We start from the raw sequence: 50,476 nt of genomic DNA, 5'->3' as shown, positions 1-50,476 counted from the left end.
CAGTTCGCCTGTTAGTTCGTGATCAATTTCATATTCAAGTAAGTCTTCGAGAGACGCTTGGGTGCCCTCAATTTGCGAGCTAAGTACCGCTTCTTGTCTCATGAAGGCATATACGAGCATGTGCGGGTCTGGAATTGTGGCCACCGCGCCGTCCAATCGCGCTAATGCCCGATCTGCACGCGAAAGCGCATTCGTAAGCCTCTCGTCAATTCGCAATTTTGGATTTGGCGGCAAAGGCTTGGGGCTAAAGGTGCTTGCAGCACCAAATTTTATGTACTCGCCTGCTCTGGTGGACATTGTGCGTTCCTAATAACGGCTACTAAAATTTATTCCCCGGTAATTAAATTTATCGCTCTTTTTTTAATTAGTGCAATCTATGTTTCCATAGCCGTTATTATTAACCATTCAGAAATAATTTCGAACCGTGTAAAATTTAAGATAAAGCCGAAATGGCGGACCCCGCAGGCATCCGGGACCCAGCGTCTCAAAACGCTCTCTCGTCCCGGACATTTGCTGAGGCAAATTCCGGGATGACGAAGATGGATTGTGTCTGAAACGGGTCGGTCACGGGTGCGTGACTTGAAGACCTGAAACCCATGCACCCCCAAAACACCGCCCAAACACCCTCCAGACACCGCCCACGCACCGCCCCGCACCCCAAAACATCCTACACCCCGGCGCCCCGGCTATGGTCGCCCTCATGGTCAGCCGCGACTTCATCTGTGACACGCTTGCCACCCTCCCGGTCTGGCTCTGGCCGGTCTTCCTGTGGGAGGTGTTCTGGCTTGAGCGGTATCTGAAGGCGCGGCGCGCAGAGGGCGGGGCGGGCCTTGTCGGCTATGCCTCTGCCCGCAATGGCCGCATCTATATCACGCTGGATGTGCGCGGGGACCGCAAGGACACTTGCGACTGGACCGCCTTTGCCGCGCGCACGCCCTGGGAGAGGCTGGGCCCTGAGCAAAGGGCCGCCGCCCTGCTGGCACGCGCCGGCGAGGGATTTGCGCTCATCGCGCTGGCGAGCGGCCTCTGCGCCGCGCTCGCCGGACAGGCGCCGGGCTTGGCGGGCCTGCCCTTTGTGATGGTGCCACCCTAAGCCGCTTGCTTCACCTCAATAAGCCGCATGCCGCCGCAGCCCCCCGGGTCTGTGGCCGCTGGTGCTGGCTTTCCCCTCTCCCTCGGGAGAGGGGTCAGGGGTGAGGGGGAGCGCCATCTCATCCAAGGGGCTGGCTGGCAGTGATGCTCCAATCGCATCACTGAAACTGCATGGCTTCGTTGAAGGGTCAGTTCCCCTCATCCCCGGCCCTTCTCCCGAGGGAGAAGGGAGAAGGAAGAAAGAGAAAAGCCTAACCCAACCCACTCAAGAAATTCGCCGCCGTCTTCAGATGGCCGTCCCGCTTCTCCTCATCCATCTTCTCGGCCATGGACACCATCATCGCCCAGCGCGGATTGCCCGACAGCTGTTCGCGGTTGCGCCAGATCCAGCGCCAGTAGAGCCCGTCCCAGACATCGCACCACTCGCCTTTCTCATGGTTGCCCATCTTGCGGACATAGGCAGAGCCGGAGAAATAGGGCTTGGTCGTGATGCGCCCGCCATCGGCATTCTGGCTCATCGCATAGGCGTTCGGCACCATGACCCAGTCATAGCTGTCGGCGAACATCTCCATGAACCATTTATAGATATCGTCGGGGTCGATCTCGCAGATGAACATGAAGCCGCCGAGCACCATCAGCCGCTCGATATGGTGGCAGTAGCCGGTCGCCAGCACGCGCTTGATGGTGTCGTCGATGGGGGCGATCCCCGTCTCCCCGGTCCAGAAGCTTTCCGGCAGCTTGCGCGTATGGCCCCAATGATTGGTCGTGCGCATCGGCACGCCGATATCCTCATAGGTCGCGCGCATGAATTCGCGCCAGCCAATGACCTGCCGGATGAACCCTTCGGCCGAATTCATCGGGATATCTCTGTGTTCGATGAAGGCTTTCGCGGCATCCAGAACCAGCTGCGGCGTGAGAAGCCCGATATTCAGCATCGGCGTGATCGCCGAATGCCAGAGCAGGGTCTCGCCCTCCAAAATGGCGTCCTCATAGGGCCCGAACTGCTCGAACCGCTCATTCAGGAACGCGCCCAGCCAGCTCTCGGCATCCTCATGGTTGGTCGGCCACCAGAGCGTGTCGAGCGATCCGTAATTGTCCGGGAAGTCTTCCTCGACAGATTTGCGCGCTTCTTCCTCCAGCTCGTCCGGCTCGCGTGGCGCCAGCTGAGGTACACTGTCTCTCAGTTTCTTCGGGACCTTCTTGCGGTTCTCATCGTCAAAGCTCCACTGGCCGCCCTTCGGCTTGTCGCCGTCCATCAGCACATCGAAATGGCGGCGCTGGCGTTTGTAGAACTCGGCCTGGAACCAGGATTTGTTATCCTCCCGCCAGGCGCGGTTCTGGCCCGGTGTGTTCAGGAAGAGTGGGGTCCTGATCAGGGTGAGGTCCAGATCGTGATCCTCGCAATAGGATCGAAGGCGCTTTTCCAGAATGAAATCCACCGGGTCGCAGGCCATCACCTCTTTCGTCCCCGCTTTGGAGAGCCGTGCTATAAGAGGCTTCAGCAGCGCTTTGCCCGCCTCATAGCGGATATATTCAAAGTCCGGTTTCAGCCCTTCCAGCCGCTTGGCATAGCGCGCCATGCTGGCCCGGTGCAGCCAGAGTTTCTGCTTGTGAAAGCGCATTGGATATTGCCGGTCGCCGAAGAACAGCGTGTCCTCGATCAGACAGATCCGGTCCGGGCGCTTGTCGAGGCCGGGATGGTGGTTGAACAGCTGGTGGGGGAATATCAGAAGCGCTTTGGTCATTGCGGGGCTTGAGCTAGGCCGAACGCTTCACAGGCAAAGACGGTAAAACCGCTGGCGCGCCATTGCGGGGAACAGGGATTCCCTGCCATTAGTAAGTCAGCGATGACTGACGAAACCGATCTTCCCGGCGATGATGAGCGCGACGACGCGACTTTCTCCATGTTTGCGGAGGAAGAAGCGCCCGCGCCCGGCACCGGCCAGCCTTCCTATCAGGTGCTGGCGCGCAAATACCGCCCCAAACTCTTCTCCGACCTGATCGGTCAGGAGGCGATGGTGCGCACGCTGCGCAATGCGTTCGAGATGAACCGCATCGCCCACGCCTTCATGCTGACCGGGGTGCGCGGCGTCGGCAAGACGACGACGGCCCGGCTCCTGGCGCGCGCCTTCAATTATGAGGGCGAGGATCATCCCGGCCCCAGCCTCAAGCTCGACCCGCCGGGCGAGCACTGCAAGGCAATCATGGAAAGCCGCCACCCGGACGTGCTGGAGCTGGACGCCGCCTCCCGCACCGGCGTCGCGGATATGCGCGACCTCCTGGATGGCGTGCGCTACTCGCCGGTGTCTGCGCGCTACAAGGTCTACATCATCGACGAAGTTCACATGCTGTCGACCGCGTCCTTCAACGCGCTCCTCAAGACGCTGGAAGAGCCGCCGCCGCATGTGAAGTTCATCTTCGCCACCACCGAAATCCGCAAGGTGCCGGTGACGGTTCTCTCGCGCTGTCAGCGCTTTGATCTCAAACGCCTCGATACAGGCGAGCTTGCCGCGCACCTTGGAAAGATCGCGTCGCGCGAAGGCGCCAGGATTTCAGAAGAGGGCATCACCCTCATTGCCCGCGCCGCCGAAGGCTCTGTCCGCGACGGCCTCTCCATCCTCGATCAGGCGATTGTGCAGGGTCTCGACGGCGGAGAGATCACCGGCGAAGCGGTCCGCGACATGCTCGGCCTCGGCGACCGGCTCCGGCTGCTCGACGCATTCGAATATGCCGTGACTGGCAAGGCGTCCGAGGCGGTCAACGAGATCAACGACCAGATGCAGATCGGCGCCGACGCGCTGATCCTGATGAAGGACCTTCTGGAGATCGCCGCAGATGTCGCCACCATCCAGGCGATGGGCGACAATTACAATCTGCCCGGCCCCTCGGACTGGACCAAACGCACCCGCCAGATCGCCGACAGCGTCACCCCGGCGCAGGCCCAGCGCAACTGGCAGATCCTGCTGTCGGGCTATCGCGACACCCAGAGCGCGCCCGAAGCCGATGTCGCCCTGCGCATGGTCATTCTGCGCCTTGTGACGGCGGCGGGTCTGCCCTCGCCGGAAGACGCGGCCCGGATGATTGCCGAAGGCGGCGGTAGCAGCGGCTCCAGCGCACGGGGGCAGGGCGGCAAGTCGGACCCGAACGTTGTCCCTGTTGGCGGCGATCCCGGCGCGCGCCTCTCCAAGTTTGAAGACGTGCTCGACCTTCTGGAAAAGGAGCGCGAGCCGGTCCTCTGGGGCGAGGCGAAAGCCTATATCCGCCCGTCGGTTTTCGCAGACGGCACGATCAGCTGCGACCTCAAGGATGGCGCGCCTGTTGATCTCCTGCGCCGGCTGACAGACTTCCTCGAAATCGCCACCGGCCATGAATGGGATGTCAGCACCAAGAAGGGCGAGACGCCGGGCGAAACCATCAGCGAACGCGAGGACCGCCTGAAGCGTGAACGCATCGAGGCGGTGAAGTCGGATACCGATGTCGCTGCTGCGATCAGCGCCATTCCGGGCCTTACAATTCTCGACGTGCGCGGCAGCGACACACTTGAAGAGCCCGCTGCAGAGGACAATGTCGTCCCCTTGCGCGTCGCCAGTCAAAGGAAAGGGTAGCCCCCGTGGGAATGAAAGACCTCTCGAAGATCATGCAGCAGGCCCAGGAAATGCAGGCCAAGATGCAGGAAGCCCAGCAGAAGGTCGAGCAGATCGAAGCTGAAGGCATTGCGGGCGCGGGCCTTGTGAAAGTCCGCCTGAAAGGCAAGGGCGAGATGATCGGGCTCAATATCGATCCCTCCCTGCTGGAAGACGATGCCGAGATCATCGAAGACCTTGTGAAGGCCGCCCATAGCGATGCGCGCAAACGCCTTGATGAGGAAATGGAAAAGGCGATGAAGGAAGCCACATCCGGCTTCGGCGGCATGATGCCCGGCTTCAAGATGCCGTTCTAGGAAGCCCAGCTCGCGATGAGCCAGAAGAGCGCCGGACCGGAAATCCTGAAAATGATCGAGCTGATCGGGAAGCTTCCCGGTCTGGGGCCGCGCTCGGCCCGGCGGGCGGCGCTGCATCTGCTTAAGCGCAAGGACCAGCTCCTGCTGCCGCTGGCGGACGCCCTGGCTGAGGCGGGTAACCGTATCGAGCAATGCAAGACCTGCGGAAACTACGACACGCTGCAGCCCTGCGCCGTCTGCCAGTCCACCGGCCGCGATGACAGTGTCATCTGCGTGGTCGAGGATGTGCCGGACCTCTGGGCGCTGGAGCGCGCGAGCGCCTTTCGCGGGCGCTATCACGTCCTTGGCGGCGTGTTGTCACCGCTGGACGGGATTGAGCCCGAAGACCTCACCATCGGGATGCTGGTCGACCGGGTCAAAACCGGCGACGTGCGTGAAGTGATCTTTGCCCTTAGTGCGACCCTCGATGGGCAGATTACGGTCGATTATGTCCGCGACCAGCTGGAAGGCCTTGATGTCACCACCACACGGCTCGCCCAGGGCGTGCCGCATGGTGGGGAGCTGGATCATCTCGATGAAGGCACGCTGGCAGCGGCCATGCGGTCCCGGCGCTAACGTGCCTATTCGACAGCGCGCTCCTTCGCGCGCTTCCAGGCTGGGCGGTCCATGTTGCGCTGATAATAGGCCTGCAAATTCTTGTAGGGGCCAAGCTCTCCCAGCCGCTCGGCCATATTGCAGATATAGGTGACGCCGATATCGGGCGCCTGGAATTTGTCGCCGAGGATGTAGTCACGATCCGCCAGCTGCTGGTCGAGCAGGCCAAGATGCAGCGGCACCTCACCATCGGCAAACGCCTTGTAGACCGGAGAGGGATTGTCGCCCTCGCGGGCCTGCAGCATCCGCAGGAAAAGCGGCAGGAAGGCTGAGCCTTCCGGATAGTGCAGCCAGCGCTGGAATTCAGCCCAGGCCTGCTTGTCGGACCGCGGCGGGGCGAGTTTGCCCTCCGGGTCATAATGATCGATCAGATAGGCGGCGATCGCGCCGGACTCTGTCAGCATGACCCCGTCGATCTCAAGCGTTGGAGATTTGCCGAGCGGCGTGGCCTCCTTGAGGTCTTCCTGTGATCGGAAGGTCTCCGGATGGCGGTGATAGACTTTCAGCTCATAGTCGAGGCCAAGCTCTTCCAGGAGCCAGACAGTGAAGATCGAGCGCCCGATGCGCAGATGATGAAGAAGGATCATATAGAGGTTTCCCGTGGCCTATTCGTTGCGGTCGATGCGGTAAATGACGCCGTCCATATTGGCGGTCGCCGCGTAGAGATTGCCGTCGGGGCCGATAACGACATCGCGGAAGGGGATTTCGAGGTCTGCCATGAGATCGGTCTGACCTGTGACATTGCCCTCCTCATCCAGCATGACATGGACGAGTTTCTGCCCGCGCGGGCCGTTCATGGCACCGATGATGAGATCGCCCTGCCATTCGGGCCAGACATCGCCGCTGACCAGCGCCATGCCTGACGGGGCGATGGAGGGCACCCATTTGATGACGGGCTGTTCCATACCGGGCGCTTCGGTTTCCTCACTTATGATCGTGCCATCATAATTGACGCCGTAGGTGATGGCCGGCCAGCCATAATTCTTTCCAGACTCAATCCGGTTGAGCTCATCGCCACCCTTCGGCCCGTGCTCATGAGCCCAGAGGATTTCGCGGGCGTCGTCCCAGACAAGGCCCTGAACGTTGCGGTGGCCGTAGCTCCATACGCCGGGTGTGCCGTCTTCGCCGTCGATGAAGGGATTGTCGTCCGGAAAGGAGCCATCCGTGTTCAGACGCACGATCGTGCCGTGATAATTCTGCGGGTTCTGCGCTTCCTCCATATAGCGGAAGCCTTCGCCGAGCGTGATGATCAGCGTATCGTCGGGAAGGAAAGCCAGACGGCCGCCATAATGGTGGGAGGTTTCGCGCGGGGCGCCCGTGAAGATTTCCTGCACATCGGTCAGCTCGCTGGCATCCTCTGACAGAACGCCCGAGACAACGGCCGTGGTGTTCTCTTCGTCGACACCCTTTGCGAAGGCGAGGTAGAGCTTGCGGTTGCTGGAAAATTCCGGATCGAGCGCCATTGCGAAATAGCCGCCCTGGGCATTCACATGCGCCTCTGGCGTTCCGGCGACGGGATCCGGCAGGAGCTCTCCATCGCGCAGGATACGGATCGCGCCATCGCGTTCGGTAATCAGCATGGTGCCGTCGGGCAGGAACAGCATGTCCCACGGAAAGGTGAGCCCTGTGGCGACGGGGATCAGGCGAAAACCGTCCTTGCTGATGAGGGCCTCAGCCTCCGTCTCCTGCGTTTGTGTACCGGAGCCCGCCTCGTCTTCGGATGCCGAAGTTTGTGCTGGGGCGCCGGTTGAGGTGCCGGTCGTGTCGCTGGCCTGTTGAGAACAGGCGGCAGCCAGGAAAAGGGCGCTGGCCGTCAGGGAGATAATTCTCATGGGGTCTCCGGTAACTGTCTGAGGGGTAATCTAGGGGCTTGGCCTGCCAACTCAATTGATGGGGTCAAAAGAAAGGGGCGGCCCGTTACCCGGGCCGCCCCTCAATTTCAGTCAGGCTGTGTATCTACCAGCTCTTGCGGACCCGCACACCATAGAGGCGCGGCTCCGACAGGAAGATGTTGGAGTAGAGACCCGAGCTGTCATCGGTGAGGTAGCGGCCGGTGATGACCTCCTCATCGGTGACGTTCTTGCCGAAGATCTCAAATTCCAGGCCATTGACGTCATTGTAGAACACGACAGCCAGGTTGAGGTTGGTCCAGCTGTCCAGCTCATCGCCGCCCGTATTCCACACGCGGCTATAGCTATCGCCCTGATAGTAATAGTCCGCGCGAAGCCGGGTGTTCCAGTCGCCGTTGAACATGCCTTCGAAGGTATATTCCGCACCGAGGGAGAGCGTCGTTTCCGGCGCGCCCGGAATGGCGTTCCCGTCCAGTTGTTTGGCTTCGCCATCGAACGGCGTGAGACCACCCACCGTCCGGGTGTTGCCCTCAGAGTCGGTATAGGTCACGTCCGGTACACCGAAGGTCGCTTCCTGGCCGGCGAATGCGCCAACGCAGAGGCCCGCTGTCGCCCCTTCGTCCAGAACGCCTGCCTGGATGGCACCGAGGACCGTGGCATAGCCCTGGGCGGAGACCACACAGTTTGAGTAGCTCGACGCATTCTTCAGCGTGATGAGATCGGCACGGCCATTCGTCCGGTCGAGCACATCGATTGCATAGGTGTCCTGGATCTCTGAGTCGAGAAGGCCAAGGTTTGCGTTGATCACGAAGGTCGAGGCCGGGTTCCAGATCGTCTCGAATTCAAGGCCCTTGAGTTTCGCATCAATGTTGAAGTTCGCCGAGGAACGATTGACGATCTGTGTGATCTGATAGCCTTCATAATCGTAATAGAAGGCCGTGGCGTTCAGCTGCACAGCGCCGTTGGCCAGCGTGTTCTTCGTCCCGACCTCATAGGAGTTGATGAACTCCGGATCGAAGGTCTGTGGGAAGTTGTCGGCGCCTGCCGGTTGTGGCGGGTTGATGCCGCCCCCCTTATAGCCGCGTGAATAGAAGCCATAGATCAGCGTATCGTCCGTGAAACTGGTCTGAGGCTGCCAGTCGAGACCGATACGTCCGGTGGTTTCCTCGAACGCGACATTGTAGCTGCCATCGCCAGCATTGTCGGCATCATTGCCCGGAATTGGCTGCGGCGACAGATTGGCCGTTGGCGACATTGTCGGCACGAACAGGGCAGTCGGGATATTGTCCTGCTCTTTCTTGTCGTCCGTATAACGAAGGCCAACAGTCAGCTGCAGATCGTCGGTCAGGTCGTAATAACCTTCACCGAAGACTGCGAAGGATTCCAGGCGGTAGGGTGACAGAGACCGGAAGTAGTTGCCGCCGAAACCGCTGAAATTGGTGATGGGCCCGACATCGGGGCCCGAGGTGTCAATCGGGACAGGCCCGCCGAATACCGACGCATCCGCGGCGAGGGCCTCGGCCTGCGCTTGCGGCACCCCTGCGCCCAGCGCTCCATGGAGCGTTGCGTTGTAGATGGCGTTGTTGAACTGGGTCAGACCCGTCAGCGTATTCGACAGCACGACATAGCCGGCGGTCGGATCATTGGGGTCAATGGCTTCGAAATCGACGCTGATGGCGCCGAGATTGAAGTTGAAACGTCCGTCGAAATCCGACTGCAGGCGAAGTTCGTGCGTCGTCTGTTCACTGCCGCCGCCTGAAATATCGAAGGTGCGGAAGACGTTGGAGGCCCCCAGCTGGGGATCGTCCACAACCCCACCCGGGAAGACGGCGTTATAGAGATCGGCCGTCGGGCTCAAGCCGGGGGGGACTGCTGAGAGATCGTTGAACGTCACGTTCGGCGCGATCTTGTTATAGTCCTCGACCGATACGGCTGTGGTTTCGCTATAGCTGCCGAGATAGGTGAGCAGCAGGGAGTCAGTGAGGTCGTATTCCGCTTTCCAGGTGAAGAGTTCCTGGTCGGCCTCGTAGGCCGGGTCGAAGGCGGATTCGATGGTGCGAAGATCCTTGATGAGCGGATCGGTGAACGCGTCGCCATTCAGAAGACCTGCGGCGATACCGAGGCCCCCGCCGAGTGTCCCCGCAGAGTTGACGCGGTCCAGGGACTGGCTGAGCGGCGCTTCCTGACAGCCCAGCGTCGTGTAGATCTGGTCAGCGCCGGAGATCGGGACACTGGAGAAGCTCGTCAGGAAGGGATCCTTGTCGCAGAGCTGCTTGCCGGAGCGAAGACGGGAATCGTCCTCTTCGAAATAGTCATAGGAGACCCAGCCACGCAGCCGGTCTGTCGGTTCAACGGCAAGCGTCGCGCGGATACCGTAGAGGTCCCGGTCATCGATATCATTGCCGGTAATGGTATTGTCGACATAGCCATCGCGCTGGAGCAGGGAGCCTGCGAGGCGCAAGGCTGCCTTATCGCCCAGTGGCACGTTCAGCATGCCTTTGGCCTTGAACGTATTGTAGTTACCATAGGTCAGGTTGAGATCGGCCTGGAACTCTTCGAATACGGGCTTCGCCGTAATGACGTTGATCACACCCCCGGTGGCGTTCCGGCCATAGAGCGTGCCCTGCGGACCGCGCAGCGTTTCGACGCGCTCCACATCGTAGAACTCGGCCTCGAAGAGGCGGTTGGCGGTCAGCGGCACGTCGTTCTGGTGGACGCCGACGCCGGCATCCCCTGACTGGGCGACGAGGTCTGCGCCGATGCCGCGAATCTTGAAGTTGTACGAGCCGCCGAAATTGGCTTTGGTGAAGGAGACGTTCGGAATGGAGCGGACGAGGTCCGGGCCGCCTGATAGCTGGAGCTTTTCGAGCGCTTCCTCATCGAAGGCCGAAACGGCGATTGGAACATCCTGAATCGATTCTTCGGTCTTCTGGGTCGTCACCAAGACGGTACCCAGCGTACGTCGGACTTCTACTTCACCGCCGTCTTCCTGCGCGATGGCCATCGGCGCCAGCAGGCCGAGCGCAATCGCCGAAGCGCCCGCCAGCATCAGATACTTTTCGGGTGTTTTCTTAATCATCTAACTCCTCCCGGATGGGCGGTCTTTTTTGACGGACCGTCCCACCTCATTTTGCGTTTCCTCATGGGCCAGCTTTTATTTTTGGCTGTGCCCCGCCGGTCAGTTGATCGACACGTGTGACAATTTGTCAACAGATTACTCGGCTCGCGGGAACTTGCCGTCGCGGCGTGTTTTTTTGGTAACTAGTTGCTGACGCAGAGGAAGGATTGGCTTGGAGCTGCCCCCCGGCTCTGCTAATGGCGCGGGTTATGAGCACTTCCTCTTCAGCGCTGGTTCTCTTTTCAGGCGGACAGGATTCCACAACCTGTCTGGCCTCGGCGCTCAAGCGCTATCGCCATGTCGAGACGATTGGTTTCGATTATGGCCAGCGTCACAGGGTGGAGCTTGACGCCCGCGAAGATGTCCTAGCCGCGATCCGTCAGAATTTTCCGCAATGGGCCGAGCGTCTTGGTGAAGACCATCTGATCGATCTCGGCGTGCTTGGGCAGATCAGCGAAACCTCCCTGACGCGTGAGACCGAGATCACCGAAGACGAGGATGGCTTGCCCTCCACCTTTGTGCCGGGCCGCAACCTCGTTTTCCTGACCCTGGCGGCCGCCCTGGCCTGGCGGCGGGGGATCAGCGTCATTATCGGCGGTATGTGTGAAACCGATTATTCCGGCTATCCCGACTGCCGGCGCGACACGATAGATGCCCAGCAGAAGGCGCTGTCGCTCGGTATGGACCGTCAGTTCACGCTGAAGACCCCGCTCATGTGGCTGGACAAGTCAGAGACCTGGCAGCTGGCCTGGGATATTGGCGGCGACGCGCTGGTCGATCTTATCGTGGAGAAGACCCATAGCTGCTATGTGGGCGATCACCGCACGCGCCATGACTGGGGCTATGGCTGCGGCAAGTGTCCGGCCTGTGAGCTGCGTGCGAAAGGCTATCGCAAGTGGCGGGAGCGCCAGGGGTGAAAACCTATTCGGTGAAGGAAGCCTACGTGACCCTGCAGGGCGAGGGGGCGCAGACAGGCCGTGCGGCGGTGTTCCTGCGCTTTGCCGGCTGTAATCTCTGGACCGGTCTGGAACGCGACCGGCCGCGCGCCGTCTGCCAGTTCTGCGATACCGATTTCGTTGGCACCGACGGCGAGAATGGCGGCAAGTTCAAGGGCGCCGAGGCGCTGGCCGATCATGTCGCTTTGGTCTGGCGCGAGACGTCCGGCGATACGGGGCAAAAGGGCTATGTGGTCTGCACAGGCGGCGAACCGCTGCTACAGCTCGATGAGGAAGCCATTGCTGCGCTGCATGCCCGCGGCTTCGACGTGGGGGTGGAGACGAATGGCACCTTGCCAGCGCCCGAAAGCCTGGACTGGGTATGCGTGTCGCCAAAGGCCAATGCAGAGGTGGTGCAGACGCGCGGCAATGAGCTGAAGCTGGTCTACCCGCAGGATGAGCCGGAAGCCCAGCCGGAACGCTATGCTGCGCTGCAGTTCGACCACTTCTTCCTTCAGCCCAAAGATGATAACAGGCAGGCCGATAACATTGCCGCAGCGGCGGCCTACTGCATGAAGCATCCGGAATGGCGACTGAGCTTACAAACCCACAAACTGATCGGGCTGCCCTGAGCCCGTCGGGCGAAGTGTTCGAGATCTCGAAGGCAGTGACCTTTGAGGCGGCACATTTCATGGGCGGTAAGCCCGAGGGTCACCCCTATCGCAATATGCACGGCCACTCCTTCCGTCTCGAAGCTGCTGTGAAGGGCAAGGTGAAGCCTGGCGAGGAGTGGGTTGAGGATTTCAGCAAGCTGACCGCGGCACTGAAAGCGGCGGCCGAAAAGCTCGACCACTCGCTGCTGAATGAGATCGACGGCCTATCGGTGCCCACGCTTGAGCGTATCTGCCTGTGGGCGGCGCGCGAAATCGGGGCCGAGCTTCCAGGCCTCAGACGGGTGACGCTGTCGCGCCCCAGCCTGAATGAGAGCTGCACGCTCGAGCTTTCCGGCCAGTAAGACCGGGCGCTGCTGTCCCGTCAGTTGATGAGTTCGTCAGCGAATTTCTGCGCGAAACGCCGCGACGCGCGTCTCGCATCGCTCCAGACGCCGGCGGCATTCACATCGCGAATGTCTGTTTCGAACCAGCCATATTCCAGCTCACCGATCGGTGTGCCGGACGTGTCATAGGCAATGCCATGAAGGTCCATACCGCCGATGGATTTTGAGCGTAGCATGTCGAGGCCCGGCCTCTCGCTCAGCTGTTCCATGGTCGGGCGGTTCGGCTTTGCGTCCAGGATCGTCACGGTCACACGTGCCGGGTCGATGTTGGCCTTGCCAAGCTCGCGTTCGAGATCGCTTCGGATGTCTTCCTGAAGCTTGTCACCTTCCTTGACGCCGTAATCGTCCTGGAGTTTTTCCTGAAATTCCGGCGAATAGGTGATCTCGATGTCTGCGGCTGCAGCAATCGGGGCGAGTGTCATGGCTGCTAGGGCTAGAAATGCGGTTTTCATGAGCTGACCTCCTTTGAAGGACACGCGGACTATAGCAGACAAACGCAGCGGATGTAGATGCCGTTGCGCAAAAAGCTGCCGCCCGGAAAGGGGCGGCAACCTGGAGGGTGTCTAGATCGTATCCACGAGAACGATTTCGGCGTCCGAAACGCCAGTGATCGTGATCTTCTCCGGTCCGGTAATGGCGACGCCATCACGTGCATTCAGCCGGTCGGTGCGATTGATGTCGACTGAGCCGGTTGCAAGGACGAGATAGCCATGACGTCCGGCGCTGACGCTGTATTCCAGTGTCTCTCCGGCCTTCACCGTGGCCCCCAGCACCTTGGCGTCCTGGCGGATCGGCAGGGCGTTATCGGCCTTGTCACCGCTGGCAAGGGTTGCCCATGTGCCTGAGCGGTCGGCCTTGGGAAATTTGCGCGCGCCCCAGCCGGGTGCGCCGCCCGCTTCGGCCGGCTCAATCCATATCTGGAAGAGCGTGGTTTCATCGTCCTCTGCATTCCATTCGGAATGCTGGACGCCGCGCCCGGCGCTCATGACCTGCACGTCGCCGGCTTCGGTCCGACCCTTATTACCCATGGAGTCCTGGTGGGTGATCGCACCAGAACGGACATAGGTGATGATTTCCATGTCGCGATGGCCATGCGGCGGAAAGCCCGTGTGCGGGCGCACCTTGTCGTCATTCCACACGCGCAGCTTGCCATGGCCCATGCGGGATGGGTCGTAATATTGCGAGAAAGAGAAATGATAATGGGCGTCGAGCCACTCATTCCTGAATGTACCGAGCCCGTCGAAACGTCTGATGTCGATCATGGGATGTCTCCGGTTTTATGTTCCGGACAAAGAAATGGCGCGGCATCGCTGCCGCGCCAATGGTATGCTGGGCACATGACTTATGCAGCGCGTGAATGAATGCGCTGCCCGGCCCGGAGCCCTAGATCGGTTCGTAGGGGAAGACCGTCGTCGTCGCCCCGAGATCCATGAAGCTGCCCTTCATCGAAGGCAGGCCCTGCTCCAGAAGGGTTTCCGGCGTCCAGCCTTCAAGACGTGCCACCGATTTCACCGGGCGCGGCTGGTCAAACAGGATGACCTCATTGCCGCGAACCGAGAAAATCTGGCCGGAGACGTCCTTGGCCTTGTCGGCGCAAAGGGTCACGGCGAGCTGGGCGACCTGATCGGCGCGCATGCCATTCTTCATGCGCTCGACGCGTTCCTTGCCGGCTTCGTCCTTGACCGGAATGGAGGCGATCATGCGTGTCCAGGCGAACGGCGCGATGACGTTGGAGCGGACATTCTTGCGCTCGCCTTCCATGGCGATGATGCGCGACAGGCTGGCAATGCCGAGCTTGGCGGCGCCGTAGTTCGCCTGGCCGATATTGCCGATGAGGCCGGTGGTGGACGTGAAGAGGACGTAGGAGCCGTCTTCCTGGTCGCGGAAATGGTTCACAGACGCGCGGGTCACATTGAACGAGCCGTGGAGGTGGACGTCGATGACGGCCTTCCAGTCGTCCTCGGACATCTTGTGGAACATGCCATCGCGCAGGATGCCGGCCGGGTTCATGATGCCGTGCAGGCCGCCAAACTCATCCTTGGCCTGTTCGATCATGCCTTCGACGGCCTTGTAGTCGGTCACGCTGTCGGAGTTGGAGACCGCTTCGCCGCCAGCAGCGCGGATTTCCTGCGCCACTTTTTCAGCAGGGCCAGCATCGCCAGCGTCATCGCCTGTAAGCGTGCCGCCAAGATCGTTGACGACGACTTTCGCGCCTTCTTTTGCCGCCAGCAGCGCGCATTCCTTGCCGATGCCGTTGCCGCCACCGGTGACCAGGATCACTTTTCCGTCGAGAACGCCCATGGATTTTCCTCCTCAATCGCATTGTTCAAAAGGGTTGGAACCGTTCCAACACCTTCAGATAGGGATTGGCAAGACGCCTCGTCGCGGGACCTATTGCCGCCGCAGAGGAAAACCTTCAGGGGTGCAGCGGCGATATCTCCGGAGAGAACGCCTATTCTGCCGCTGTATGCGCGGTGTCGTGGCTGGCGAGTAGATGGCGTTTGGCGCGCTCGCCTTTCCAGGCAAAATTCCAGGGCAGGCCGAGACGGATCGCGGCGTCCGCGGGTGGGCTGCCTTTGACGGGGGTGTGTTCAGCGGCGCGGCCTATCGTTTTTATCGCCATGGCGGAGAGGGGATTGAGATCATATTCCCGGCCAAGTTCAAGGCGCACCCTCACGGATGGAGGCAGAATCGAAACCGAGGCGTTTGCGAGGGCGCGGTGCAGGGCCTTGGGCACATTCCGCGCCGCCTGACCGGATTTTATGATGTCCAGAAACTCGGTATTTATGGGGTGCGCTTCAAACCGGGGCAGAAGCGACGCCAGCATGGCGTCGAAGTCTTCGGGTTTGCGGAGCGGGGTCTCGACGCCATAGAGTTTCGCGATCTCGACGCCTTCCTCATAGAAGCGGCATTTTTCTTCATAGGAGAGCGGTTTCACGAAGCGGTCATAAGCGGTCAGGAAACCATAGCTTGCCGTGGCGCTGACCCAGTCGAGCAGGTCAACGTCGAGCGCTTCATAGTATTCGCCGGACGGGGTCTCGCCTTTCACGCGGGCGTGCATGTTGGTGACACCCTGAATGACACGGCGGGCGGCGCTGGCGGGGCCATAGACCCCCACCATGGCCGCCATACCGGTGCGCTGGGACCGCCCGATCGGGTCGGTTTTGAAAACCGAATGGTCCCAGACACCAGAGCGGATGCGTGCATCGGCAAACTCGAGCAGCACAGCCGCGACGCCGCCAACGGCAAGGGCAACCGGGTTCTTGAAAACCCGCCAGGAGACCGAATCCGGGGCGGCGTAGGCGGCTTCACCTTCAGGGGTGGTGAAATCGACCTTCCAGCCGAGATAGGATTTCAGCTTCTGCATAGGTCTGTCCTTCCGGCAATCGGCACCGTTCAAAAAAAGTAGAACGCGTACTAAAAATAATCACCGGAAGGCTCAGCCTCAAGCTATCACTTCTGAGCGGTACCCTGCGATTTTCGCGATGCTGGAATCGGCTTCCTGGATGATGCGTTCGACGATGTCTTTCACCGGAAGGACATCCTTTACGCCGCCAGCCGACTGGCCCATGGCGAAGCAGGAGGTATCCGGGTTGAGCTTTGCTTCGTCCGTAATGCCGCCAATGCCGCCGATAACGCCGGTCTGGTTGGAGTGGATCGCCTGTTGCGGGAAGGGCTGGATGTCTTCCGGGCGGCTTTCCCAGTCCTTGATATATTCATTTGTGCGGCAGCGCATGGGCTTGCCGGAATAGCAGCGGGTGCGGGTGGTATCGGTGTCGCCGGCGCCGATAATGGTCTGTTTGTAAAGATTGGCGGCGTGAGCTTCCTCGGAGGCGATGAAGCGGGTGCCCATCCAGACGCCGACAGCGCCAAGCGCCAGCGAGGCGGCAAGGCCGCGGCCATCATAGATGCCGCCAGCCGCAATGACCGGAATGTTCACCGCTTCGACGGCCTGCGCGACAAGCGGCATGGTGCCGACAAGACCGGTATGCCCGCCACCTTCGCCGCCCTGCAGGATGACGGCATCACAGCCGGCCTGCTCGGCCTTGATGGCATGCTTCACCGCGCCGCCAACGACCATGACCTTCACGCCGGCCTTTTTCAGCTTTTCCATGATCGGCATGGGCACGCCGAGGCCCGCTACAAAGCTGTCTGCGCCGCCATTGATGATAACATCGACGGATTCCTCGAGGCTTTCGGGGCTGGCGGCAAGCAGGTCGACGCCGAAAGGCTTGTCGGTGAGTTCGCGCACACGCGCCATCTGCTTTTCGATGAAGTCCGGTGTCGTCCCCGCCATACCAAGGACGCCATAGCCCCCTGCATTGGACATGGCAGCGGCAAGTTCGGCATAGGACACCCCGCCCATGCCAGCCAGCATGATCGGGTATTTAACGCCGAGAAAATCGCAAAGCGGTGTGTGAAGGCTCATTATCTTTTCTCCCAGAAAGTGCAGACCCATCAATGGCGGGTCGCGCCAATTTGTGAAGTCGTCCCGCCACGGCAGGCGAGAGTGTTAACGCCAGTGTCCGGAACCAATCGCCGTTTCACCGATTATTTACACAGATTAACACGAGCAGACCCGGCCTCACGGCCGAAGGAGTTTAGAATGAACTTCAAGATCGTACTTCTCGCCGCGTCCGCACTTCTCATGGGGGCCTGCGGCGGTCCGGAGCAAGATGTGAGCGAAGAAGTTGGTCAGGCCTCGTCAACGCCGGATTATGTCCACGGTGAGCAGAGTGAGAATACTGACGGCGCGGACATGATCGAAGGCGATGGGTCGGAGGTGCCAAACGATAACGACATTATCGATACCCGCCAGGATACCGGTCCCGCTAATATGGACAGCGAAGGCGCTATCCCAACGCCGGAAGATAATCTGGATACCGGTGAGACGATGCCGGAGCAGGATGGTTCGCCCGAAACAATGGACGAAACCACCCCGCAATAAGGCCTAGAAGATGGCGTAGCCGCCATCGATCAGGAATGTATCGCCTGAGTGATATGAAGATGCATCCGAGGCCAGATAGACCGCGACACCGCCAAAATCCTTCGGCTCGCCCCAGCGGCGGGCCGGAACGCGTGAAATAACCTTGGTCTGGAAGACCTCGGTATTTTGCGCGCTCTCCGTCATGTCGGTGGCGATCCAGCCCGGCAGGATGGCATTGGCGCGGATGCCATAGCGCGCGGTTTCGACAGCGATGCCTTTCAACATGGAAATGAGACCGCCCTTGGTGGCCGCATAGGCCTGATTGCGCGCGGCGCCTTCAATGGCCGCCAGCGAAGCAACGCCCACGAGCGAGCCGCCCGGATCGCCCGCCTTGGCGCGTTCAGTAATATGTTTGGTTGCTTCGCGCAGCGTCCAGAATGCGCCGTCCAGATTGACGGCCATATTCTTGTTCCAGGTCTCGGTGTCCATCTCGGCAAAGCTGGACGCGCCGAACCCGACCCCTGCATTTGCGATACAGGTGTCGACGCGGCCGAAAGCGTCGACAGTGGCCTTCATGGCATCAACCACCGCCTTTTCATCGGAAACATCGACGCTCCACGCTTTCACGTCGCCGGCGCCAAGTTTCGACAGCGCTTCGACGGCTTCCTTGTTGGCGGCATCCTTGCGGCCCCAGATGGCGACATGAGCGTTCGAGGCGGCAAGCGCCTCTGCCATCCCGTAGCCAATGCCACGATTGCCGCCCGTGACGAGGGCCACTTTTCCTTTGAGGTCAAACGGTGCGTAGGCCATGAATAATCTCCCTTGGTGTTCGCGGGCATAAAGATGAATGCGCTCGTCGATTTCAATCATGACGAAGGGGAAGGGGCGAGCCGTTTTCAGCGTGCGCGGAAGGATATTCCTGCCTGAGCCAGTGGCCCGCGGCCCGGTAGAACGAGGCGCAGTTCTTCTTTCTCACGATCAATCTGAAGCCGGAAAGCCTTCAGAATATCGATACCGAGCACCATGACGGGCACGTTTTCGAGTCCCAGCATCTCCAAGAATTCAGGATTCGAAACGACAACGTCAAACCTGTCCAGCTTGACGCTGCCAAGTTCAAACCGTCTGCTGTGGAGCACAGTGATGGAGGTGGCGTTGCCCGTTGCGCCTATGAGTTCTATCGACCGGATCGCGTCGCTGGATCTGGCCGCGCCTTGGGCAAAAGCTGAGTTGACGTAGCTCAGGCTGGCGCCGGTATCGACAAGGGCAAGTCCCTCAACGCCATTGACGCGAACCTTCACAAAGGGAAGCCCCCCATGACGCTCTATGGGGAGGCGTTCCACATGGGCCCCGCGGATGCTTGCGGGCGCACGGTCATACATCAGAAGGCGATGGCGCTCGAAATCGAAATCAAGCGTACGGTAGGGCAGGGCGCTGGCGGGGAACACATTGCCTGTCGATGGAAACCTGACCTTCGAATTGTAGGCAGCGCGCAGCTCTTCCAGCTCGAATGTACCAAGTGCAAGCTGGCCAATCTGGACGAGCGGAAATGTACGCACCTCTCCGAGGCCGACAATATCGATAAGTTCCGGCACCTCGGGCAGATAAATCGCGGCGGCGTTGGCTGTTTCACGATCCAGTATGGGAAATGTTGCGGCCGTGTCGAGTATGGCCAGCGAGGTACGATCATTTACATGGACGGTGACGACGAGGTGTCCTGTATCCGTAATCTCGAATTGGACCTCGTCGCTTCCGGACGCGATTGCTGGAGCCTGTAAGGTGAGGCTCATTGCCAAAGCAGCCAGCCATTTGCGGGCGCGTGTCACTGACTTTTCCTCCACGCGCTCTTAATGGCGCGTTCGCGGGATAATGCCATCAAATTCCAGTTTGCGGAAGGGCGCCGACCAGGCGGGCCCCTTCCAGTATGATGCGCCGGGTTTCGTTCCAGAGGTCCAGTGTCTCGATCTCGGGAAGAGGGAAGAAGCGGGCCTCGGCCGCATCGTCGCCCGCGACCGGCTCTCCCCCGGTCCAGACTGCCGCAAAATCGCAGAGTACATAATGACGCGTGATCAGCGTGCCGGCGCGATTGGTGACAATGGCGTCGACGACATCGACAAGGCCTGCAATGCGAGCGGTGACGCCGGTTTCTTCCTTCAGTTCCCGCAGGGCGGCATCGCGCGCCGTCTCACCCGGTTCGATCCGACCGCCGGGAAGTGACCATTCGCCTGTCATGGGCGGGGTGCCCCGGCGGATGAGCAGCACCTGGTCAGACTTGATGCAGACAACACCTGCGGCTGGCTGTGGCCTTAGTCCATCGACGGGTTGAGGTTTTGGTGGGGTCGAATTCATTGTGTTCAGGCCTGCGTCAGACTAGCGAGATATCAAGAGGAGCTTCTATGGCGCGATCCCCTGCAAAGGCAAAACCCGTCAGCCTTGCCCTGCAGGGCGGTGGGGCACACGGCGCGTTCACATGGGGCGTGCTTGAGCGGCTAAGCGAGTGCGAAACGCTGGATATCCAGGCGATCACAGCGACCTCAGCCGGCGCGATGAATGCGGCTGCCTATCTGTCGGGGCTGGCGACTGGAGGCCGGCAAGGCGGCAGGGAGGCCCTCGAGGCGTTCTGGAAAGCCGTCTCTAGCAAGGGCGCGGTCTTCAACAGCCTGCCGTCAAAGTCGGGCGCTGCCGATTTCCTGCCGTCCAATCCGTTCACAGCCTGGAGCCCGCATAGTTTCGCATCGGCAATGTCAGCCTTTTTGAGCCCCTATGATCTCAACCCCTTCGACCTCAATCCACTGAAGGATGCTGTCACACGCACGATTGATTTCGAGGCTGTGCGGCGCTCAGGCGTGCAGCTTTTTATTGCTGCGACCAATGTCGAGACGGGCCGGGTGCGCATCTTCCGCGATGAGGACGTCACGATCGATGCCGTCCTTGCCTCGGCCTGCCTGCCGCAGACTTTCAAGGCGGTGGAGATCGAGGGCACGCCCTATTGGGACGGGGGGTATCTCGGCAACCCGTCCCTGTTCCCGCTTTTCTATGCCAAGGCGCCGAATGACATTGTTCTGGTGACTTTAAATCCCATCCGGCGCGATGGCACGCCCCGGACCGCCGGGGAGATACAGGACCGGCTGAACGAGATTACCTTCAATGCCTCGCTTATGGGGGAGCTTCGCTCAATCGCCTTTGTCCAGAAACTCCTCAATGAAAGCCTGCTCAACAAGGCGGTCCGCAGCCAGTATCGCAATCTCAATATCCACGCGATCCGCGGCGGCGAGGTTCTGCGTGATCTCGGGCTTGAGACGAAATACGATACCAGCTGGCGTTTCCTGAATGACTTGCGTGAAAAGGGCCGTGCCGACGCCGAGAACTGGCTGGAGGCGTGTCACGGCAGTGTCGGTAAATGTTCAAGCATCGATATTCACGAGGCATTTCTGGACGTCTAGATGCTGGCCAGTTTCAGCATGGTAAGGCGTGCCTTGCCGGCCTCGCGCGTGTCCACAATGTCGAAGCCGTCATGCTCGAAGCTTTCCTTGGCGTCGGTCTCGACCACGATCAGCGCGTCCGGATCCAGCCAGTTGCCGCCGGTGAGGGTTTTGAGACAGGGCGCCACAAGATCCTTGAAATAGGGCGGGTCCATGAAGGCGATGGTGAATGGCGCGCCGACGCCTGCGGGTTTGGGGCCGAGGTCGGTCGCGCTGCGGCGGTGAATGCGCGTATTCCCGAAAAGCTGGAAGCTCTCGATATTGTTGCGGATCGTCCCGCGCGCGGCGCTGTCGGTTTCGACGAACAGGCAGAAGGCGGCCCCGCGTGACATGGCTTCGAAGCCAAGCGCGCCCGAGCCTGCGAAAAGGTCGATGATGCGGGCGCCTTCAAGCTCCGGCGCCCAGGCGGCGTGGGCCAGCACGTTGAACAGGCTCTCGCGTGCCCTGTCCGAAGTGGGGCGGGTATCGCGGCCGGCTGGCGCGGCGATGGCCTGCCCTTTGAATTTTCCAGATATGATCCGCATGGCTGTGGCGCTTAGCACCATGCGGGGGTGGCGAAAAGCGGGAGCGGCTGTATGAGCGACACATGAAGACAGACACCGATCATATGGCGCGGGCGATGGAACTGGCGCGCGAGGCAGCCTCCGCCGGCGAGGTGCCAGTAGGGGCGGTGGTCGTTCAGCCTGAGACCGGGGAAGTTATCGCAGAAGGGCGCAATGGCCCGATCGGTATTCATGACCCGACCGCGCATGCCGAGATCGTGGCGATCCGGCAAGCTGGCATGAGCCGGCGCAATTACCGCCTCACGGGGCTTACGCTTTATGTGACGCTTGAACCCTGTGCCATGTGCGCGGGGGCGATTTCCTTCGCCCGGATTGGCCGGCTGGTCTTTGCAGCGGAGGATCCCAAAGGGGGCGGCGTGATACATGGGCCGCGCTTCTTCGATCAGCCGACCTGCCACTGGCGCCCGGAAGTCTGTCAGGACCGCTCACACGCTGACGAGGCGGGCCAGCTTTTGAGGGATTTTTTTCGGTCGCGGCGCGGTTAAGAGCGGGTGTTCGGCCGCCGCAGCGCCCTGCGATGGATGCTCCGTTTAGGGACATAAACACGGCGCTGGAAATGTGTTGCAAATAAGGCGCCTGGCTGCTTTTAACCTTTTGAAAATAATAAATTAAATTACAGAAAGTGATGCTTGTTTGCCACACGTGCAGCCGGGTGTCTGAAGTGCAGGAACGCCTCTCAAATGCCGTCGTTTCCTTCTCCGTTCCGGACATGAACCGGAGCGTAGAGTTATAAAACGAAGGAAACCTCCCATGTTGAAGACCATGCTTATTGGCACCGCTGCAGCAGGTGCAATGATCGCCGCAGCCGGATCCGCTTCGGCACAAGCCTACTCCGAGGACCAGGGCTTCTATCTGCAAGGTGGCTATAGCTATCTCGACATCCAGCCGGATGGTGCCGATAGCGGCGTCGATACCGATGCCATCACGGCGCGGGCCGGTTATCAGTTCAATGACTGGTTCAGCCTTGAATCCGACATCACCACCGGCGTCGATGACGGTGAGTTCGACTATAATGTCGATGAGGACGAGTTCGATCTCGACGACAATAATGACGGCGACTTCAACGACTTGATCGCCGGGTCGGGCGATATCGGTCTCAACTATCTCGTCGGCATCTATGGCAAGGCGGAAGTGCCGGTCACCGAACGCCTCGATGCGTTTGGCCGCGCGGGCTATGCCTTCATCGACCTTGATGCCGAAGTCCAGACGCCGGGCGGCACGACGCTCGCCACGATCGAGGACTCAGAAGACGGCGCAGCGCTTGGCGGCGGTCTCGAATATGCCCTGACCGACAACTGGAACCTGCGTGGCGAATATACCTGGTATGGCTTTGGCAATACCGACACCCATGCGGCGATGTTCTCGGCTGGCTACAAGTTCTAGTCCGCTGCGATTGCCATAAAGGCAGGAAGCGCCGGCACCCTTTAGGTGCCGGCGTTTTCGTGTGCGCTAGAGTAAGCCGGCGGCGCGTGCCAGGTAGACGAGGCCGATGCCCGTTACCAGCCAGCGCATCCAGCGTTTGAAGTTCACGTCGCTCATCTGCTCCAGAACGAGGCCCCCAAGCCACGTGCCGCTCATCGAAAGGGGGATGGCGAGGGCGAAAAGCCAGAGCGGCGGTATGTCGATGTTGCCGGTGGCGGCAAGAACAGGGAGGCTCCAGAAGGCAATCTTTACGAGGTGGGCCAGCACCTGGGTGACCGCTTTCGTGCCAACAATGGTTTGCCGCGTCATATCGGTGCGCACAAAGAACAGATCGAGCAGCGGGCCTGCGACCCCGGCCAGCGTATTCAGTGCCTGCACGATGAAGCCTGCGACCTCGGCCTGGCCGCGCTTCTGGATGTCGAGATCCACAACGGTGCGCGGGACCCAGACCATGAGAGGGGTGAGGCCCAGGAGCAGGTAGACGATGGTCTTGTCCGGGCGCCAGGCAAGCAGAACAAGAAGAAGCACGGCGCCGAAGGACCCGGCCGCGTAGCGCGCGAAGATGGTCCAGTCGATATGGCCGCGCAGCAGCCAGGCCCGCCAGCCATTCGAGATCATCTGTATGGCCCCGTGCACGATCATGGCACTCGCCACGGGCAGGATCGCGGTGAGCACGCCCATGAGAATGAGCCCGCCCGCCATACCGAAGATGCCGGAGATGAAAGCTGTCACCAGCGTGGCAAAAAGAATGATGAGACCGCTGACCCAGCTCATGTTTGCGGGCTTAGGCCGATTGTCGGCTTTTCGCCAGCCTTTTGCCTGGTCGGCCCTTCCCTACAGGGGCGCGGTCGCCTAGGGCCATTACATGGCAGACGATAGCGAACTCCCTAAAACAAACGGCCCATGGACGGTGCGCAGCACGGACGTTTCCTATGAGAATCCGTGGATCCGGGTTGAAACGAGTGCGGTCACCCATCCAGACGGCAGTGACGGCATCTATGGCGTCGTGCGATATGCCAATCGTGCGATAGGCGTGCTGCCCATCGACGGCACAGGCCATACCTGGCTCGTCGGGCAGCACCGGTTTCCATTTGACGCCTATAGCTGGGAACTGCCTGAAGGCGGCGGGCCGATGGCGGACGCTCCACTGGATGCGGCGAGGCGGGAACTGGCTGAAGAGACCGGCCTTACCGCAGAGAACTGGCATGAGGTCGGGCGCTGGCACCTCTCGAATTCGGTGAGTGACGAGAAGGCCATTGGCTATATCGCCTGGGGGCTGACCGAAGGCGAGGCGCATCCTGAGCCCTCTGAAGAGCTGTCGATCCGGCGGGTGTCTTTTGCGGAGCTGGTGACGATGTGTCTTGAAGGAGAGATTAGTGACGGGTTCACGCACCTCATCGTGTTCGCGGCGCTGGGGCGGGCGCAAAGGGGCGAGCTTCCCGATGTTGTGGCCCGGCTGCTGGAGGCCTAGACTGAAGGCCAGCTGCGTGCATCCAGCTTTCCAAACGAAGGCCCCTGCCGGGGTAACAACGGCAAGGGCCTTCTATCCTGTCCAGGATGTCTCGTGTGTGAGTGAGATTAATCCCGGGACCAGGAATAATGATAGGTGTTGGCGCGGTTCTCAGCGAACCGGGTCTTTTCCCGTTCAGTCAGCCGAGGGTTGTCTTCGACGAAACTGACAACGTCCGCATCCTGCAGGCGGCTGTGAGGGCCGCTTACGCAGAGCGCGCGATAGGTCTCGCCTTTCCCGCTGGTGAAGCTGATGAGGGTGGGGGTGGTGAGGTCCGGCTCACGCTCCTCACACTGGTCGGCCATTTCCTCGATGATGTCGCCGGCAAGTTCGAGGTCTTCCTCAAGGTTGTTCTCGAACGCCGCTTCGATGCGCAGCTCCATCTGCTCCGCAAGCGCTTCCATACGGGCTGCGCGCGATTCCACTTGCGCCTCGATCCGTTCCTCAAGGGCGTCTTGCATGGCGTCGGCGCGATCTTCTGCATGGTCGACGAGAGCCTCAATCTCGTCCATCTGCAGGCTGAAGGAGCCTTCGCCGACTTTCGAGAGATTGATTTCGTGACCCGGAATGATGAGCTTGACGCCGCTGTCCGTCTCCACGGTTTCGATGCCGAACTTTTCGAGGTCCGAGGCGGTCAGGTCGAGATCGAGCGTCAGACCGCTGAGGTCGATGACCCCATTCATGTCACCGAGGTCTTCCAGGGCGCTCAGCTGGCCGAGCACGTGGAGGCCTTCCAGTTCCTTCATCTCCTCAAACTCGCCCATGCCGCTCATTTCCAGAGACAGTTTCTCAATCTCTTCCTCCAGGTCCGAGAGGTCGAGTGAATCGAGCTTTTCAAGGCGCGGCTCCAGCTTCTCAAACGGATCGCTGAGCACGACGAACTGGCGCTCGGTCTCATCGTCACTGTAGCTGGTGGTATGGCTGTAGCTATAGCTGTGGGAACTGCTCTCTGTGTGCCGGGCGCCGCCAGCGAGTTCCTCTTCGGAGGTTTGCAGGGGCGCGGCCGAGGCTGCGCAGGAAGCGGTGACGACAATTGCGGCGGAGCCGAGCGTGATGGCCAGTGTCGAGCCGAGCAGACGGCGGCGGAGCGTAGGGGCGGAGTTCTGCATCAGTATCAGTCTTTCTTTTATCGGATGCGTCAGGGTGAGATTGGCGCCGCGAAAGGCGCCATCGGCCGGACCCGCAAGGCGCGCTGCCTTGACGAGGGTCTGGCCATAGGAGAACGCCGATGATGTTCCCGCCCGAAGCACATCGGCGTCACAAGCTGCCTCCTGATCCACGCGGAAAGCCCGCATGGCGAGGTGAGCCAGTGGGTTGAACCACTGCAGGGCCAGCACAAGCTGGGCGGCCTGCAGGGCAAGAAGGTCATTGCGCTTTACGTGCATGAGCTCGTGGGTGAGCGCGTCGCGCCGTTCGCGCGGTGTGTAGTCATCTTCAAACCATGCCGGCAGAAGGATGGTGGGTCTGGCGAGGCCGGTGACCAGAGGGCTGCCGCTGAGGAGACTGGTGCGCACATCGAAAGCGCGTCTCACACCTAGCTCGCCAGCGATCTGATCTGCGAGCGAGGTGACCTCCTGCGAGGCTGCATCGGAATCGCCGGCAATCAGGCGGTGAAAGACGGTCTGCCTGCGCCAGGCGACGCCCAGCATGAGCAGCATCCCGGCAATCCAGACGGGGAGGATAATGTGAGGGAGCACGCCGGTGACCGCATCGAGCAGGCCAGGATCTGCGAGGTCCGGCTGCGCTGGTGAGACTGGCATTGCAGGCGGCGCGGGCGGAACCTCCGCAATCTGCGCGCTATAGCCTGAGCTGGCGGTCTGGAGAGAGACGGCCTCGGGACGGTGGTGCAGTTCCATGACTGTGGGTGCGGTTGCTGCGGGCTCCCCTGGGGCCAGCAGGCCGAAGAGCGACCAGTTGGAAGGCAGCGGAGGCATGAAAAGGCGGGCGACAGGCGCAAGCCAGAGTGCGTAGGCGGCTTTCGCACCGAACTGGCGGGCGAATGGCCGGCGCACGAGCAGGACAAGGCCAAAAAGCACCCCGACGGCCAGACTTGTCTGGAGACTGGTGAGGATCAGTGGGTGAAAATCGTTAAGAACGCTCATTTCTTCAGCTCCCCCAGAAGCGCTTCAAGTTCGGCGATATCTTCTTCGCTAAGGCCCTTGCCATCAGCCAGATGTGCCACGAGCGGGGCCGCACGCCCGCCAAACATTCGGTCCACGAACTGGCGCGCCTCCTTGCGGCGATAGTCGCCTCGCTTGACCAGCGGCCGGTAGAGATACCGGCGGCCTTCCGCCTCGGTCTCAAGCGCACCTTTTTCAACCAGACGGCCAAGCATCGTCTTGATGGTGCGGATATTCCAGTTCTTGTCCGAAGCTAGGACTTCCGCGATCTCGCTCGCGCCGAGTCCGGGCTGTTCCCAAAGCACATTCATGATTTCCAGTTCGGCAGGTGCGATCTGCATGGCGCGGCCTCTTTTGACTACGAGTGTAGTCGATAGATTCGATTACAGCTGTGGTCAATGGGGAAGTTGTAAAAATTCAAACGTCGTTATCCAGGGGCCGTTGGGAGTGGGATAAGCTTTTCCAGGGAAGCTCAAATTGGCTGCGCAGTATTCGTTTCTGCCGGGTGACGGCGCTTGCGAAGCACCCTATGGTCCCGCCATGTCAGACAATGAAGTCCTTGATAAAACGGATGAGCCAATAGTCGGCGCAAAAGAGATCGGCGCGCTGGCGCACCTCTATCGCGCCGAAGTCTACCGTTCCACCATCTGGCGCCAGCGTCTCGACATGACGACGAACTGGGCTGTGGTGTCCACCGGCATCGCGCTCTCCGTCAGTTTTGCCAGCGCTACCGCATCTCCGCTTCCCATTGTGCTGGTGGGAATGCTGACGGTCATGTTCCTCTTCCTGGAGGCCCGGCGGTATCGCTATTTCATGGTGTGGAAGTTCCGCGCGCGTCTTCTTGAGATGGCGGTGATGGTGCCGATCCTGCGGGGGCAGGGGGCGCAGATCCCGCAGGACAGGGGAACGGCGCTGTCTGACGACTATATTCATCCGCGCCATCGTATCTCGTCCTTCCGGGCGATGGGCCAGCGGTTGCGCCGCAACTATCTCTGGATATTCATTATCCAGTATGCGGCCTATCTCGCAAAAATCTGGATTCATCCGATTGAGGCGAGCTCCATCCAGCAGGCCCTGGAGCGCGCACATATCGGGGCGATTCCAGGCTGGCTTGCCGTCATTATGGGCACGCTTCTGCTTATCGCCTTTATCACCCTGACCCTCTGGGCGTGGGCGTTTCAGCGCGCCGACAAGACGCGGATGGCCGATTATCTCGATTCCGAGGCAGACGGCGTCTAGGCGGGATATTTTGCGCTGCAGCACAATTCGGGTTGCGCTTTGCCTGCGATCGCTTATCTGAGCACCCAGACGCCTCAGGCATCGATCATGAGACCGGACGGCCAGTCGGCCCCGGTCGCGCGACTTTCCTAAACCGATCGTTGCCTGACGAATTCAAGCCCTGATCAGCGCTCAACACATACCTCGAGCAGGATGCGCCTGCCCGTGGACACGTTTTAGCGCCTGCCTGCAGCCTTTGAAGGGTGCGGGCCGGGCAGATATTGAAAAGAGACATTCTTGACCGATTTCAAAGACCTCGGCCTTGCCGATCCCCTTCTTCGTGCCCTTTCGGCCGAAGGCTACACCGCCCCCACACCAATCCAGGCGCAGGTCATCCCTGCCATGATGGAAGGCCGGGACGTACTCGGTACCGCCCAGACGGGAACCGGCAAGACGGCGGCATTTGTGCTGCCCGTCCTGCATCGCCTCGCCAGCATGGGAACACGTCCGTCGCCGAAAACTTGCCGCGCGCTCATCCTGGCGCCGACAAGAGAGCTTGCGGCGCAGATCGAGGAGAGCGTGCGCACCTATGGCAAGCATTCCCACCTTTCGCAGACTGTGGTTGTTGGCGGATTGAAAATCTCCAAACAGATCCGCGCCCTCGAAAAAGGGGTCGATATTCTTGTCGCCACCCCGGGCCGCCTTCTGGACCTCAAGGCGCAGAATGCCGTTCGTTTCGACGATGTGCAGACAGTCGTCCTCGATGAGGCCGACCACATGATGGACATGGGCTTCCTGCCGCAGATCCGGAAAGTGCTGCAGCAGCTGCCCAAGACGCGCCAGACGGCACTGCTCTCAGCCACCATGCCGAAGGATATCCGCGCGCTGGCCGACCAGTTCCTGAAGGATCCGGTCAATGTTGCGGTGGCGCAGGTTTCCACACCGGTAGAGCGGATCGACCAGACGGTTCGATTTGTGCCGCATACGCAAAAGCGCGATGTGCTGACCGATATCCTGCGCGCCAAAGCGGTCGACAGCGCTATCGTTTTCACCCGTACCAAACGCGGGGCTGACCGTGTCGCCCGGCATCTGGAACAGGCCGGGCTCGCCTCGGCGGCCATCCATGGCAATAAGAGCCAGAACCAGCGCACCAAGGCGCTCGACGCCTTCAAGGCGCGCAAGCTTACCGTCCTGGTGGCAACGGATATCGCCGCACGTGGGATCGATATCGATCAGGTCAGCCATGTTGTGAACTATGAACTGCCTAATGTGCCGGAATCCTATGTCCACCGGATCGGCCGGACGGCCCGGGCCGGCGAGAGCGGGACGGCAATCACGCTTTGCGATGGTGAGGAGCGCAAGCTGCTACGCGATATCGAGAAGCTGATCGGCACAAAGATTCCGGTTGAGGGTGTGCAGCCTGAAGCGCCGGACAGCAGTGACGGCGAAAAGGGACGCAACTTTGATCCCGTCAAGGGCGCGGATCGCAAGCGTAAGCCGCGTTCGCGCAACCGGAATCGCAATCGCAGTGGCGGGGGCGGCGGTCAGCAGCGCCAGCAGCAACGCAGCGCCGGCTCTTGACCGCGCGGCGCTTTTGACATTTAACCCGCCGCTTCAGGACGGGATGGTGTGGCGCCGCCGTTGAAATCGTGAAGCTCGCAAGGGACGCTTCACCGGCCCACGTCGAAAAAGGAAGACTAGCATGTCACGTCGTCACTCGGCGAAGTACAAGATCGACCGCCGCGTCGGTGAAAATATCTGGGGCCGCCCCAAATCACCCGTCAACAAGCGTCCGACCAAGCCCGGTCAGCACGGCCAGGGCCGCCGTCAGAAGACGTCTGACTATGGCCTTCAGCTCATGGCGAAGCAGAAGCTGAAGTTCCACTATGGCGACATTACCGAAAAGCAGTTCCGCCGCACCTATGATGAGGCCAACCGCCTCAAGGGCAACACGGCAGAGAACCTGATCGGTCTGCTTGAGACCCGTCTCGACGCGTTCGTCTACCGTTCGAAATTCGTGCCGACCATTTTTGCGGCCCGCCAGTTCGTCAATCACGGCCACGTGAAAGTGAATGGCGTGAAAACCAATGTCGGCTCCTACCGTCTGAAAGCCGGCGATGTCGTTGAGATTCGCGAAAAGTCCCGCAACATCGCGCTCGTTCTGGAAGCCCTGGGTTCGCCCGAGCGTGACATTCCAGAATATATCGAGGTCGACCCGAAGGCCATGACGGCGACGCTGGTACGCGTGCCGGAACTGGTCGACGTGCCTTACCCGGTCAAGATGGAACCGGCGCAGGTGGTCGAGTTCTATTCGTCCTAAGCCTTTCTGGCACTTGAAGTTTCGATCAAGCCGCGCTCCTCTGGGCGCGGCTTTTTCTTTGCCTGTCCCCCCAAGGAGCCCCCGATGAGTACAGTTGAAATCGACGATGTTCGCGCCCGCTTCCTGGCCGCACCGGGCGACGCGTTTGACCTGTCCTCACGCGATAGCGATGACCGGGAGCTTTTTCCGGACAAGAAGCATGCACGAAAATCCCTGAAGACCGACGCTGCGGCCATCGATGAGCTTCAGGATCTTCTCTATGCGACCCAGGAGCGCGCGCTCCTTATCGTCCTTCAAGGCATGGATACGGCAGGCAAGAGCGGCGTCATCCGCCACGTCTTCGCTGAGACCTCACCGCTTGGCATGAAGGTGAAAGCCTTCAAGGCGCCCAGCAAGGACGAGCTGGCGCGTGATTACCTCTGGCGGGTGCATGAGGCGGTGCCGCCAAAGGGTTTCATCGGTATTTTCGACCGCTCGCACTATGAGGACGTGCTTGTTGCAAAGGTGCGAGAGCTGGCGCCAGCAGATATGGTTGAACAGCGCTATGAACAGATCAACCAGTTCGAAAAGCTGCTGACCGAGAACGGAGTCACCATCCTCAAATTCATGCTCCACCTTGGCCACGAAGAACAGGGGGAGCGTCTGAAGGAACGTATCACCGAGCCGCACAAACGCTGGAAGTTCAATCCCGGGGACCTCGATGACCGCAAGCTCTGGCCGGGATTCATGGCCGCCTATGAGACGATGGTGAACCGCTGCTCAACGCCCTGGGCACCGTGGTATGTCATTCCGGCCGACAGCCGGACGCGCCGCAACGCAGCCATTGCGAGGATCGTGCGTGGTGCGCTTGAAGACATGAAGCTCGACTGGCCGAATCCTGACCTCCGGCTTGAGGATTATGATTTCAGCTAAGCGGGCATGAAGAGGGCCCGCACATCGCTGTGCAGGCCCCTTGGGATTTTGCTACGGCAAGTAACCTAGCCGGTGACGCGAACCGAGCCGCCGCTCGATTTGTCGGTCGTCACATTGGCTGGCGCGCCCTTTACCCGCACGCTGCCGCCGCTGGACGCCTCAGCATCCACGCGGTCAGAGGCATGCGCGCGAATTGAGGCGCCGGAGGAGACGTCCGCCTCCAGCGCATTACAGATGAAATCGCTTGCGGCGATGCTCGATCCGGAGGAGGCATCCGCGACCATCGTGTCACAGGTGCCTTCAAGCTCCATCCGGGAGCCGGAGGAGGCGCTGGTGGTGACTTTGCCGGCGACGATGCCGCCAATTGTCATCTCTGCGCCCGACGACACATCGAGTGTGAGACCATTGCTACTGAGGCCGTTGCCGGTGACCCGTGAGCCGGAAGACGCTTCAATCTCTGACAGGCGCTCTGTGCCGACTGACACGGAATAGGAGTCACGCTGGCCGCGCCCCCAACCCATGCGGCGCGGGCGTTTCAGGGTGAGCGTGCCATTCTTCGACTCAACGATGATGTCATCGAAGTCCCCATCCTCATTCTCGACAATCACTGAGGTCGAGACACCCGTCTCGAAAGTGACTTCGATGCCGGCCGACACGTCGATCGCATCGAAGTCTGCGACGTCATAGGTGCGGGTTTCGCCAGCGGCGGGCAGGACCAGTACGGTGCCGAGGACCAGGGTGGCAAGGGCAAGGCGCGGGGACATGGGCAAGTTCCTTCTTTTGTTTCTATCCAGTCAAAATATCGCTTGACTTCGGTTTATCGAAAATCAATACGATTGTTTATCGTAAGTCAATAAGGAATTTTTCGATGACCAAGACATTCGCGAAACCTGCCATCGTGGCGGGCCTGGCTGGCGCCTTCCTTCTTGCCGGCTGCGTTATCGTCGATGCAGATGAGCATATGCGCGCCGAATGGGATGACGATCATGCCTATGGGGAGCTGATGGGGGTGGATGTGAACGCCAGCGCCATTACCGCCCGGGTCACGTCAAATGGCTGCACCACGAAGGAATTCGTCGCCGCCGATGTCGACAAGACGGGCAGCAATCGCTTCGCCGTCGGCTTCTATCGCGCGCGCCAGGACTATTGCGAAGCCTATATGCCGGATGGCGTTGAGCTGAGCTGGACCTTCGCCGAGCTTGGCATTCCGGACGGCGCTGAAGTGCGTATCCGGAATGAGGTCAGCAACTAGGCTGGCTCAGCGTAGAGGTCGTATTTGTCGGCGTCGGTGATCCGGGCGCTGACGATGTCGCCGGGTTTGAGGTGGAGCGCATTGTCCAGATAGACCATGCCATCGACCTCAGGCGCATCGGCCTTGGTGCGGGCGAACATCTCGCCGTCAGCTTCGCCCGGCCCGTCGATGATGACATCCTGCACGGTGCCGACCTGCGCTTCGGCCCTCTCGGCAGAAATGGCGGCCTGCACCGCCATGAAACGGTGCCAGCGCTCTTCCTTGACCTCTTCGGGCACATGGCCCGGAAGATCGCGGCTCTCGGCGTGCTGGACGTTTTCGTATTTGAAGCAGCCCGCGCGGTCGATCTTCGCCTCACGGATGAAGTCGAGCAGGATCTCGAAATCCTCGTCGGTCTCTCCCGGAAAGCCGACGATGAAGGTTGAGCGGATCGTCATGCCCGGCACGTCGCGGCGCCATTGCTGGATACGCTCCAGCACCCGGTCCTGCTTGGCGGGCCGTTTCATGGCTTTCAGCACATTGGCCGAGGCATGCTGGAAGGGGATGTCCAGATAGGGAAGGATCGTCCCATCAGCCATGAGCGGGATGACCTTGTCGACATGAGGATAGGGGTAAACATAGTGCATCCGCACCCATGCGCCGAGTGATCCGAGGCCGCGCGCCAGATCGAGGAAACGCGTCTCATATTCCTCGCCTTTCCACGTCTGCGGGGCGTACTTCACGTCGAGACCATAGGCTGACGTGTCCTGACTGATCACAAGAAGCTCGTTCACGCCTGCACGCACAAGCTGTTCAGCTTCGGTCAGGACATGGTGGATCGGGCGCGAGACGAGATCGCCGCGCAACTTCGGAATGATGCAGAAGCTGCAGCGATTGTTACAGCCCTCGGAGATCTTCAGATAGGAGTAGTGGCGCGGGGTGAGCTTGAGGCCGGTTTCCGGCACGAGGTCCGTGAAAGCGTTTGCCGGCGGTGTCAGATGCGTATGAACCGCGTCCATCACCTGCTCATACTGATGAGGGCCGGTCACGGCGAGGACCTTGGGGTGCGCCTTCTGGATGACCTCCGGCTCGGCGCCGAGGCAGCCGGTCACGATGACCTTGCCGTTCGCCTCGATGGCTTCACCGATGGCCTCAAGGCTCTCATCGCGCGCACTGTCCAGGAAGCCGCACGTATTCACCAGGACAAGGTCCGCGCCCGCATAGTCCGGCGAGATCGCATAGCCCTCAGCGCGCAGGCGCGTGATAATGCGCTCTGAATCGACCAGCGCCTTCGGGCAGCCCAGCGAGACGATCCCCACTTTTGGCTGGGTCTTCACGGTCGCTTTCGGCGGATTTTCCACAAGTGTACTCATGGGGCGCGCGTTTATCAGCGCTGACGCTTCAAGGAAAGCGGATAGGGCGGTCCTGCCGCTTTGAGCTGCAGCCCAGGTCCCATAGGGTGCGGCTAGTCAGCCCTCTCCTCCAGAAACGCCGTCAGCTCGTCCTTCCAGATGGCAGCCGCCGTGTGCGTGCCGTGGCCGCGGGTGTCTTCGCTGGCCGGGATGAGGACAAAGCGGGCGTTTGGCATCTTCTCAGCGAGAGCTTCCGGATCGCCGAGGCCCGGCGGGTTGATGAAGTCGTCGGCTGAATTGATCCAGAGGACTGGCACTTCGATCTCTGACAGGTGCGGGGCAGGATTGTAAGTGCGCGAGGCGTCGAACTGGTAGATCGTATCGTTGGGGTCGACGGCGCGGGCCTTCAGACTCCCCTGTGCTGTATGAAAGGCTTCGATAGCTGCCTCGCGCGTGGGTGCTTCAGCCTGCAGGCGATAGGGGTTGGAGCCTGCGAGGATCAGAACGTCGGCATAGATCTTTTGCCCGGTCTCAAGCTCTGACGCGTCTTCGTAATGGCCGTCGTCATAGTCCGGATCATTCTGGAAGCCTTCGATGATCATCTGCCGGAACATGCGGTTGCGCCCGGCAATCTCTATGGCGTTGCAGGCGAGCGGAACAAAACGCTCCACGAAGCCCGGATAGGTGTGCCCCCAGACGAAGCTGTGCATACAGCCCATGGAGGTGCCGATGATCATGTCGAGGCTTTCGACGCCGGCGTCCTCCGTCAGCATCCGGTACTGGGCGCGCACCATGTCGTCATAGTCGTAACGTGGGAAATCGAGCCGCATCCCGTCGCTTGGCTTGGAGCTATCGCCATGGCCGAGATTGTCCGGGGAGATGATATAGGTCTCCGCCAGGTCGAGCGGCTGGCCGGGGCCGAACAGTTCATCACCAAACATCGGACGCAGCAGGGACGTGCCGCTGCCGCCTGTGCCGTGGAGCAGCATGACGGCATTGGTGATGTAGCCCTCCTCATCCCGCTGCGGCGTCCCGAGCGTGTAATAGCTCATCGTGATGGAGGGGAGGGTTTCACCGGTATCGAACTCAAAGTCCTCAATCTCTACCGAATGTTTCCCGGCTTTCGCGGCCCAGTCTTCGGCCAATGCGGGGTTTGCACCCATCAGGATCAGTCCGAGGGCCAGGGTGGAAAATAGTCGCATCAGGCGCGCCTCCTGTTGATACCGCAAGCGAGAGTAGACGTGTTGGTGACGAGATCAACTGGAGCAGACGCCGGTCTGGGAAGGATGCCCTGTGACGGCGGGCTGCGCGTCTGGATTGCCGGCGCGTATGAGCAGGAGGGCAAGGAGTCCGAGACCGGCCATGGCGGCCCCTGCCAGGGCCACGGCAGGCAGGCCCAGCCCGAGTGCGATCACGCCGCCGCCAAGACCGGCCCCGATCGCGTTGCCGAGATTGAAGGCGCCGATATTTATGGCCGATGCGAGGTTCGGGGCCTCCTGCGCGGCTTGCATTACCCGCACCTGAAGGGGCGGTACCAAGGCGAAGCTGGCGACTCCCCATGCAAAGATCAGGAGCGCAGAAGGAACAGGATAGGCCATCAGAAATGCGAAGGCGATCAGGATCAGGGTCAGACCCGTCAGGGTGGCGATCAGGGTCCGGTCGACCGATTTGTCAGCGAAGTAACCTCCAAGCCAGTTGCCGACTGTCAGGCCCAGCCCGTAGGTCATAAGCATGGCCGTAACGAATTCGACGTCCGCGCCGGTCTCTGTCTGCAGGATCGGTGTGATATAGGTGAAAACCGTGAACATGGCGCTTGAGCCCAGCACGGTGAGACCAAGGGCGCCAAGCACAGATCTACGTCCAAGCGCCCGTACTTCGCCCATTGCACTGCCGCGCTTCGGCGGAGGATTGTTCGGCAAGGTGGCAACAAGCGCGAGCATTGTCGCCAGGCCGAGGCCTGAAATGCCCCAGAAAGACGCGCGCCAGCCCAGCTGATCGCCCATCCATGTTGCCACCGGCACGCCGACCACATTTGCGATGGTCAGTCCCATGAACATCGCGGCAACGGCGCTGGCACCTTTCTCCTTTGGTACGAGACTCATCGCGACAATGGAGCCAACGCCAAAGAAGGCCCCATGATTGAGCGATGTGATCAGCCGCGCGGCAAGCAGCATCTCGTAGGACGTGGCAAGCGCAGCAATGAGATTGCCAAAGGTGAAGATTGCCGTGAGGCCAATGAGCAATGTCCTTCGCCGCATCTTTCCGGTTGTCAGCGTCATCAAGGGAGCGCCAAGCACGACTCCGATGGCGTAGGCACTGATCAGCAGCCCGGCTGTCGGAATGGAAACGCCAAGGTCTGCTGCTATCAGGGGCAAGAGGCCCATGGGCGCGAACTCAGTCACGCCGATTCCGAAGGCGCCGGTCGCGAGCGCCAGCAAGGGAGGGTTGGTTTTCATGATCTTGTCCCGTTTTACACGAGCGGTGGGTTCAGGCGGGCAAATCCCTCCTGATAGCGATAGGGCGCGTGCGGGTAGGGTGGCAGCCGGTCACTTGCGGCATCGAGTCTGGCGACCTGGTCGTCGGAAAGGCACCAGCCAACGGCGCCGAGATTCTGGCGCAGTTGCTCCTCATTGCGCGCGCCCATGATGACTGAAGAGACAGTCGGACGCTGGAGCAGCCAGTTCAATGCGATCTGCGGTATTGTCTTTCCGGTCTCCTCTGCGACCGCGTCGAGCACATCGATAATCTTGTAGAGGTGCTCGTCTTCCACTGGAGGCGCAAACTGTTCGGTATCATGGAGGCGGCTTCCTTCCGGCAACGGCATGCCCCGGCGGACCTTGCCGGTCAGCCGGCCCCAGCCAAGCGGGCTCCAGACAAGAGCGCCAACGCCCTGGTCGGCTGCCAGCGGCATCAGATCGGCTTCATAGTCCCGCCCGACAAGGGAGTAATAGACCTGGTGGGCCACAAAGCGCGGCCAGCCATATCTGTCGGCGCAGGAGAGGGCTTTCATCAGCTGCCAGCCGGGATAATTCGAGACGCCGACATGGCGCACCTTTCCGGAGTCTACCAGCGTATCGAGCGTCGACAGCAGCTCCTCAGGTGGCGTGAAAGCATCGAAGGCGTGAAGCTGCAGGATGTCGATATAGTCCGTGCCGAGCCGGCGCAGGGAGGCCTCGACCGCCCGGATGAGCCGGCCACGCGATACACCCCAGCTTCCGGGGCCGTCGCCAAGCGGCAGGCCGGTTTTCGTCGAGATCAGAACGGCGTCCCGCCGCCCCTCAATCGCTGCGCCGAGAACTTCTTCGGAGGCGCCGTCCGAATAGACATCAGCCGTGTCGAACAAATTGACGCCCGCCTCAAGGCAGATGTCGATGAGCCGGCGTGCCTGCTTGGCATCGCTCGTGCCCCAGGCGCCGAACAGCGGCCCAGTCCCCCCGAAGGTGCCGGTTCCAAAGCTCAGCGCTGGCACTTTTAGCCCCGACCGGCCCAGTTGACGGTATTCCATTGCGATCTCCTTTAATTTGCGGCAGACGCACAAATAAGGGAGCCCGCCCCGGCTTTTAGGGGCGCGTTCGGCAGAGGAGTTTTGCGTTGGTTGCAAAAGTGGAGTTGTCAGCGGATCGTGCTCGCGCACTTGAGATATTTTCCGCTGTGGCCTGCGAAGGCAGCTTCTCTGCCGCCGGCAGGCAGTTGTGTTTGTCCGCATCTGCGGTCAGCCGAGCCGTCGACCGGATTGAGGAGCGGCTTGGCGTCCGTCTGTTGCTGCGCTCTACCCGGAAGCTCACCTTGACCGCTGAAGGGGGCTCCTATCTCGCGGCAGCGCGCCGGATTCTGGCAGACCTTGATGACGCCGAGCAGGCGATTGCCGACCAGGGCGCGCCCCGGGGGCGTTTGCGGGTCAGTGCGGCCCTGTCCCATGGCCGTCTCTGTATCGTTCCGCTACTCGGCCTTTTTGCTGAGCGCTATCCGCATATCCTTGTCGATATCGGCCTGACCGATGCGATTGTGGATGTCGCGGCCGGACAGGCGGACGTGGCGATCCGGTTTGGTCCGCTGGCCGACAGTCCGCTCATGGCCCGCAAGCTTGGAGAAAGTGGGCGTGTGATTGTTGCCTCGCCGGAATATCTGAAGAGATTTGGCACGCCGCAAACGCCGGAGGATCTGCACGATCACAACTGTCTCAACTTCAATTTCCGCCGGGCTGAACCTGTCTGGCCCTTCTGCCGGCAGGGTGAGAATTATGCCATGAATGTCAGCGGAAATATTGAGGCGAATAATGGTGAGACGCTGGGGCAGCTTGCAGCCGCGGGCGTCGGTATTGCCCGGGTAGGCGCATTCAGCGTCGCTGCCGAAATTGAACAGGGGCGCCTGGTACCACTTCTGGAAAGTTACAATCCCCAGGACACTGAGGAGATCCACGCTGTCTTCGCGGGCGGGGCGAATATGCCCGCTCGCGCCAGAGTGTTTGTCGATTTTCTAGCAGAAATGCTGTGACCTTGTCTTCAGGCCGCTTCCATCTCGATGCCCTTCTCGGACATGAACTCTTTGAGTTCGCCGCTCTCGAACATCTCCTTGATGATGTCGCAGCCGCCGACAAACTCGCCCTTGACGTAGAGCTGCGGAATGGTCGGCCAGTCGGAGTAGACCTTGATGCCCTCGCGGATCGCCTGATCCTCAAGCACATTGGTGGCCACATATTCGACGCCGAGATAGTCGAGCACCTGAACGACAACGGACGAGAAGCCGCACTGCGGGAAGGTAGGTGTGCCCTTCATGAACAGCACCACGTCATTGCTTTTTACGGCCTCGTCGATGGCTTTCTGGACGTCGTCGCTCATTCTCGTCTCCAATCGGAAATGTCCGGTATCTGACCGCGAATGTGTGGCGAAATAGGCCGGGCTTCAAGGCCCGCCGCTGCCGCAGCCTTCGGACCCTTCGTCCAACAGACGCTGGAGCTGGACTGTCAGTCCTTCTTCTCTTTCATGATCTGTTCGCGGGCGACGGAGAGAAGTTCGGCCATGTGTTCGCGGATGCGCGCGTCGGAGCGGTCGACGCCCTTGGCGTCGAAATCACTGCGCACCTTGCGGAAGACATCCTCATCGCCCGGCTCTTCGAGGTCCGACATCACCACCGACTTTGCATAGGTTTCAGCTTCGGTGCCCGACAGGTTCATCAGGTCGGCCGCCCACAGGCCAAGCAGCTTGTTGCGCCGGTTCATGACCTTGAACTGAAGGGCGCTGTCATGCGCGTATTTGGCTTCTTCTGCGCGCTCGCGATCCTCGAATGTGCTCATGAAAAGCCCTCCTCTTGACTGGGCGTGACTGGCTCTGGCGGCGGTATAGATTGCCTGGGGGGCGGTGCGCAAGCGGCGAGAGCGGCCACCACCCCCAGCGGCCGCTAGCCGGTTGCTGAATCATCGTTTGTTTCACACGGGCACTCGCGTTATCACTCCGGCCTTGTTCATGGGGGCGCAGGCTGTGGGAGTCCGCGTGCTTTCGCCCCGGTCGTGGAGGACTGGCGATGTCGCGCAGGCGCATGGTTTATGAGGGCAAGGCAAAGATCCTGTACGAAGGACCTGAGCCCGGCACCCTGATCCAGTATTTCAAGGATGATGCCACCGCATTCAATGCGGAGAAGAAAGCCGTTCTCGACGGCAAGGGCGTCCTGAACAATCGCATCAGCGAATTCCTGATGACCCGGCTCGCGGCCGTAGGTATTCCGAACCACTTCATCAAACGGCTCAACATGCGTGAGCAGCTGATCAAGAAGGTGGAGATCATTCCGCTGGAAGTGATCGTGCGCAATGTCGCCGCCGGCACCATGTCCAAACGGCTCGGCATCCCCGAGGGCGAGACGCTGCCGCGGGCCATTGTCGAGTTCTGCTACAAGAAGGACGAGCTGGGCGATCCGCTTGTCTCTGAAGAGCATATCGCTGCCTTTGGCTGGGCGAGCCAGCAGGAGATGGACGATATCATCTCGCTGGCCTTGCGGATCAACGACTTCATGTCGGGCCTGTTTGCGGCCGTTGGCATCCGCCTCATCGACTTCAAGCTGGAATTCGGGCGCCATTTTGAAGGTGACCTCGTGCGCACCATCCTGGCCGATGAGATCAGTCCGGACAGCTGCCGTCTCTGGGATTATGAGACCAATGAGAAGCTGGACAAGGACCGCTTCCGCCGGGACCTTGGCGGCGTAACCGAGGCCTATGCCGAAGTGGCGCGGCGTCTTGGCATCATCAAGGAAAGCGCACAGGGCGGCGACGTCATCGACTTCAGCAATGGTGTGAAGTAGGCAGTCGGCACGTTCCAATCAGGATGCGTATCGGCTAGATGAAACCGACTCGATTTTTCGGAGACCTTTGCCATGAAAGCCATCGTCCATGTCGGCCTGAAACCCGGCGTTCTCGACCCGCAGGGCAAGGCTGTTGCCGATACGCTGGGACGTATGGGCTATGAAGAGGTTCAGGGCGCCCGCATCGGCAAGGTGATAGAACTGGACCTCGACGGCGTCGCAAAGGACAAGGCCGATGCGCGCGTCAAGGAGATGTGCGAGAAGCTGCTCGCCAATACGGTGATCGAATCCTATCGCTACGAACTGGTCGAGTAGGCCTTGCGCCGCTAGTCTTCCCTGAAAGGATAAAGGGAGGACATCATGATCAAGCTTACATTCTGCCTGCACAGGCTGCCGCATCTCAGCCGGGAGGAATTCCAGACCTATTGGCGTGAGAACCATGCCCCGCTGGTCGCGAAGCATGCCAGGACGCTTGGCATTGCCCGCTACGTCCAGGTGCACGCCCTGACACATGACTTCAACGCTGTGATGCGCGACAGCCGCGACGCGCCCGAGATGTATGACGGTATCGCCGAAATCTATTTCGAGAGCTGGGAGGCGCTGTTCGAGGCCGGGCAGAATGAGGGAAATGCCGAGGCGGGGGCCGCCCTTCTGGCGGACGAGCGCAAATTTATCGACTTGCCGCGCTCACCGCTCTGGTTCAATGAGGAGCACGTGATTATTGGATGAGGCACGCTGGATGGCCCGGATCGTGCTTTGGATCTGCTCATGAAACACCGCGCTCTCATATTCGCCACGCTTGCGTTTGCCTTGCCTGCCACAGCAGAAGAAATCTGCCGCTCAATCTCGACAAGCTGGGAAGCGGGCGGCCACAGCTACAACACCCGCATGTGGACCAAGGCCGATGAGGCCGGCTGCAAGATCGTTGAGCACACCATCGATGGAGAAAAGATCGATGGCGTCGACTGTGATTGCGACCTCATTGCCGATGGCTTTGAAGACCGCATTCCGCAGCCTGAGTCCGAGCGCCAGCGCGGTCGGCTGACGGATATTTGCGAAGGGCCGATTGCCATCGAGAAAGCGGCGCCGGTTTCGAAACCGGGTGATCCGATCATAATAGACGGCTAGTCCATTTTTTACGTGTAAGTCTCAGTCCGGCTTGCGGCAGCCATCGACCATTCGGGCACGATTGTTGTTGCTAGGCACGTCCTGCGGCACATAGTGCAGGGCGCAGGCATGTACGGTCGTGCGGTTGAAGGCGTGGTTTTTACGCGCTGCCTCCGCCTCGTCGCGAAGGTCGCTCATCGTCTCACCCGGGGCAAGTTCGACAGTGCCGCACGTCTTCTCCAGCCCCGCCGAGCGGAAACAGTAACGCGCATTGATCGGTTTCTCACAGCCATTCGTATAAGGCCCAATATTGCCTTCGCGTATAAGGCAGTCATTCGCGGTGGCATGCGCGGCAGGATTCGTGAAGCGCGACAGGACATTGGCGCCCACCGTTACGAGCAGGACAATCAGCACAACACGCAGCCAGTTTGGGACCCTTGCCAGCGTTTTCTTCATGCGCATCTTCCCCCTTTTGGCAGGCAGCCCTGTTCTATCCGTTCCGGGCTGGTGTCGACCATGCCGGGCGAAGGCTTCGGTCGCCCCGAAGCAGGCCTGGCGCTTTCGCCTGTCTCTGCACATTCGACGGCTCACGTTCCAATCCGGCGGCTCCTATCAGCATTTTGGGCAAGCAAAGCAGAAAGCGCAAAAAGAAAAACCCCGGCCAGAAGGCCGGGGTTTCGCATACTGGTCAAAAGGCCTCGAGCCTTACGCCATCTTCTTTTCAAGGTTCTCTGCCACAGCTTCCAGGAAGCCTTCCGTGGTCAGCCAGTCCTGATCCGGACCGATGAGAAGCGCGAGGTCTTTCGTCATCTTGCCGCTTTCGACGGTCTCGACGACCACCTGCTCCAGGTCTTCTGCGAACTTGGTGACTTCCGGCGTGTTGTCGAGACGGCCGCGGTGAGCGAGGCCACGTGTCCACGCATAGATCGAAGCGATCGAGTTGGTCGAGGTCGCTTCGCCTTTTTGGTGGTTGCGGTAGTGACGGGTCACCGTGCCGTGAGCGGCTTCGGCTTCAACCGTCTTGCCGTCCGGCGACATGAGAACCGAGGTCATCAGGCCGAGCGAGCCGAAGCCCTGTGCCACGGTGTCGGACTGGACGTCGCCGTCATAGTTCTTACAGGCCCAGACATAGCCGCCGGACCATTTCATTGCGGCTGCGACCATGTCGTCGATCAGGCGGTGCTCATAGGTGCCGCCCCACTCGGCGAAGGCGTCGGCGAACTCATTGTCGAAGACTTCCTGGAACAGGTCCTTGAAGCGGCCATCATAGGCTTTCAGGATCGTGTTCTTGGTCGAGAGATAGACCGGCCACTTGCGTGTCAGGCCGAAATTGAATGAAGCGCGGGCGAAGTCGCGGATCGACTCGTCCAGGTTGTACATGCCCATGGCGATACCGGATGAAGGCGCGTCGAACACTTCGTGCTCGATCACCGTACCGTCCGAACCTTCGAACTTCATGGTCAGCTTGCCCTTGCCGGGGAACTTGAAGTCGGTGGCGCGGTACTGGTCGCCATAAGCGTGACGGCCGATGACGATTGGCTGGGTCCAGCCCGGCACCAGGCGCGGAACATTGGAGATCACGATCGGCTCGCGGAAGACGACGCCGCCAAGGATGTTACGGATCGTGCCGTTCGGCGAACGCCACATCTTCTTGAGGCCGAACTCCTCAACGCGGGCCTCATCCGGCGTGATGGTCGCACATTTGACACCGACACCGTATTCCTTGATCGCATTCGCGGCGTCGACCGTGATCTGGTCATCGGTTTCGTCGCGCGCTTCGATGCCGAGATCGAAGTATTTCAGATCGATATCGAGATAGGGGTGAATGAGCCGGTCCTTGATCATCTGCCAGATGATGCGGGTCATCTCATCGCCATCGAGCTCGACGACGGGATTTTTGACCTTGATCTTTGCCATCGCGTGGAAGTCCTTTCAGTTGCACTGTATCACGGGCGGCTATAGCAGAAGGCTTGGATTGGTCAAAAGCGACATTCGCGCCTGCAACACATGATTGAGGCAGACCCATGAAACTTGCTCCTATTTATCTCGCTGCCGCGCTCTGTGGTGGGGCTCTCCACGCTCCGGCTCTCGCGCAGCCGCAGACGGCTGAGGACACCCCTGTTAGTGCGCGCGTGTCCGTTGGCCCGCTTGATGATGGAAACTGGTTCGTGCGCTACACCTTTGATGCGCCGCAACCCGTCTATGCGCTCGCTCACTCGCTCACGGGCTACCGCTCTGCCACCTGGACGCCGCAGACGGACGGGGTCCGCTTCGGTCGTCTGGACGGCATCGACGTCATTATTGCAGAAGAGCCCGTCAGCGAGATCGAGTTCAGCATCATCCCCCTTACCGGCCAGCTGCCAAATGACCCGACGCCTTTCGTGACATTCGCCGGGGGCGGGATCGCAATCCATGACGCACAGTTCGAACTTGTCGGGTTCAAGGACATGGAGGCTGTCGAGGCCCTCGAAGGTGATATTGCAGCCGCCTCGGCCTCCGTCATCCCCATGGAGATCACTGTGGAAGCGGACGGGCCCATACGGACCAGCGCGGACACCGGGCAAGGCACTCTCAGTGCACCGGTCAAGGACCAGTATATCTATCTCGGAGACGGCGAATTCGAACCGCATGAAGGTTTCAGCATGCTGGCAGACCCTTATCTGCCAGGCTGGCTCGCTTCCAGTTTCCCAGACGCCGTCGAGGGCTTTCTGACAACGCTGGAGACAAATTGGGGAAGAGAACTCGGCGAGGATGTCTCCCTCATTGTGGCCTATAAGGGCGCCCAGGCGCGCGGGCTGTCGCTGGATGGCAATGCGTTGAGCGATCAGGTGATGCTGGAGCTGGGCGGCCAGGGTTTTGCCGAAGCCAATGGCGATGCGCTTGCCTATCTCCACTGGTACACCACGCGGGAACTCGTAGAACTGTTCCAGACGCCTGGCGATGTCAGGCTGGGCGGCCCGGAAACCGCCTGGATCCATGACGGTTTTGCCAATTCCATCGCCTACCAGCTCATCGCCTCCGACATGCAGTCCCGGGATGAATTCCTCTCCTCCGTCTATACCGGGGCATTTGAGGATTGTGTCGCCACGCTCGAAGGCGGCACGCTGGAATCGGCCATTGAGCGTAGGGCGGTCACGGGACCTTATGCCTGCGGCGACTTCATCGCACTGGCAAGCGACGGCTATCTCAGGCAACGCGATATTTTCGGCATCTGGCAGGCCCTGACAGACTGGGCCTCGCGCTCCTCCGACAAGACGATCGACAAGCAGGTCTACTTCACGGCCATGCAGCTTCTGGGCGCGGCACCTGCCCAGCGCGAACGCATCCGCGCCATTGTCGAAGACGAGCTCGACAAGCCTCGCACCGCTCTTCGAGAGCTGCTGGAAGACGCCGGGCTTGAGCCGCAATTCAACGAGAGTGGCCAGCTTCGCGCCCTCGACTGGCCGGACTACGCCGTACAATGAGTGCATCTTTACCCGCAATCATCCTGGCTGAGCCGCAGCTGGGGGAAAATATCGGTGCGGCGGCGCGTGCCATGCTGAATTTCGGTCTGACAGAGCTTCGGATAGCCGCGCCGCGGGATGGCTGGCCCAACCCGGCAGCCGAGCCCATGGCGGCGGGCGCCTTCGAGGCAGGCGTGCAGGTCACGGTCTTCGACAGCGTCGAAGCTGCCTGCGCGGATCTCGGCTATCTTGTCGCCGCCACGGCGCGCCCGCGCGGTATGGAGAAGCCTGTCACGAATGCGGGCGGGGCTGTCGACTGGCTAAAGGCGCAGGCGTCGCGCACGGGTGTCATGTTCGGTAATGAGGCACAGGGGCTGCACAATGATCATGTCGCCCTGTGCGATGCGATCATGACCTATCCGGTCAACAAGGCATTTGCCTCTCTCAACCTGTCGCAGGCTGTGGTCGTTTTCGCCCATGCCTGGGGTGAGGCGGCGGGGCAGGGCGGCCGGTTCGAAGGCACAGATGCCGGCGTCGGCGATGTCGCAAGCCGCGAGGAGCTGGTTGGCATGTTCGAGCATTTTGAGTACGAACTGGAGCGGGCAGGGTATTTCTATCCGCCCGACAAGACGCCGTTGATGACGCGAAATCTGCGAAACGCCTTCATCCGGGGCCAGTGGACAAGCCAGGAAGTGCGTACTTTCAGGGGCGCCGTAAAGGCATTGGCAATTGGCCGCGGAAAGGCCCGTATCAAGCGCGAGGACTAGTTCCTAGTCGTTATCCTCGCCCGAGCGGCGTGCAGCTTCGGGCAGATTTGCCTGGACGAGAGAGTTTGCAAGGCGTTCGCCTGTCGATGCGTAGACTTTCTCCGCTGAAACAGCACCGGCATCACAGGAATTCCGGCGGGCCGCTTCGGCCGAGTAGGCAGAGTTGAAGGCGTCCACCATGGAAGAACGCAGGCGGCCCTGATAGGGCGCTTCGAGACCAAGCAATTCCTGCATGTAGCTGCGCCAGTACTGATCGTTCCGCCCATTGCAGAGGACGCGGATCGCATGGGCAGAGCCGAGCGTGGAGGCCAGCGCCACCACGTCGCGCAGATAGTCCTGACTGCGGACATCGGCATATTCGCCCTGGGCCTGATACTGGCCATGAGCGGCCCGGACTGGCAGAAGGGTAAGCCCAAGCAAGGCCGGGAGCAGGACGTGTACGATCTTCTTATTCATGAAAAGACCTTCTCCCGACTGGAGCAACGCCTCAAGCCGCTGTCTGAACAAATAGCACCTTATACGATCAGCGATAGCTCTGAATTCCGGCGGCCATGGGGCGCAGAAGGGACCACGGGCGCAATTGCCTATGGGAACACGGATATCTTTTTCAGCCCGGCTGTGCGCGCCTTCGCCAAGGCGCTTCATTCAGCCGAGCCGCTGGCGTGGTTCCAGTCGAATGCGGCCGGTCTGGACAATGATTTTCTTCAGCAGGTCGGCCGCAAGGCGCGGGTCTATACGTCCAGCCATGTTCAGGCGCACGCCATGGCGGAATGGGTTCTCTGGGCGGCTTTTGACTATTTTGGGAATGGCGCCGGCCGCAGGCGGGCCCAGGCCGAGAGAGACTGGCAGAAAATTCCCTTCCGGGAAGTCGGTGACACGCGCTGGCTCATCTATGGCTTCGGACATATCGGCGAATCCGTTGGCCGCCGTCTGAAAGGGCTGGGAGCTCATGTCACAGGCGTCAGACGCTCAAGTGCTGTTTCGCCCTTCGCCGATCACATGATGCATCCCGATCATGTCTCCGACGAAGATATCGCTCTGGCCGACGCGGTCCTGCTCTGCTGCCCGCTAACTGACGAGACTGAGAACATGGCGGATGACGCCTTCTTCGCTGCGATGTCCCCGGGTACTCTGTTTCTCAATGTGGGTCGGGGGCCACTGGTGGATGAGGCGGCGCTTGTCGCCGCGCTGGACAAGGGGCGGCCAGGCCATGCCGCGGTTGATGTCACCCGGGAAGAACCATTGCCGGATGACAGCCCGCTATGGACACATCCAGAGATCACGCTGACGCCGCACACTTCCGCGATCACGGAGGGGACGGAGCGGCGCAATGACGAACAGTTCCTTGAAAACCTGTCCAGCTTCCTGAATGGCGAGGAGATGCGTAACGTTGTTGGCCGCGATGCGTTTGAGGCGCAAGCGAAGGAAGAGAACTGAGCGCTCTCCAGGGCGTCCCTAGCGCGGTTCGACGGTCCAGCCGCGCGCGGTGCGATGGGCTTCCAGCGTAATACCGCTCTCATCGGTCTCACCGCCCGCATATTGCGCGCGGCGCGGACCAGCCTTGCCGGTGGTGAGTTTCAGGAGGACCGCCACAGCGGCGATGATCAGGCCGGCAGCTGCGGTGATGACGGCAATGACACCCGCCATGAAGACAATCGCGATCGCCAGAACAGCCTTCAGCGTCCACCGTGCCGCCTCGCGGAGGGTGTAGCCGATACGGCCGAAGATTTGATCTGTCGAAATGGTCTGGCGCGCTGCGGTCATGTCTTTCTCCTCAAAGGGAATGTGAAGTCAGTTCGCCGGAGAATCAATCTCTCCGCCGCCGAATCCATCAGTTTGCCGCAATCAGGCCGCGTTCTGCCCGAATGCGCGCATAGGCGCCCGTGATCGCGGCAGCCTTGTCGTGCGCGGCAAGTTCAAACTCCCGTGGGGCGCCATTGCCGACGATACGGTCGGGATGGTTGTCTGCCATGAGGCGGCGATAGGCGCGCCGGATATCGTCGAAGGCTGCGTCGTGAGCGACGCCCAGAATATGGTAGGGGTCGTCCCGGTCGGGGCCGAGATGACTTGCCCGGATGCGCCGGAACGTGCCCTCGTCGAAGCCGAACGCACCTGAGACCGTGCGCAGATATTGCATCTCGTCATCGGTGACTGCTCCGTCCGCGCCGGCGATCATGAAAAGCCCGTCCAGGACGCCTTCAAGCAGGCAAGGCCGGGCCGAATACTTTCGTGCGATCTTGCGAGCATAGGATTCATAGCCACGGACAGTCTGTTTCGCGATGCTGAAGACCCGCCGGACCTGGGCTGCATCCTCGGGCGCGGCGCGGAAGATGCGTGAGAACATCATGACCTCGGCGTCGCTGACCCGGCCATCCGCGGCGGCCATCTTCGCGCTGAGGCCGATCACGGCTGCGGTAAAGCCTACATCGTTGGGATCAGGCGCGCAGCCGCTCTCGGCCCCGCCTGTCTCGTCCGGCGTGTCGGGGTCAAAAAGGCGCTTTCCGCCATCGATGAGCATCTGCCAAAGGCTCATTGAACGTAGAGTATAACCCGATCAGGTTTGTGAAACAGTGACCTATACTCACAAATCGCGATAATAAGCATTACGACTTGGTGAGAATTCAGTGCTATTCGCCGGCCTTGGTGAAGGGCTGTGTGTATTTTCTCAGGCCAATTAACCGCCGGAGGTCGTCGTGTCGCTGATGATGACCCATTCGCCATTCATTTTCCGGAAGACGAGCGTGACCAGGCCGCCCGGGGCGTCGCCGTCGCGTTCGAGTTTCCAGCGGCCATGCAGGACTGCTGCGTCGTCTGCGAGCATGACGGTTTCCAGCTCCGAAAATGAAAGCGTGCCCATCGCAGCGCGGGTCGAATAGCGCGCCTTGTAGCGCTCCAGTGTCCGCTCGAAGCCGCGGGTGACCGTTCCACCCGATGCAAAGCGTAGGTCTGGCGAGCGCCAATAGCCCTGCATGAAGCTTTCGATATCGCCGCGGTTCCAGGCAGCTGCCTGAGTCTGCACAACCGCTTCGATTTCACCGGCCTGCGATTGCTGGATGCCATCGGCTTGTGTCGTCCCGGGCGGCGACGCGCAGGCTGAGATCAGAAGGGTGAGCGCGAGAAGCGGGGCTCTACATGCAAGACGCATTGATTTTCCTTTCCATTCACGCGACCAGTGTACCCGTTTCGTCCCGTAAGGGAATTGGCAGCGGAAATCGGTCCGCCTGCGAGCACCAATGCCAAACTGGCCCGGAGTTTTACTGACATGATGATAATGATCGCCCTGATCATTGGCGGCCTGATCCTGCTCTTCGCAGGCGGCGAATTCCTCGTCCGGGGGTCCGTTGGTGTCGCCCGGCGACTTGGTATGTCGGAGCTCCTTATCGGCCTTACACTGGTCGGCTTCGGGACCTCGATGCCTGAGCTCGTCACATCGCTTCAGGCGCTGTCGGATGGCGCTGTGGGGCTCTCCATCGGGAACGTCATCGGCTCCAATGTGGCGAACGTCCTTCTGGTGATCGGGGCAGCCTGCCTCATTTCTCCCATCGTCACTAATCCGCGTGCCCTGGCACGCGACGGGCTCTTCATGGTGGCGGTGACGGCGCTGTTTGCTGCGGTGATCTGGCTTGACCTGTTTACCCGCCTGGTCGGGTTCGTCTTCATCGCCATCCTGATTGTGTATCTCGGCGCGTCTATCGTGCTCGACCGGCGTGGTGGCTCGCCAGCGGCGGACGTTCATTCCGGAGAGGCGGAAATTATTGAGACCCATGCGCCACTTCTGGTGTCACTTCTATTTGCGCTTGGCGGTATCGCTGGGGTAATCCTTGGGGCGCGTTTTCTGGTGCAGGGGGGCTCCGATCTCGCCCGTACCTTTGGCATTTCCGAAACAGTAATCGGCCTCTCCATCGTCGCTATTGGCACAAGCCTGCCAGAGCTCGTGACCTCGGTCATGTCGGCTATAAAGGGCAAGGCAGACGTTGCCCTGGGTAACGTCATCGGATCCAATATCTTCAATATTCTTGGCATCATGGGGGTGTCTGCCGCGGTTTTCCCGTTCAGCCTTGTCGCCTCGCCGGAGCCTGAAGCCGGGGCACCGCTGGATGTCAGTGCAATGGAGTATGGTGAAGCGACAAGCCTCGTCAGCACGCAGGACATGGGTGCACTGGCGCTATCGGTTTTCCTGCTGCTTCTGTTTGCCTATACGGGCCGTAAGCTGGCGCGCTGGGAGGGGATGGTTCTTCTCCTCTCATATGGTGTCTACATGGCGCTGAGCTTTGGTCTTCTACCCCGGCTTGGAGGGTTCTAATGAGCGAGAGCATCTATAGCGGTCTTGAGCAGCTGGGGGCCTCCAGCACAATCCCGGCCTCTCCCGAGGAGGCCGAACTGGAGCGGGTGAAAAACCCACATGCGGGCACGCTCTATCTGGCGCGCTTTACCGTTCCGGAATTTACGTCGCTCTGTCCGGTGACCGGCCAACCGGACTTTGCGCATATCGTCATAGACTACGCCCCGGGCGAATGGCTGGTGGAGAGCAAGAGTCTGAAGCTCTATATGACGTCTTTCCGCAATCACGGCGCATTCCATGAAGATTGCACAGTCGCCATCGGCAAGCGTCTTCAGGAGCTGCTGGAGCCGACATGGATGCGGGTCTGCGGCTACTGGTATCCGCGAGGCGGCATCCCGATCGATGTCTTCTGGCAGACCGGCAGCCCGCCAGAAGACCTGTTCGTGCCAGATACAGGCGTGCCAACCTATCGCGGGCGCGGCTAGGCGCGTTCAAGCGCCGTCATGCCCTCATCGGTTCGGCTCGTGCGGAAGCTTGCGACCGATTGCGTCGTATAGGATGGGTCGAGGATACCCGACACCTCGATATATTCCGACGTCACCTCATCGCCCGTCAGCGTGACCAACGTGTAGCCATGTCCGTCAACCTTGTACCAGTCGACGTCTGCATTGGCCGCCGCGAACTGGTCACCGAGGTCGGGTACGTCCTGCACATAAGCACCAAGGCCTGGCGAGGTGACGGAGGTGCAGCCGAATTCGACGCCGCGCAGGCTGCCTGATGCATCATGAAGCGTATTGGCCCAGGATGTATGCGTATCACCTGTGAGCGTCACCAGCCGGGCGCCGGACGCCGCCGCTGAGCCATAAAGACGCTCACGTGCGGCGGG

58 protein-coding genes are annotated in these 50,476 nt (G+C 60.6%); 27 read left to right on the top strand and 31 right to left on the bottom strand.

The genetic code is table 11. The annotated features are described in order from the left end of the window. A partial coding sequence (locus tag ABNU55_RS13400) for a Fic/DOC family N-terminal domain-containing protein (protein ID WP_348764417.1) occupies positions 1 to 297 on the bottom strand: 297 nt, incomplete at its 3' end. A 391-nt stretch (positions 298 to 688) separates the two neighbouring features. Here ABNU55_RS13400 and ABNU55_RS13395 point away from each other — a divergent pair. Further along, a complete protein-coding gene (locus tag ABNU55_RS13395) occupies positions 689 to 1,093 on the top strand; it encodes a hypothetical protein (protein ID WP_290759314.1) in 405 nt (134 codons plus the stop codon). 250 nt (positions 1,094 to 1,343) lie between these two features. On the opposite strand, the gene ABNU55_RS13390 is transcribed toward ABNU55_RS13395, so the two are convergent. Continuing rightward, a complete protein-coding gene (locus tag ABNU55_RS13390; RefSeq protein ID WP_348764416.1) occupies positions 1,344 to 2,837 on the bottom strand; it encodes a cryptochrome/photolyase family protein in 1,494 nt (497 codons plus the stop codon). 102 nt (positions 2,838 to 2,939) lie between these two features. Between ABNU55_RS13390 and ABNU55_RS13385 the strand changes: the two genes are divergently transcribed. Genes ABNU55_RS13385 through recR form a run of 3 tightly spaced genes read left to right on the top strand, consistent with a single transcriptional unit; the run spans position 2,940 to position 5,647 of the window. Continuing rightward, entirely contained in the window at positions 2,940 to 4,697 is a 1,758-nt protein-coding gene (locus tag ABNU55_RS13385) for a DNA polymerase III subunit gamma/tau (RefSeq protein WP_290751357.1), read from the top strand. Between the two features lie 11 nt (positions 4,698 to 4,708). Further along, positions 4,709 to 5,032 (top strand): YbaB/EbfC family nucleoid-associated protein, encoded by a 324-nt coding sequence (locus ABNU55_RS13380; RefSeq protein ID WP_290751360.1) that lies wholly within the window; start codon positions 4,709 to 4,711, stop codon positions 5,030 to 5,032. A gap of 15 nt (positions 5,033 to 5,047) precedes the next feature. Then, entirely contained in the window at positions 5,048 to 5,647 is a 600-nt protein-coding gene (gene recR / locus ABNU55_RS13375) for a recombination mediator RecR (RefSeq protein WP_348764415.1), read from the top strand. Positions 5,648 to 5,652: 5 nt separating this feature from the next. Here recR and ABNU55_RS13370 read toward each other — a convergent pair whose 3' ends face one another. The 3 genes from ABNU55_RS13370 to ABNU55_RS13360 all read right to left on the bottom strand — a co-directional run bounded on the left by ABNU55_RS13370 (position 5,653) and on the right by ABNU55_RS13360 (position 10,615). Continuing rightward, entirely contained in the window at positions 5,653 to 6,273 is a 621-nt protein-coding gene (locus ABNU55_RS13370) for a glutathione S-transferase family protein (RefSeq protein ID WP_348764414.1), read from the bottom strand. 18 nt (positions 6,274 to 6,291) lie between these two features. Further along, positions 6,292 to 7,518 (bottom strand): PQQ-dependent sugar dehydrogenase, encoded by a 1,227-nt coding sequence (locus tag ABNU55_RS13365; RefSeq protein WP_348764413.1) that lies wholly within the window; start codon positions 7,516 to 7,518, stop codon positions 6,292 to 6,294. A 124-nt stretch (positions 7,519 to 7,642) separates the two neighbouring features. Then, complete coding sequence (locus ABNU55_RS13360) at positions 7,643 to 10,615, bottom strand: TonB-dependent receptor (protein WP_348764412.1); 2,973 nt, start codon at positions 10,613 to 10,615, stop codon at positions 7,643 to 7,645. Between the two features lie 248 nt (positions 10,616 to 10,863). Between ABNU55_RS13360 and queC the strand changes: the two genes are divergently transcribed. From queC to ABNU55_RS13345, 3 genes are read left to right on the top strand one after another with little or no spacing between them, the layout of a single operon-like run. Continuing rightward, the gene (gene queC / locus ABNU55_RS13355) at positions 10,864 to 11,571 is read left to right on the top strand and encodes a 7-cyano-7-deazaguanine synthase QueC (protein ID WP_290751370.1); all 708 of its coding nucleotides are present in this window, start codon (positions 10,864 to 10,866) and stop codon (positions 11,569 to 11,571) included. Continuing rightward, the gene (gene queE, locus ABNU55_RS13350; RefSeq protein WP_290751372.1) at positions 11,568 to 12,221 is read left to right on the top strand and encodes a 7-carboxy-7-deazaguanine synthase; all 654 of its coding nucleotides are present in this window, start codon (positions 11,568 to 11,570) and stop codon (positions 12,219 to 12,221) included. Before queC ends, queE begins: the two co-directional genes overlap by 4 nt. Then, positions 12,176 to 12,604 carry a 6-carboxytetrahydropterin synthase gene (locus ABNU55_RS13345; RefSeq protein ID WP_290751374.1) on the top strand — a complete coding sequence of 143 codons (429 nt, stop codon included), beginning with the start codon at positions 12,176 to 12,178 and terminating at the stop codon, positions 12,602 to 12,604. Before queE ends, ABNU55_RS13345 begins: the two co-directional genes overlap by 46 nt. A gap of 20 nt (positions 12,605 to 12,624) precedes the next feature. Here the strand turns inward: ABNU55_RS13345 and ABNU55_RS13340 are convergent, their stop codons facing one another. The 5 genes from ABNU55_RS13340 to ABNU55_RS13320 form a co-directional block, all read right to left on the bottom strand. Next, a complete protein-coding gene (locus ABNU55_RS13340; protein WP_290751377.1) occupies positions 12,625 to 13,098 on the bottom strand; it encodes a hypothetical protein in 474 nt (157 codons plus the stop codon). 111 nt (positions 13,099 to 13,209) lie between these two features. Next, positions 13,210 to 13,908 (bottom strand): pirin family protein, encoded by a 699-nt coding sequence (locus ABNU55_RS13335; RefSeq protein ID WP_290751379.1) that lies wholly within the window; start codon positions 13,906 to 13,908, stop codon positions 13,210 to 13,212. Between the two features lie 121 nt (positions 13,909 to 14,029). Beyond that, positions 14,030 to 14,947, bottom strand: coding sequence for an SDR family NAD(P)-dependent oxidoreductase (locus ABNU55_RS13330; RefSeq protein ID WP_290751381.1), 918 nt, complete (start codon positions 14,945 to 14,947; stop codon positions 14,030 to 14,032). A gap of 151 nt (positions 14,948 to 15,098) precedes the next feature. Next, positions 15,099 to 16,013 (bottom strand): oxygenase MpaB family protein, encoded by a 915-nt coding sequence (locus tag ABNU55_RS13325; protein WP_290751384.1) that lies wholly within the window; start codon positions 16,011 to 16,013, stop codon positions 15,099 to 15,101. 78 nt (positions 16,014 to 16,091) lie between these two features. Continuing rightward, positions 16,092 to 17,075, bottom strand: a complete 984-nt coding sequence (locus tag ABNU55_RS13320; protein WP_290751387.1) for a nitronate monooxygenase — start codon at positions 17,073 to 17,075, stop codon at positions 16,092 to 16,094. Between the two features lie 177 nt (positions 17,076 to 17,252). On the opposite strand from ABNU55_RS13320, the gene ABNU55_RS13315 reads away from it, so the two are divergent. After that, positions 17,253 to 17,594: a hypothetical protein gene (locus ABNU55_RS13315; protein WP_290751389.1), complete on the top strand. Its 342-nt coding sequence runs from the start codon at positions 17,253 to 17,255 to the stop codon at positions 17,592 to 17,594. Between the two features lie 3 nt (positions 17,595 to 17,597). On the opposite strand, the gene ABNU55_RS13310 is transcribed toward ABNU55_RS13315, so the two are convergent. The 3 genes from ABNU55_RS13310 to ABNU55_RS13300 all read right to left on the bottom strand — a co-directional run bounded on the left by ABNU55_RS13310 (position 17,598) and on the right by ABNU55_RS13300 (position 19,919). Beyond that, on the bottom strand, positions 17,598 to 18,383 hold the full coding sequence (locus tag ABNU55_RS13310; RefSeq protein WP_290751391.1) for an SDR family NAD(P)-dependent oxidoreductase: 786 nt from the start codon (positions 18,381 to 18,383) through the stop codon (positions 17,598 to 17,600). A gap of 86 nt (positions 18,384 to 18,469) precedes the next feature. Further along, positions 18,470 to 19,396, bottom strand: a complete 927-nt coding sequence (locus tag ABNU55_RS13305) for an aspartyl protease family protein (RefSeq protein ID WP_290751394.1) — start codon at positions 19,394 to 19,396, stop codon at positions 18,470 to 18,472. Positions 19,397 to 19,445: 49 nt separating this feature from the next. Further along, complete coding sequence (locus ABNU55_RS13300) at positions 19,446 to 19,919, bottom strand: NUDIX hydrolase (protein WP_290751396.1); 474 nt, start codon at positions 19,917 to 19,919, stop codon at positions 19,446 to 19,448. Between the two features lie 47 nt (positions 19,920 to 19,966). On the opposite strand from ABNU55_RS13300, the gene ABNU55_RS13295 reads away from it, so the two are divergent. Next, complete coding sequence (locus ABNU55_RS13295) at positions 19,967 to 21,013, top strand: patatin-like phospholipase family protein (protein WP_290751398.1); 1,047 nt, start codon at positions 19,967 to 19,969, stop codon at positions 21,011 to 21,013. Here the strand turns inward: ABNU55_RS13295 and rsmD are convergent. Then, entirely contained in the window at positions 21,010 to 21,576 is a 567-nt protein-coding gene (gene rsmD / locus ABNU55_RS13290; protein ID WP_348764411.1) for a 16S rRNA (guanine(966)-N(2))-methyltransferase RsmD, read from the bottom strand. The two genes, ABNU55_RS13295 and rsmD, sit on opposite strands and share 4 nt — an antisense overlap. Positions 21,577 to 21,638: 62 nt before the next feature. On the opposite strand from rsmD, the gene ABNU55_RS13285 reads away from it, so the two are divergent. Next, positions 21,639 to 22,100, top strand: coding sequence for a nucleoside deaminase (locus ABNU55_RS13285; protein ID WP_348764410.1), 462 nt, complete (start codon positions 21,639 to 21,641; stop codon positions 22,098 to 22,100). Between the two features lie 265 nt (positions 22,101 to 22,365). Continuing rightward, positions 22,366 to 22,998 carry a porin family protein gene (locus tag ABNU55_RS13280; protein ID WP_348764409.1) on the top strand — a complete coding sequence of 211 codons (633 nt, stop codon included), beginning with the start codon at positions 22,366 to 22,368 and terminating at the stop codon, positions 22,996 to 22,998. Positions 22,999 to 23,064: 66 nt separating this feature from the next. Here ABNU55_RS13280 and ABNU55_RS13275 read toward each other — a convergent pair whose 3' ends face one another. After that, positions 23,065 to 23,811 carry a sulfite exporter TauE/SafE family protein gene (locus ABNU55_RS13275; protein ID WP_348764408.1) on the bottom strand — a complete coding sequence of 249 codons (747 nt, stop codon included), beginning with the start codon at positions 23,809 to 23,811 and terminating at the stop codon, positions 23,065 to 23,067. A 91-nt stretch (positions 23,812 to 23,902) separates the two neighbouring features. On the opposite strand from ABNU55_RS13275, the gene ABNU55_RS13270 reads away from it, so the two are divergent. Continuing rightward, positions 23,903 to 24,508 carry an NUDIX hydrolase gene (locus ABNU55_RS13270; protein WP_348764407.1) on the top strand — a complete coding sequence of 202 codons (606 nt, stop codon included), beginning with the start codon at positions 23,903 to 23,905 and terminating at the stop codon, positions 24,506 to 24,508. Between the two features lie 107 nt (positions 24,509 to 24,615). Here the strand turns inward: ABNU55_RS13270 and ABNU55_RS13265 are convergent, their stop codons facing one another. After that, positions 24,616 to 26,649 carry a M56 family metallopeptidase gene (locus ABNU55_RS13265; protein WP_348764406.1) on the bottom strand — a complete coding sequence of 678 codons (2,034 nt, stop codon included), beginning with the start codon at positions 26,647 to 26,649 and terminating at the stop codon, positions 24,616 to 24,618. Further along, positions 26,646 to 27,008: a BlaI/MecI/CopY family transcriptional regulator gene (locus ABNU55_RS13260; RefSeq protein ID WP_348764405.1), complete on the bottom strand. Its 363-nt coding sequence runs from the start codon at positions 27,006 to 27,008 to the stop codon at positions 26,646 to 26,648. Before ABNU55_RS13260 ends, ABNU55_RS13265 begins: the two co-directional genes overlap by 4 nt. 199 nt (positions 27,009 to 27,207) lie before the next feature. Between ABNU55_RS13260 and ABNU55_RS13255 the strand changes: the two genes are divergently transcribed. The 4 genes from ABNU55_RS13255 to ABNU55_RS13240 all read left to right on the top strand — a co-directional run bounded on the left by ABNU55_RS13255 (position 27,208) and on the right by ABNU55_RS13240 (position 31,117). Next, positions 27,208 to 27,906 carry a DUF2270 domain-containing protein gene (locus tag ABNU55_RS13255; protein WP_290751417.1) on the top strand — a complete coding sequence of 233 codons (699 nt, stop codon included), beginning with the start codon at positions 27,208 to 27,210 and terminating at the stop codon, positions 27,904 to 27,906. Between the two features lie 276 nt (positions 27,907 to 28,182). Then, positions 28,183 to 29,466: a DEAD/DEAH box helicase gene (locus ABNU55_RS13250; protein ID WP_290751420.1), complete on the top strand. Its 1,284-nt coding sequence runs from the start codon at positions 28,183 to 28,185 to the stop codon at positions 29,464 to 29,466. Positions 29,467 to 29,587: 121 nt separating this feature from the next. Continuing rightward, positions 29,588 to 30,205: a 30S ribosomal protein S4 gene (gene rpsD / locus ABNU55_RS13245; RefSeq protein WP_290751422.1), complete on the top strand. Its 618-nt coding sequence runs from the start codon at positions 29,588 to 29,590 to the stop codon at positions 30,203 to 30,205. Positions 30,206 to 30,289: 84 nt separating this feature from the next. After that, on the top strand, positions 30,290 to 31,117 hold the full coding sequence (locus tag ABNU55_RS13240; RefSeq protein WP_290751425.1) for a PPK2 family polyphosphate kinase: 828 nt from the start codon (positions 30,290 to 30,292) through the stop codon (positions 31,115 to 31,117). Between the two features lie 65 nt (positions 31,118 to 31,182). Here the strand turns inward: ABNU55_RS13240 and ABNU55_RS13235 are convergent, their stop codons facing one another. Further along, the gene (locus ABNU55_RS13235; protein ID WP_290751427.1) at positions 31,183 to 31,881 is read right to left on the bottom strand and encodes a DUF2807 domain-containing protein; all 699 of its coding nucleotides are present in this window, start codon (positions 31,879 to 31,881) and stop codon (positions 31,183 to 31,185) included. Between the two features lie 104 nt (positions 31,882 to 31,985). Between ABNU55_RS13235 and ABNU55_RS13230 the strand changes: the two genes are divergently transcribed. Further along, positions 31,986 to 32,369, top strand: coding sequence for a hypothetical protein (locus ABNU55_RS13230; protein WP_290751429.1), 384 nt, complete (start codon positions 31,986 to 31,988; stop codon positions 32,367 to 32,369). Here ABNU55_RS13230 and rimO read toward each other — a convergent pair. The 4 genes from rimO to ABNU55_RS13210 form a co-directional block, all read right to left on the bottom strand. Then, positions 32,366 to 33,721 (bottom strand): 30S ribosomal protein S12 methylthiotransferase RimO, encoded by a 1,356-nt coding sequence (gene rimO / locus ABNU55_RS13225; RefSeq protein ID WP_290751431.1) that lies wholly within the window; start codon positions 33,719 to 33,721, stop codon positions 32,366 to 32,368. The genes ABNU55_RS13230 and rimO overlap by 4 nt on opposite strands. Positions 33,722 to 33,813: 92 nt before the next feature. Then, positions 33,814 to 34,902 (bottom strand): alpha/beta fold hydrolase, encoded by a 1,089-nt coding sequence (locus ABNU55_RS13220; RefSeq protein WP_290751434.1) that lies wholly within the window; start codon positions 34,900 to 34,902, stop codon positions 33,814 to 33,816. A 54-nt stretch (positions 34,903 to 34,956) separates the two neighbouring features. Beyond that, a complete protein-coding gene (locus ABNU55_RS13215; RefSeq protein ID WP_290751436.1) occupies positions 34,957 to 36,156 on the bottom strand; it encodes an MFS transporter in 1,200 nt (399 codons plus the stop codon). A gap of 14 nt (positions 36,157 to 36,170) precedes the next feature. Further along, complete coding sequence (locus tag ABNU55_RS13210; RefSeq protein WP_290751439.1) at positions 36,171 to 37,205, bottom strand: aldo/keto reductase; 1,035 nt, start codon at positions 37,203 to 37,205, stop codon at positions 36,171 to 36,173. Between the two features lie 86 nt (positions 37,206 to 37,291). On the opposite strand from ABNU55_RS13210, the gene ABNU55_RS13205 reads away from it, so the two are divergent. Beyond that, on the top strand, positions 37,292 to 38,194 hold the full coding sequence (locus ABNU55_RS13205) for a LysR substrate-binding domain-containing protein (RefSeq protein WP_348764404.1): 903 nt from the start codon (positions 37,292 to 37,294) through the stop codon (positions 38,192 to 38,194). Positions 38,195 to 38,202: 8 nt separating this feature from the next. Here ABNU55_RS13205 and grxD read toward each other — a convergent pair whose 3' ends face one another. Next, positions 38,203 to 38,538, bottom strand: coding sequence for a Grx4 family monothiol glutaredoxin (gene grxD / locus ABNU55_RS13200; protein ID WP_290751441.1), 336 nt, complete (start codon positions 38,536 to 38,538; stop codon positions 38,203 to 38,205). A gap of 125 nt (positions 38,539 to 38,663) precedes the next feature. Then, the gene (locus ABNU55_RS13195) at positions 38,664 to 38,993 is read right to left on the bottom strand and encodes a DUF1476 domain-containing protein (protein WP_290751443.1); all 330 of its coding nucleotides are present in this window, start codon (positions 38,991 to 38,993) and stop codon (positions 38,664 to 38,666) included. A 227-nt stretch (positions 38,994 to 39,220) separates the two neighbouring features. Between ABNU55_RS13195 and purC the strand changes: the two genes are divergently transcribed. The 4 genes from purC to ABNU55_RS13175 all read left to right on the top strand — a co-directional run bounded on the left by purC (position 39,221) and on the right by ABNU55_RS13175 (position 41,119). Then, positions 39,221 to 39,991 carry a phosphoribosylaminoimidazolesuccinocarboxamide synthase gene (gene purC, locus ABNU55_RS13190; protein WP_290751446.1) on the top strand — a complete coding sequence of 257 codons (771 nt, stop codon included), beginning with the start codon at positions 39,221 to 39,223 and terminating at the stop codon, positions 39,989 to 39,991. Positions 39,992 to 40,063: 72 nt separating this feature from the next. Beyond that, positions 40,064 to 40,306: a phosphoribosylformylglycinamidine synthase subunit PurS gene (gene purS / locus ABNU55_RS13185; RefSeq protein WP_290751448.1), complete on the top strand. Its 243-nt coding sequence runs from the start codon at positions 40,064 to 40,066 to the stop codon at positions 40,304 to 40,306. A gap of 45 nt (positions 40,307 to 40,351) precedes the next feature. Continuing rightward, on the top strand, positions 40,352 to 40,720 hold the full coding sequence (locus ABNU55_RS13180) for an EthD domain-containing protein (protein ID WP_290751451.1): 369 nt from the start codon (positions 40,352 to 40,354) through the stop codon (positions 40,718 to 40,720). A 39-nt stretch (positions 40,721 to 40,759) separates the two neighbouring features. Beyond that, positions 40,760 to 41,119: a hypothetical protein gene (locus tag ABNU55_RS13175; protein WP_290751453.1), complete on the top strand. Its 360-nt coding sequence runs from the start codon at positions 40,760 to 40,762 to the stop codon at positions 41,117 to 41,119. 21 nt (positions 41,120 to 41,140) lie between these two features. Here the strand turns inward: ABNU55_RS13175 and ABNU55_RS13170 are convergent, their stop codons facing one another. Beyond that, positions 41,141 to 41,554: a hypothetical protein gene (locus ABNU55_RS13170; RefSeq protein ID WP_290751455.1), complete on the bottom strand. Its 414-nt coding sequence runs from the start codon at positions 41,552 to 41,554 to the stop codon at positions 41,141 to 41,143. A 249-nt stretch (positions 41,555 to 41,803) separates the two neighbouring features. Beyond that, on the bottom strand, positions 41,804 to 43,015 hold the full coding sequence (locus ABNU55_RS13165) for an NADP-dependent isocitrate dehydrogenase (protein ID WP_290751458.1): 1,212 nt from the start codon (positions 43,013 to 43,015) through the stop codon (positions 41,804 to 41,806). A gap of 107 nt (positions 43,016 to 43,122) precedes the next feature. Between ABNU55_RS13165 and ABNU55_RS13160 the strand changes: the two genes are divergently transcribed. Both ABNU55_RS13160 and ABNU55_RS13155 read left to right on the top strand, forming a co-directional pair. Next, positions 43,123 to 44,562, top strand: coding sequence for a hypothetical protein (locus ABNU55_RS13160; RefSeq protein WP_290751461.1), 1,440 nt, complete (start codon positions 43,123 to 43,125; stop codon positions 44,560 to 44,562). Beyond that, positions 44,559 to 45,308 (top strand): TrmH family RNA methyltransferase, encoded by a 750-nt coding sequence (locus ABNU55_RS13155; RefSeq protein ID WP_290751463.1) that lies wholly within the window; start codon positions 44,559 to 44,561, stop codon positions 45,306 to 45,308. Before ABNU55_RS13160 ends, ABNU55_RS13155 begins: the two co-directional genes overlap by 4 nt. A gap of 3 nt (positions 45,309 to 45,311) precedes the next feature. Here the strand turns inward: ABNU55_RS13155 and ABNU55_RS13150 are convergent, their stop codons facing one another. Beyond that, entirely contained in the window at positions 45,312 to 45,764 is a 453-nt protein-coding gene (locus ABNU55_RS13150; protein WP_290751466.1) for a TIGR02301 family protein, read from the bottom strand. Here ABNU55_RS13150 and ABNU55_RS13145 point away from each other — a divergent pair. Further along, on the top strand, positions 45,744 to 46,745 hold the full coding sequence (locus ABNU55_RS13145; protein WP_290751469.1) for a D-2-hydroxyacid dehydrogenase: 1,002 nt from the start codon (positions 45,744 to 45,746) through the stop codon (positions 46,743 to 46,745). The genes ABNU55_RS13150 and ABNU55_RS13145 overlap by 21 nt on opposite strands. Positions 46,746 to 46,763: 18 nt before the next feature. Here ABNU55_RS13145 and ABNU55_RS13140 read toward each other — a convergent pair whose 3' ends face one another. The 3 genes from ABNU55_RS13140 to ABNU55_RS13130 all read right to left on the bottom strand — a co-directional run bounded on the left by ABNU55_RS13140 (position 46,764) and on the right by ABNU55_RS13130 (position 48,453). Beyond that, the gene (locus tag ABNU55_RS13140) at positions 46,764 to 47,072 is read right to left on the bottom strand and encodes a hypothetical protein (RefSeq protein ID WP_290751471.1); all 309 of its coding nucleotides are present in this window, start codon (positions 47,070 to 47,072) and stop codon (positions 46,764 to 46,766) included. 67 nt (positions 47,073 to 47,139) lie between these two features. Beyond that, complete coding sequence (locus ABNU55_RS13135) at positions 47,140 to 47,826, bottom strand: molecular chaperone DjiA (RefSeq protein WP_290751473.1); 687 nt, start codon at positions 47,824 to 47,826, stop codon at positions 47,140 to 47,142. A 156-nt stretch (positions 47,827 to 47,982) separates the two neighbouring features. After that, on the bottom strand, positions 47,983 to 48,453 hold the full coding sequence (locus ABNU55_RS13130; protein WP_290751475.1) for a nuclear transport factor 2 family protein: 471 nt from the start codon (positions 48,451 to 48,453) through the stop codon (positions 47,983 to 47,985). A gap of 117 nt (positions 48,454 to 48,570) precedes the next feature. On the opposite strand from ABNU55_RS13130, the gene ABNU55_RS13125 reads away from it, so the two are divergent. Then, on the top strand, positions 48,571 to 49,611 hold the full coding sequence (locus ABNU55_RS13125; protein WP_290751477.1) for a calcium/sodium antiporter: 1,041 nt from the start codon (positions 48,571 to 48,573) through the stop codon (positions 49,609 to 49,611). Continuing rightward, the gene (gene queF, locus ABNU55_RS13120; RefSeq protein ID WP_290751480.1) at positions 49,611 to 50,075 is read left to right on the top strand and encodes a preQ(1) synthase; all 465 of its coding nucleotides are present in this window, start codon (positions 49,611 to 49,613) and stop codon (positions 50,073 to 50,075) included. The genes ABNU55_RS13125 and queF overlap by 1 nt, the downstream gene beginning before the upstream one ends. Here queF and ABNU55_RS13115 read toward each other — a convergent pair. After that, the coding region (locus ABNU55_RS13115; RefSeq protein ID WP_348764403.1) for an alkaline phosphatase D family protein at positions 50,072 to 50,476 on the bottom strand (405 nt) is incomplete at its 5' end. The genes queF and ABNU55_RS13115 overlap by 4 nt on opposite strands.

This window comes from uncultured Henriciella sp., assembly GCF_964005855.1.
GTDB lineage: Bacteria > Pseudomonadota > Alphaproteobacteria > Caulobacterales > Hyphomonadaceae > Henriciella.
The sequence above is the reverse complement of the archived record's forward strand: the minus strand, read 5'-3'. Positions and strand labels throughout refer to the sequence as shown.

Coding starts and splice junctions, on each gene's coding strand:
- ABNU55_RS13395 (WP_290759314.1), top strand. CDS start 689: ATGGTCGCCCTCATGGTCAGCCGCGACTTCATCTGTGACACGCTTGCC.
- ABNU55_RS13390 (WP_348764416.1), bottom strand. CDS start 2,837: ATGACCAAAGCGCTTCTGATATTCCCCCACCAGCTGTTCAACCACCAT.
- ABNU55_RS13385 (WP_290751357.1), top strand. CDS start 2,940: ATGACTGACGAAACCGATCTTCCCGGCGATGATGAGCGCGACGACGCG.
- ABNU55_RS13380 (WP_290751360.1), top strand. CDS start 4,709: ATGAAAGACCTCTCGAAGATCATGCAGCAGGCCCAGGAAATGCAGGCC.
- recR (WP_348764415.1), top strand. CDS start 5,048: ATGAGCCAGAAGAGCGCCGGACCGGAAATCCTGAAAATGATCGAGCTG.
- ABNU55_RS13370 (WP_348764414.1), bottom strand. CDS start 6,273: ATGATCCTTCTTCATCATCTGCGCATCGGGCGCTCGATCTTCACTGTC.
- ABNU55_RS13365 (WP_348764413.1), bottom strand. CDS start 7,518: ATGAGAATTATCTCCCTGACGGCCAGCGCCCTTTTCCTGGCTGCCGCC.
- ABNU55_RS13360 (WP_348764412.1), bottom strand. CDS start 10,615: ATGATTAAGAAAACACCCGAAAAGTATCTGATGCTGGCGGGCGCTTCG.
- queC (WP_290751370.1), top strand. CDS start 10,864: ATGAGCACTTCCTCTTCAGCGCTGGTTCTCTTTTCAGGCGGACAGGAT.
- ABNU55_RS13345 (WP_290751374.1), top strand. CDS start 12,176: ATGGCGACTGAGCTTACAAACCCACAAACTGATCGGGCTGCCCTGAGC.
- ABNU55_RS13340 (WP_290751377.1), bottom strand. CDS start 13,098: ATGAAAACCGCATTTCTAGCCCTAGCAGCCATGACACTCGCCCCGATT.
- ABNU55_RS13335 (WP_290751379.1), bottom strand. CDS start 13,908: ATGATCGACATCAGACGTTTCGACGGGCTCGGTACATTCAGGAATGAG.
- ABNU55_RS13330 (WP_290751381.1), bottom strand. CDS start 14,947: ATGGGCGTTCTCGACGGAAAAGTGATCCTGGTCACCGGTGGCGGCAAC.
- ABNU55_RS13325 (WP_290751384.1), bottom strand. CDS start 16,013: ATGCAGAAGCTGAAATCCTATCTCGGCTGGAAGGTCGATTTCACCACC.
- ABNU55_RS13320 (WP_290751387.1), bottom strand. CDS start 17,075: ATGAGCCTTCACACACCGCTTTGCGATTTTCTCGGCGTTAAATACCCG.
- ABNU55_RS13315 (WP_290751389.1), top strand. CDS start 17,253: ATGAACTTCAAGATCGTACTTCTCGCCGCGTCCGCACTTCTCATGGGG.
- ABNU55_RS13310 (WP_290751391.1), bottom strand. CDS start 18,383: ATGGCCTACGCACCGTTTGACCTCAAAGGAAAAGTGGCCCTCGTCACG.
- ABNU55_RS13300 (WP_290751396.1), bottom strand. CDS start 19,919: ATGAATTCGACCCCACCAAAACCTCAACCCGTCGATGGACTAAGGCCA.
- ABNU55_RS13295 (WP_290751398.1), top strand. CDS start 19,967: ATGGCGCGATCCCCTGCAAAGGCAAAACCCGTCAGCCTTGCCCTGCAG.
- rsmD (WP_348764411.1), bottom strand. CDS start 21,576: ATGCGGATCATATCTGGAAAATTCAAAGGGCAGGCCATCGCCGCGCCA.
- ABNU55_RS13285 (WP_348764410.1), top strand. CDS start 21,639: ATGAAGACAGACACCGATCATATGGCGCGGGCGATGGAACTGGCGCGC.
- ABNU55_RS13280 (WP_348764409.1), top strand. CDS start 22,366: ATGTTGAAGACCATGCTTATTGGCACCGCTGCAGCAGGTGCAATGATC.
- ABNU55_RS13275 (WP_348764408.1), bottom strand. CDS start 23,811: ATGAGCTGGGTCAGCGGTCTCATCATTCTTTTTGCCACGCTGGTGACA.
- ABNU55_RS13270 (WP_348764407.1), top strand. CDS start 23,903: ATGGCAGACGATAGCGAACTCCCTAAAACAAACGGCCCATGGACGGTG.
- ABNU55_RS13265 (WP_348764406.1), bottom strand. CDS start 26,649: ATGAGCGTTCTTAACGATTTTCACCCACTGATCCTCACCAGTCTCCAG.
- ABNU55_RS13260 (WP_348764405.1), bottom strand. CDS start 27,008: ATGCAGATCGCACCTGCCGAACTGGAAATCATGAATGTGCTTTGGGAA.
- ABNU55_RS13255 (WP_290751417.1), top strand. CDS start 27,208: ATGTCAGACAATGAAGTCCTTGATAAAACGGATGAGCCAATAGTCGGC.
- rpsD (WP_290751422.1), top strand. CDS start 29,588: ATGTCACGTCGTCACTCGGCGAAGTACAAGATCGACCGCCGCGTCGGT.
- ABNU55_RS13240 (WP_290751425.1), top strand. CDS start 30,290: ATGAGTACAGTTGAAATCGACGATGTTCGCGCCCGCTTCCTGGCCGCA.
- ABNU55_RS13235 (WP_290751427.1), bottom strand. CDS start 31,881: ATGTCCCCGCGCCTTGCCCTTGCCACCCTGGTCCTCGGCACCGTACTG.
- ABNU55_RS13230 (WP_290751429.1), top strand. CDS start 31,986: ATGACCAAGACATTCGCGAAACCTGCCATCGTGGCGGGCCTGGCTGGC.
- rimO (WP_290751431.1), bottom strand. CDS start 33,721: ATGAGTACACTTGTGGAAAATCCGCCGAAAGCGACCGTGAAGACCCAG.
- ABNU55_RS13220 (WP_290751434.1), bottom strand. CDS start 34,902: ATGCGACTATTTTCCACCCTGGCCCTCGGACTGATCCTGATGGGTGCA.
- ABNU55_RS13215 (WP_290751436.1), bottom strand. CDS start 36,156: ATGAAAACCAACCCTCCCTTGCTGGCGCTCGCGACCGGCGCCTTCGGA.
- ABNU55_RS13210 (WP_290751439.1), bottom strand. CDS start 37,205: ATGGAATACCGTCAACTGGGCCGGTCGGGGCTAAAAGTGCCAGCGCTG.
- grxD (WP_290751441.1), bottom strand. CDS start 38,538: ATGAGCGACGACGTCCAGAAAGCCATCGACGAGGCCGTAAAAAGCAAT.
- ABNU55_RS13195 (WP_290751443.1), bottom strand. CDS start 38,993: ATGAGCACATTCGAGGATCGCGAGCGCGCAGAAGAAGCCAAATACGCG.
- purC (WP_290751446.1), top strand. CDS start 39,221: ATGTCGCGCAGGCGCATGGTTTATGAGGGCAAGGCAAAGATCCTGTAC.
- purS (WP_290751448.1), top strand. CDS start 40,064: ATGAAAGCCATCGTCCATGTCGGCCTGAAACCCGGCGTTCTCGACCCG.
- ABNU55_RS13180 (WP_290751451.1), top strand. CDS start 40,352: ATGATCAAGCTTACATTCTGCCTGCACAGGCTGCCGCATCTCAGCCGG.
- ABNU55_RS13175 (WP_290751453.1), top strand. CDS start 40,760: ATGAAACACCGCGCTCTCATATTCGCCACGCTTGCGTTTGCCTTGCCT.
- ABNU55_RS13170 (WP_290751455.1), bottom strand. CDS start 41,554: ATGAAGAAAACGCTGGCAAGGGTCCCAAACTGGCTGCGTGTTGTGCTG.
- ABNU55_RS13165 (WP_290751458.1), bottom strand. CDS start 43,015: ATGGCAAAGATCAAGGTCAAAAATCCCGTCGTCGAGCTCGATGGCGAT.
- ABNU55_RS13160 (WP_290751461.1), top strand. CDS start 43,123: ATGAAACTTGCTCCTATTTATCTCGCTGCCGCGCTCTGTGGTGGGGCT.
- ABNU55_RS13155 (WP_290751463.1), top strand. CDS start 44,559: ATGAGTGCATCTTTACCCGCAATCATCCTGGCTGAGCCGCAGCTGGGG.
- ABNU55_RS13150 (WP_290751466.1), bottom strand. CDS start 45,764: ATGAATAAGAAGATCGTACACGTCCTGCTCCCGGCCTTGCTTGGGCTT.
- ABNU55_RS13140 (WP_290751471.1), bottom strand. CDS start 47,072: ATGACCGCAGCGCGCCAGACCATTTCGACAGATCAAATCTTCGGCCGT.
- ABNU55_RS13135 (WP_290751473.1), bottom strand. CDS start 47,826: ATGCTCATCGATGGCGGAAAGCGCCTTTTTGACCCCGACACGCCGGAC.
- ABNU55_RS13130 (WP_290751475.1), bottom strand. CDS start 48,453: ATGCGTCTTGCATGTAGAGCCCCGCTTCTCGCGCTCACCCTTCTGATC.
- ABNU55_RS13125 (WP_290751477.1), top strand. CDS start 48,571: ATGATGATAATGATCGCCCTGATCATTGGCGGCCTGATCCTGCTCTTC.
- queF (WP_290751480.1), top strand. CDS start 49,611: ATGAGCGAGAGCATCTATAGCGGTCTTGAGCAGCTGGGGGCCTCCAGC.